Source organism: Syntrophorhabdaceae bacterium, from assembly GCA_036504895.1.
Lineage (GTDB): Bacteria > Desulfobacterota > Syntrophorhabdia > Syntrophorhabdales > Syntrophorhabdaceae > PNOM01.
In genome coordinates this window covers 1-44,623 of sequence record DASXUJ010000003.1, presented here as the reverse complement: position 1 = coordinate 44,623, position 44,623 = coordinate 1, and the positions used below count along the sequence as shown (strand labels likewise).

The window sequence follows — 44,623 nt, the reverse complement described above, 5'->3', positions numbered from 1 at the left end:
GGGATGAAGGACCATCTGCCTTCTGTCGATCTTGCGAAGGCGGGGCTTTTTTTGTTCCTTTTTTTTCTCTTCGGGGACGGGGGAACTGCTGCAGGGGAAGAGCGTTTTATTGTCCAAGTAAACCCTCTCAAGTGGCTGTATTTACAGGCTTATTATACCACATGACGCGAAGAGATTCCAAGGAAAACGTTATGGATAGGGAGATTATTTCACAGGCTCCCGGAGCCGTACTCGATGTACGGAGGAGGGCCCAACCGGAGCATGGCGGTGCATATGGGCCATCCCCAAAAATGCAGTGGCCGTCCAAGTGAGCAAAAAATGTACCGAATATATTCGAACGGACCCATGCCTATGCCCCGTGCCATACTTTAACAATAAACTGCGCGCTGAGCGGGAGGGGCCTGGGAGCGTCTTGGGTCCAGTCCCGAAGCAGGCGGGGCAGGACGGGTGGCCCCCTTAAGCCCACCCGTCCTGCCCCCAACAATTGTGCCCCTTCGTCTCTTTAATTCTCTCATCTTTGGGAAAGGCCATGAGGGAACTACCTTTGCGCCCTTTCCTCGTCCAACACCCGGCGGATTGCCTCTGCCACCTCACGTTTGGCGAGGGGTTTCATCAGGAACTCTCTGATCCCTGCCGCCCTCGCATCCTCAGGGGAAATATTTGCGGTATACCCCGTGAGAAGGATGATCGGGATATCGGGCCGCACCTTCAATAGTTCCTGGGCCAGGGCGAACCCTGTCATTGCCGGCATGGTATAGTCCGTAATGACCGCATCGAACCTGTTGGGGTCAAGGAGGAACAGGGAGAGGGCGTCACGGCTGTCCGTGGTCCCGATCACCCTGTATCCGAGGCCCCGGAGGGTTTCCCGGCCCCACTGCAAAAGCTCATTCTCGTCGTCAACGAAGAGAATGAGCTCGCTCCCGCGAGGGATGTCGCCCAGGACGGATTCGTCCGGTTGAACGGACAACTCGGCTTTGGGGAGAAAGACTTTAAAGAGGGAGCCTTTTCCCTGCTCACTCTTGACGGTGATCTCCCCGTGGAGGCTTTTCACGATGCCGTAGGCGACCGCGAGGCCCATGCCGGTGCCTTGTCCAGGCTCTTTTGTGGTGAAAAAGGGCTCGAAGATCCTTTTCAGGGTATCGGGCTCCATGCCCGTCCCGGTGTCTTTTACCGTGAGGAGCAGGTGAGGCCGGGGCGCCAATCCGGAAGGGAGCGCAGACCCGCTCGCATCACTTACGGTTATGGTAAGCCGCCCTCCTTTATCCCCCATGGCGAAAGCCCCGTTGGTACAAAGATTCATAATTACCTGCTGCACCTGTGACGGATCGGCAAGAACCTTGTCTGACGTGCTCTTTACCCTCACCTCGATCTTCACCGTGGAGGGAAGGGATGCCCTTAAGAACTTCACCGTCTCCCTGATGAGGGGGCTCAGTTGCAGAGGGACGATCTCATGGTGGGTCTTCCGGCTGAAGGCGAGGATCTGCTTCACGAGGTCCCTTCCTCTGAACGCCGCTTTCAGGACATGCTTGAGGCTCTGGTCCATGGCGGAATTGCGAGGCACATTGCTATCGATTGCCATCTCGGTGAACCCCAGAACAGCGGCGAGAATGTTGTTGAAATCATGGGCGATGCCCCCCGAAAGGGTGCCTATGGCTTCCATCTTCTCTGTTTGGCGGATTCTTTCCTCCATCTGCTCCCGCCTAGCCGCTTCCGATTTGAGGCTTTCGAGCGCCTCCTTCAGGTCGGCGGTTCGTTCCCGGACCCGCCTCTCCAGCTCCTCATGGGCCTTTCTGAGGGCGTCCTCCACACGCTTACGTTCCGTGATCACCTGGAAGAAGACGGATATGCCCTTTCCCCGCGGATAGATCCGCACGTCGTACCAGTTCTCATAGGGCGGGGCTTCGAAGAAGGCTTCGAAAGTCATGGGCGTCTTCTCCCGGATCGCCCGGACGTAGTTCCGGTGAAAGAGGGATCCCACGGCTTCGGGGAAGGCTCCCTCAAATGGCTTTCCGATTATGTCTTTTCTGTTTCTTTTTAAAAGGTGTTCTGCGGTGGCGTTAAAGTAGGTAAACACGAGGTTCTCGTCTAAGGAAAAGAAGGCCTCGCCGATACTTTCGAGGATCTCGACCACTCGCCGGGCAGATTCATCGATTGCTTTGGCAGCCTGTGTTCGTTCAGTGATGTCCCGTATTACGCTCAAGAGAACGCGCTCGCTGCCAACGGTAATCCCGCGCGAGCTGACCTCCACCGGGAAAGTAGTCCCGTCCTTCCGGCGGTGTTCCGTCTCAAAGAGAATGCCCGATGAGTCCGCAACATCCATCTGGGTGTAAGTGAGCGGGTAGCCCGTCGGACCACGAAGGTCGTATATCTTCAATGAGAGCAGTTCTTCCTTGCTGTAGCCGTAGGCCTTCACCGCGGCGTCATTCGCTTCGACGATGGCGCCGTCCGCGCCGCGGATGAAGAGGATAATATCCCTCCCGTGGCGGGCAAGAAGCTGATAGCGCCTCAACTCGTCCTCCATCCGCTTCCGTTCGGTGATATCGGTGAGGGCGGTGCGTATTATCTTTTGTCCGTCGACCTCTACCGCGATGCTGTCGAGTTGGGCATGCAATAGTGACGCGTCGCGCGTCTTGAGTGCGAGCTCGCAGGTATGCCTCCCCGTTGATTCGAGGGCCTGTCGTTGATACATATAGAATACGTCATGAAATTCCGGCTGGATAAAACGGGAAAAAGGCTTATTGATAAGAGATCTTCTTTCAATACCCAGAAGGCCTGCCGCGGTGAGGTTTATCTCGGTGATCATACCCTTCTCGTTGAGCGTGAGATAACCGACCGGGGCGAGGTCGTAAAGCTCGAAGTACTTCTCCCGTGACTTTTCCACCTCCAGGTGAGATCTTCGAAGCTCTTCATTCTGCATCTCCAGCTCGATCCGGTAGACTTCAAGCTCGTGGGTAAGCGTGGTGGGGTCCGGAGGCAGCCCTTTTGCCGGCCGCAGAGAGAGGAGTTTCTCGGCCTTCTCCCGAAGTGTAGTGTTATCTCTTGAGCCCGACTTACTTTCCGGCATTAAACCTCCAATAAAGAATATCTATCCCGGGATGTTTACGCCCGAATGTTCAGGCACAGATGTGTGTCGGGCTAATGGCGATCAGCCTGTCAATGTTCCATTATACCATAAACTTTATTCCCGTAAAAATCTCCTTTGGTCAAACTTGGCTGTTGCGCCCCTCGCTCCCCCCGGTATTCTGCTATAGCCGGGAGAGGCGCCGTAACGGCCGGGCAATCTGCCCCCCCGCCGTGGGTGAAGAGATTCTGCGCCCGGAAGGTGGCGGCGTGAGAAACATAGTGGTATCAAACTATTGACATCGGGGGTCCGGCAGTGATTATTTAATATAAATTTAATTTATACGAGAAGGGAGGAATAAAAATGGAGGAAATTGCCAAAGTTGAAATCAAAGAGTTCCAGAAAAACCCGGATGGCTCATGGGTATGTATCAAGAATTCGGATATAACCACTAAATCCGGAAGGGTTATAAGGGTATCACCGGGCACCACGTTCCGCCCGGGCGGCAAAGTCTCGGGACTCGAAGTTGCAAAAGCGCTTGACGAAGTCAGCGGGCAATAAAAAGCGTAAATGCCTTGAATTCCGGTATTGCGGCGTGGGAGAGATATTGCGTCGAGGCTCATAGCTTTGAATTCAGCATCTCTCCCGCCACCCTTTCCAATTTCGACAGTTCATATGCTCTATTCTGTTCCCCCTTTCTGAATAGTTACAACGAACAGAACCCAGGGGCAACAACATCTACCTCGTCAGTACGAAGTGATGATTTATGGTCGCGCCCATTTTTCCGCTTTGAAGCCGCTATGACAGACAAAGGGCTTTCTATATAATTTCAATAATTGAGTTGCTGATACACATACTCTGACTCGGAAATGGTGCAGAATATTGTGATATGTAGGGGTTGCGAGAATGATAAAAGGGCCTTATTGTTTAAAATGCAAAACGAACGTGTAAGACGTAGGGTCATGGTTGTCGATGATGAAGAGGACATCGCTAGGATGCTTGGTGAGATGCTCCGTCGCTTGGGTTATGCGTCGGTCGTGTGCGATAGGCCGGAGAATGCTCTCAAATTGTTCTTGAACACCCCGGAACGATTCGACGCAGTTATTGTGGATGAGATGATGCCGGTCTTAAAGGGAACTCAACTGACCAGACAGCTCCTCAGGATAAAAGACGATATACCGGTAATATTATTGACCGGCCATGGTGATATGATTTCAGTTGATGAGGCCCGGGAGAGCGGCGTACGGATCACCTTGACAAAGCCGGTAGAGAAAGCAATCCTTGGTGAAGCTCTCGCGGGCCTTTTGAAGTAGAAACATATTGCCTGTTGTGCCGATGTTGAAGTCCTGAAGGGATGCCCCGATGATCCAGTGAAGCGGCGTCTTGAGCATCTCTGCTCCTCGGCCTCCCGTGAGGGTCACATGGAAGTGATATAAAATTAAAGGCTTTCCTTTTAAGGAAATAATTCCGCGAAGCTTCGGGGGTCGTAGCTGGAATGGAGATAGACCTGGGGAAAGGCGTTGAAGAGCTCCGGCACGGTATAGATATTCCGCAATATCATCAGGATGTGGGCATCGCCGGACCAGATCGCGATGGGGTGCCGGTCCCGGGACGCCTTTGCGCAGCAATTGGCAACAAAGCGGCAATCCATGTCGATCACCGTCTCCGATCCTGTAGTGCCGCCGGCCGCGAATTCCCGGCAGAAGGCGAAAATGTGCGTATAGAGGGGCTCTGCACTGTAATCGAAGACCCTGCCGCGGGTCTTCAGGGTTTCCACGAGCATGTCGATCTGCTCGAGGTAGAGCAGCTGGTGCTTCCATATATTGTCGATCCATTCCACGTCATGCTCCTGCCGTGTATGGTAGGTGCGGGAGAAGCTCTCGAAACCCCGCTTCTGCTCTTCATAGATTTCCTGAGACAGCCCGATGTCGAGGTTATAGGCCACATCTTCCATGACCTTGAGGAATTCACCCAGCTCCTTATATAAGGCGGGAAGGTATTTCCGGTACGTCCAGTTATGGGTGCGCTTGATGAAACCCATGTAGCTGAAGATCTGATTGATATGGGTGGAAGGAACGTGGCCCGGCTGGCGGTACATACCCATGTTCAGCGCCCTTGCCCTGCGGGGGTCCTCGGGCCGTTCGATGTTCAGCTCCCGGGGGATATAGGCGGAAAACATATTGCTGTCCAGGATATTGTCATAGGGGCTTCCCTGAAGCGCCGATTTAAGAGACTGAGGGTATCTGTCCATTACCGTCATTTAGGCCTATCCTCCGTATGAAGTTATCGCCCTTTCTCACGTAAACATAAGGATAATAATACTAAAAATTAAATCGAAGAGGCCGTCGGGGTAACGCCACCGCGTCGGGGTTGCCCCCGACAATTGGATGTCCGGAGGAGGAGGCGGGAAGGGATGTTCCGAAATAATCTTGTCGGCGGAACCATTTCCCATTAGAGGCTGTTATAACACGTGATCGGTCATGAGCTATGGTTAAGGGGGGCGTCGGAAGAAACCTCATCCGCCGATTTCTTTACTCTCGTTGCGCCCATGTAAGCCTTATCATAGAAATCGGTCTGGAGGGAATCTATCTTTACCCCATTGCCGGCAGAACCCGGGAATGAGTGGATGAAATTACCGTCACCGATATAAATCCCCACGTGAGTGGGATATTTTGCATTTCTTTTGGTTTTGAAGAATACCAGGTCACCCACACTCAACTCTTCCCGTGAGATCCTCGGTCCCGTCTTATACTGGTCCCGGGCGAACCTCGGAAGGGGGACATCGAAGATATCGTAAACTTTCTGTACAAATGCCGAGGAATCAAGGCCGCGCACATTTTCGCCGCCATAGCGATAAGGGGTGCCCATGAAGCTTCTGGCGACTTTTACGAGCATATATCTTTCTTCGCGACTCTTCCAGGACTTAAGGGCCCTGGTCGGAAAATCCACAATATCATCTCCCGTTGCGGACTCTCCTGTCTTCGGAATGAGGAGTACCCTCCCGGGAGACAACCGTTGAGTCAGATTGCTGTTTGACTCGAGGATATCATCCTTTTCAACGTCGAATTTCATCGCGATTTTTTCGACGGTATCGCCTTTTTGGGCCGTATATTCTATAAATTCGCCATCATCTTCCCCTGCCTCGAAAACTGCAGTCGCGGCGCGGCCGTTTCTCGCTCTTCTGCTATCCTTACGGCCTTTCCGCAGAACTGCCTTCTGCCGGAGCCTCGGATTCTGCTTCTTCGAGCCTTCAATGCTTTTGACTTTTTCACCTGAAACCGAACGCTCTTTTTGCGTCCGGTTCGGGTTATCTCCCGATTTTGTTTTAGAAAAAACAAACACTGACGTGGACAGCAAGAAGCATGCACCCGCAAATGTAATCAATATGAATTTACCCATAGTTTCTCCCCGGCTCTGACGGTGCAAGTATGGTACCACACAAGACCCGGGCACGTAGCATCAATATTATTAATAGGTTATAAAATTGCATCACCATGAAGCATTCTCATTTGTGAGATAAAGTCTCTCATTTTCTTAGATCGGGTGTCTTATTTTTGACGGTGTTGACGGAGGTATAATGCTCTCCCGGACACCGTGATCCCCAATTCTCGCAAGATTGGGATGGCTTTCTTACAGGTTTCCGTGCTGCGAAAAAGCGAACATGAAAGGTCCGGCAGTGAAAAATTCACTACTTTTCGATATATATTTTCTTAAGTTCGGTCCAGTACGGTGATTTCATAAGTCTCCTGAGACCTTCGTTCACCTTTTTCAGTAACTCCGTATCTTCTTTGCGGACGGCGTAGCCGAACATCTCTTCGGTCATGCCGAACTCACCCAGAATCTTCACGGGTTTTGTCCCGGCCGCGTCGAGGGCCGGGGCGTCGTTCATCGCCGCGGCCGTGATACGGCCGTTGATCACGTCTTCGATGGCGAGCATTGGGGAGTCATACTGAACCAGTTCCAATCTCTTGCCCGCCTTCCCGATAAGATTTACCTTAATCCAGTTCGCCTCTGCCGTACCGCGCTGCACCCCGATCTTATTCCCGTCGGACAGGGCCTGCTCCACCGTCACCCTTGCTTCTTTCCCGGCGATCAGGATTTGCCTGGTTTTCCAGTAGGGAATGGAGAAACTGACTTCCCTTTTCCGTTCGTCGGTGATGCTCATGCCCGAAGCCACTATATCGATCTTCCTCGACTTAAGGCTCGGGACGATCCCTTCCCAGTCTACGGGCTGGTGTTTCACCTCAAAACCCATCTCCTTCGCAATCCAGTCCAGGGACTTCACATCGAACCCGTCCGGCTTGCCTGCTTTATCCACATAGGCAAAAGGCGGGAATTTGGCATCGATCCCGTTGATGTAGACTTTTTCGGCGGCGATGACCGGTGTCGCAGCCAGGATAAGTGATGACGACAGCGCGAAAAACAGGCCCCAAAACTTCCCTTTTCCCATCTATTTTCCTCCCGTCCGCACGTGGCAGGCCCCCGTAAGCAAGGGGGCGGTATTGTCAGAGTTGGTTGAAGACTAAACAAATCCAATGGGACTGTCAAGAAGGAGGCGGCTGCATTTTGCATGACTATAATTTTCCCCATTCTTATCTATCTATAGCAAGCAGCATCGGGGAGATAGAAAAGCGGTTAATGCGTGGAAGCGTTCATGCGTGAATGGGGAAGGGTAAACGCATCTAAACCATTGGAAGAAGAGAGAGTAATAACAGGTGTGTTATTGGTCTCTGCCCAGCTCGCACCGCGAGCGAGACCAACAGTAGGCGCCTTAAGCGAGGGGAGGCTCGGCGGGCTTTGCCCGTCGAGGGGGCGACGCAAGCCCCAATAATTGGATCAGGCGCTCCCGGAAAGAGAGTGATTTTCGGAAGGAGAATAATTGAGTTCAGGAGCAGGGGGGGCGGAATATGACGAAGGGCTGTGAGTGAGTGATCGGGGATTACCTACGCGCGCCCCTAAACCCTCGCGCCCTTGACCGGCTCCCGCAAAACATCCTCCACAAGGTGGGCCAGCTCTTTTTCGCTAAGGACCTTGGGAGCGCATGCGCTGATGCCTGCCCGAAGCGCCTCGTCCACCGCCGTCTCGTTATCGATACCGGTCAACAGGATTATGGGAACATCCGGCCGGAGCTCCTTGAGGCGCCCGGCGAGCTTGATTCCCGTCATACGGGGCATGACGTGGTCGGTGATGACGAGGTCGAAATTGCCGGGATGAGCGCGGAAAAGCGCAAGGGCCTGGAGGCTGTCCGTCGTTGCCGTCACTTTGTAACCCATGCCCTCCAGCCTTCCTATATTCATCTCGATAAGGATCTCGTCGTCATCAACGAAGAGAACATGTTTCCGTGCCTCCGAACGTTTCGGACGGGGCATATATACCTCCTGATATCTCCATAATTTATATGGTTTTTTTATTCAAGTATGTGATCTAAGGCATTCTTTCGTGAAAAAAATAGTATCCTACCCTACAATACTAAGCAAGTACGGGGCAGCTATGGGTGGGATCAGAAGTAATGCTCCTTTCTTTGACCGGGAGACGACGCCCTCCCCTGGTTTCCGTATCCGGCGGCGTCAGGGAAGAAAAGGGGCAAGGTCGGCGCCCACCCCCGCCGGTTAGGGATTTGACGGAGCCCGGCTTGATATCTCTTCCCGGAAATGCTACACTCTAGTTTGTAAGAGATGTAGTGGCCCTAAAGGGGAGTAGCTGGATACGCGCGCATCGTCATTCCATTCGGTTTGAACCGAATCGGTGGCGCGGTCAGAATGTATGATCAGCAAGACCTTTACCGAAATCTTCGGTAAAGGTCTTTTTTTTTGCTCCACAATTCTTTTCAGGAGGAGATATCCATGAGTAACGGCGTGAGTCACGCACAATCTGTCGAAGAAGTCTTGAAGGCGTTCCACACCGACCTCGACAAGGGTTTAAGCGATCCCGAGGTCAAGGCCCGTACTGCCGCGTACGGCAAGAACGAGCTCCAGGAGAAAGAGAAGCCGAGCTTCTTCGCCCTCCTCATGCGGCAGTTCGCCAATTTTCTCGTCATCATCCTCATCATCGCCGCGGCCGTCTCCCTCGCGTTGGGAGAGTGGATCGACGCGGTCGCCATCCTCGTCATCGTGGTTCTGAATGCGGTAGTGGGCGTGGTCCAGGAGTCGAAGGCAGAGGAGGCATTGGCCGCCCTCAAGAAGATGTCGGCCCCCAACGCCCAGGTCATCCGGGACGGCCGCCAGGTATCGGTCCCTTCGGCAGAGCTCGTCCCGGGCGATGTGGTGATGCTCGAAGCGGGCAACTACGTGCCTGCCGACATGCGCCTCGTGGAGACGGTGAACCTCAAGGTGGAAGAGGCCTCTTTAACCGGAGAGTCGGTGCCGGCAGAGAAGGAGGCAACGGCGCTCCTCGGCGAGGATGTCCCCTTAGGCGACAGGACCAACTCCGCCTTCATGAGTACCCTCATCTCCTACGGAAGAGGCAAAGGCGTCGTCACGGGCACGGGCATGAGTACGGAGATCGGAAGAATCGCCGAGATGCTCCAGTCCTATGAGGAACAGGCTACCCCCTTACAGGTTAAGCTCAATGAACTCGCCAGGTGGCTCGGCATCGCCTGCCTCGTCATCTGCGGCTTCATCTTCGCCTACGGCCTGGTGCGCTCCACCACCTTGTCCGACATTTTCAATAAAGGCTTCATGGCCTATCTCATGGCGGAGAAGGAAACGATCGTCGAGCTCTTCATGGCTGCCGTGAGCCTGGCCATCGCCGCCGTGCCCGAGGGGCTTCCCGCGGTCGTCACCATATGCCTTGCCATCGGCATGCAGAGGATGATCCGACGCAATGCGTTGATCAGAAAGCTCCCCGCGGTCGAGACCCTGGGGTGCGCCACCGTCATCTGTACGGATAAGACGGGGACACTCACCCAGAACGAGATGACCGTGGTCCAGGGATGGTCCGACGGCAAGCTCTTCCACCTGACCGGCCAGGGCTATAACCCCACGGGTGATTTTTCCTCACAGGAACGGCCTCTCAACGCAGAATCCGACCCTTCCGTCTCCGCGCTCCTTCACGGCGGCCTCCTCTGCTCCGATGCAAAGCTCGAAGAATTCAATGAAGACGGGGTCCGGGGTTGGCGCATCGTGGGCGATCCCACGGAAGGCGCACTGGTCGTGGCCGCTGCCAAGGCAGGGTATTGGAGAGAGGCGACAGAGGAGCTCATGCCCCGGGTTATGGAGATACCTTTCGATTCGGACAGGAAAAGAATGACCACCGTTCACGAGTGGAGGAACGGCGCGGGCAAAAGTCCCATCTTCGGCGACAAGAATATCCTGGCTTTCGTAAAGGGCGCCCCTGATATCATCTTAAAGCTCGCCGATACAATCGTTTCCGACGGGAAGGCGGTCCCGCTGACCGACCAGAAGAGAAAGGAGATCCTCTCCGTGAACCATGACATGGCGGGACAGGCCTTACGGGTCCTGGGCATCGCCTGCAGGTCCATGAGTACGGTCCCCGAGGGGCAGGGGTTTGAGACAGTAGAGACGAGACTCACCTTCGTGGGCCTCATGGCCATGATCGACCCTGCGAGACCCGAGGCCCGGGCAGCGGTTGCCGTGGCACGGAAAGCCGGACTCAGGACCGTGATGATCACGGGCGACCACAAGGATACGGCGGTGGCCATTGCGGGAAAGATCGGGCTCCTCACCCCGGACGGCATCGTGCTGACCGGAGAAGAGCTCGACAGGATGAGCGACGAGGAGCTTGCCTCCAAAATAGACAGGCTCAACGCCTGCTGCCGCGTCTCACCCCAGCATAAGACGCGGATCGTCGACGCTTTCAAGGCCAAGGGGCACGTGGCGGCCATGACGGGCGACGGGGTGAACGATGCGCCTGCATTGAAAAGAGCCAACATCGGCGTGGCCATGGGCATCACGGGTACGGATGTGACCAAGCAGACCGCCGACATGGTGCTCACGGACGACAACTTCGCCTCCATCGTCTCCGCCATCGCGGAAGGCCGGGTGATCTACTCCAATATCAGAAAGTTCGTCTTCTACCTCATCTCCTGCAACATCGGCGAGATCTTCATTATCTTCTTCGCCATGCTCCTCGGCCTTCCTATGCCGCTCAGACCCGTCCAACTCCTTGTCCTGAACCTGGTGACCGACGGAGCCCCTGCCCTTGCCCTGGGACTCGAGAAGGGAGAGCCCGATCTCATGGATCAGCCGCCCCGCTCGACGAAAGAGCCGGTCATAAACAGCGATATGGCGTTCTCCGCAATCGTGCAGGCAGTGGTCATGACTGCCCTCGTTCTGGGTGCCTTCTCCATCGCCCTGGGCAGGTATCCCGGCAATCTCGCCCACGCCCAGACCATCGCGTTCGCAACCCTGAGCATGTCCGAGCTGATCAGGGCCTTTACCGCCCGCTCCCAATACCACTCGGTCTTCTCTCTCGGCTTCTTCTCCAACAAGACCATGAACTGGGCAACCGCGGGCTCCGCGGCACTGGTGCTCGTGATTCTCTATGTGCCTTTTGTGCAGCCTATCTTCAATACGGTTTCACTGGGTTTTGACGACTGGCTCTTCATGCTGCCTTTCATCTTCGGCGACTCCATCGCCGCCGAGCTTACGAAGATCTATCTGCGCCGCAGGGTGGCGAAGAGAAGGGCCGCACTGGCTGCAACATAAATGGAAAAGCAGGATGCGACGCCGGGAGAGTTCCCGGCGTCGCAGGCGGGCGGTTCGTACTGTGAGACTCTACCTGATATTATTATTACTCTCACATGGGGCGTCACGTGTGGGGCCTTAATTGATCCTCACCCCATCGAGGAAGACCGCGGTCATGCTGATGCCCCGGAAGAAGGTCCGGTACCCCTTTCTGCCCATGGCGTAAACCGGCTGAAATTCGAGGGTGTGGGTTTCACCTCCTTCGAGAAAGACATTCACTTCCATATAAAAGTCGTCATAGGGGACGCCGAATACCAGGTGATGGGGGCCCTCTGCGAGACCGATCGTCTTTTCCAGCACGTAACGCATGCCCACGCCACCTTCGGCTATTCTGCCCTGAGGTCCATACACGGGGTCTACCCCCGGGGCTCCCTCCACCTTCCATAGGATCTCCTGTCCGTCCACTTCCAATTCAAAGGGAAATCCGCCTTCCAGGGAAGGCTTCTCTATTCTATGGAGGACATAATGCTCGGGGGTAGGTATCTTCACGGAAGACCGGAGCGTCAGGCACGCCATCCCTTCGGAAGGGACCGAGGCGTCGGTGACCTCGGAGAAAACCTGTGCCTCCATGGAGGCGGTAACCGGCTTCGTCGTTTCCTGACATGCAGCGAGCGCAGCGATAAAGAACAGGCCCGCCAGAAGGATTGCCATGCCCTTCTTCGTCCCTCTGTCTTGCCATGCCATTTCAGATCCTCCCCAAATTCTCTGTTTCCCGCGCCCCCCGGTCGGGCATCCCGAGCGACACGACCCAGGCCGCCCAAAGGATCGCGATATAATAAGAGATTATTACATCGCTCGCCCAATGGGCCCCGAGGGCGACCCGTGCAATACCGCCGACGGAAAGAAGAAGGGCGCAGGCTATCAGGATCGCGACCCGGACCGGGCCCGAGCTCGTCCTGATAGCCAGAACCGCAAGAAATCCGAAAACGGAACCGTATCGTAAGGCAAACATGGACGGAAAACTGTGCCCGGACAGGGGCCGGAACAGGTGGACCAGCTCGGGCGAAGGCCGGGGCCGCGTAATCAGAGGTCCTATCCAGTGACCGAAGACGAGCATCCCAAAAAGGCTCGCAAGACAAAGGATGGCGCCGCGCCACCCCGCGAGGCTCCAGGAAAGGACCAGCGCCAGCAGGAGGAGGGATGCGAAGGAGGGGAATTTCGCGGTATGGGAGATTTCTTCAGCCCACGTCAGGTCCGGGGAAACCACACGTTGTACCCATTGCCCTATCGCCACATCCCCGGGAAAGCAGGGGTAATAATCAATCGCCGGCAGAAGCGAGACGGCAACGACAAAGAGTGCTATCCACTTGAAATAAAAGCTGCAATCCTCATGCAATCGTTCACTGCACATCTTGCACGAACATAAGCAGCATGGGCACGATTGTCCATGCGGAGAGCAGGCGGCCTCAAAGCCTAAAGGGCACGCCCCCTTAAGTCTTTTGATTGTTACGGTATCGCGGAGGGTTTAGAAGCACCCGTACGACGGCTCTTTTCACTTTTTCCGTTTTCCGGTTTTCCTTTTCCGAATTCCAGTCCTTAATTCTAGAGACTTATTACGCCTCTCAGACCGGCCGCCCCACCGCCGCCATGTAAATCACCGTCTCTTCTTTTCCGTCCAGGCCGATGAGATCGTTTACTTCGCCGTCAAAGAAGGCGCCTACGGCGCAGGTGCCGAGATGGAGGGCTTCGGCGGCGAGATAGAGGTTTTGCGCGATATGGCCGGCGTCGAGGTAGATGTACCTGTAGGCACGTTCGCGGTACTTCCATTTCGACCGCTCTATATATGCTGACCAGATAAAGACGGTGTGGGCTTCGGCGAGCACGGACTGGTCGAGGCCGGCCCGGGCAAGGGTAATTGAGAAGTCACCCTTTCTGAGAAACTCCAGGTCGAACTCGCGGGGCCTCAAGTGATAGAGGCCGGCGTCAATTCCCTCTACCGCTCTTATATGCAGATACGTTTCGATGGGATAAAGGCCCCCTGCGGAGGGGGCGGTTCTGAATCCGCCCTGACCATAAGGGGAGGTAATGCCCTGGGTGGCCCAGAGGAGCGCCGAAAGGGTTCCGGCAGTAAGGGTCTTTTTGTGATCGAAGGCCCTTCGGGACCTCCTTTTCGCGAGAATCCTCCAGATATCGGTTTCGCCGCCTATCTCCGGCTTCGGAAGCGCGATCCTGGCGAGGGGGTTTTCATATTCCTTGAAGGCCTTCGGCATATGGTCCCAGTCGAGCGTGTGGCCGCCGATGTTTTCGGGCGTATACTTCGTCTCTTTCTGGAAACGCGCCCCTATGGACCCTTCAGTTTTTTCCTGAGGCCTGTTTTCCTTTTCCATGAAAACGCCTCCTTTCGAGATATCCCCGGCCTACCAGGAGACGAGGTCCGCCGTCTGTTTCCAGCCGGCCCCGAAATGCTCGTTGAAATGATCCTCCAGCCGGTCCAGGAGGCGCTTCCATCCGGGAAGAAATTCGTAACTGAGCACATCTTCAAGAAAGGGGACGATCTCGCCAAGCTTGTCTTTGGGGAGGTAGGCCCGGGCACCCATGGTATGAGACTTTTTTAGTGCTTCGGGGGTGAGTGCGTGGGCGGTGAGCATGGCCACCTTGAGGTTACGGGAGACGGCGATCTCGAGGAGATCGAACCCCCTGACCCCCATGATATCGAGTATGACCACATCGTAATTGCCGGTCTTGATGAGACGGGCCGCCCCTTCGTAATCCGTTGCCTTGTCGAAAGTGCAGCTCGGGCAGTCCTGCATGACCTCTTCTTCCAGTACGGTAAGTACATCCGGCTCATCGTCGACGGCGAGCAGATGCTTTCCATTGAGAACCGATTCTTCCATGAATCCCTCCTAAGACTTCTTTGTCTTGTCGGAGCACCCGTGCGGGGACTTCGTCCTCTATTATATCATAATCACCGGATCTCCTGTTGACCCGATCCCAGTGACCCCTATGCCATGTAAAATCACCGGAAAATCGGGTATACTATGGGGGCCTGTCTGGAATTCAATACGACCGGGAGAGAGATACGGCAAAATGAAAACGGTAACTGGCTGTATAGCTTTGACCGCCGGGCCTGAACAGCCATAGAAGACAAACAACGATTCTGAACCAGATCAACCTGGAGCCAAAATGAAATTCATCCATGCTGCTGATATCCACTTGGACAGCCCCATGATAGGGCTTGAGAGGTATGATGGTGCTCCCGTGGAAGAAGTGCGGGCTGCAACACGCAGAGCACTGCAAAACCTTGTTGAGCTGGCGATCAACGAAGATGTTGATTTTGTAATGATTGCAGGAGATCTTTATGACGGAGATTGGAAGGATTACAACACAGGCTTATTCTTCCTGACAAGGATGATCGAATTGCGGGAGGCGGGCGTTAGGGTGGTCATTGTTGCCGGCAACCACGATGCTGCAAGTCAGATCACAAAGAACCTCCGCATACCTGATAATGTAAAAATGCTCTCCGTCCACAAGGCGGAATCTGTCATTCTTGAAAGTGCCGGAGTAGCCATCCATGGGCAAGGTTTTTCGACCAGGGCAGTTACTGATAACCTTGCAGCCCACTATCCGAAACCACTCTCAGGGTTATTAAATATCGGGCTCCTCCATACCTGCCTAGACGGGCGCAAAGGATATGAACCTTATGCGCCATGTTCTCTGGACGAATTGCTGTCTCGTGGCTATGAGTATTGGGCCTTAGGACACGTGCACAATAGAGAAATTATTCATCGGGAGCCTTGGGTCGTGTTTCCCGGAAATTGCCAGGGTAGGAACGTTCGTGAGACCGGGGCCAAAGGGTGCACATTGGTGTCCGCAGAGGATGGAACGGTGACAAACGTCGAATTTAAACGACTCGACGTTTTTCGATGGTCCATTGCTGATGTAAACATTACCGGCGTCACTGATACCGATGAAATTATTGACCTGGCCGACGAAGCCTTGAAAGAAGAGTTACGAACGAACGAGAGCGAGCCGACCGCCCTTCGAATCCGGCTTCATGGTTCATCAAAAGTACATGGCAAGCTTCTCACAGATTCAGAGCGTTTGAAAAGTGAAATAAGGGCAGTCGCCACCGATGTCGGTAATGGAAGCATTTGGGTTGAAAAGATATGTATCAATACGACAGGCGCATCTGATCCGGACGAACTGACGAGGCGAGACGATGCCTTGGGAGGACTTTCGCGTTCGATCCATAATCTGCAGTATGATGAAACGGCCTTAGAGGATATGTTTCAAGGCTTTGGCGACCTTTTCCGCAAGCTCCCACATGAATACTTGAATGATGGCGACGCCGTCCATCCGGAAAACAAAGAGAGCCTCTCCCGTGTCGCGGAAGAGGTGAAACATATGTTGCTCTCCAGGATTTTATCCTTCGGAGGCGACCGATGAGGATGGACGAACTGCGATTGCTCTCTTTCGGTCCGTTCACAGGTCTTAACCTTGTTTTTGACACGGGAGATGCAGATTTTCATATCCTTTACGGGCGTAATGAGGCGGGCAAATCTTCTGCGCTTCGGGCGCTGGTATCGCTTTTTTTCGGCATTCCACACCATTCCACCGATAATTTCCTTCATGATAATACCAAACTAAGGATCGGCGGGTCCATTCACGCCTCTGATGGCTCCGCCCTTTCCTTGATAAGAAGGAAGGGGACAAAGAACACCTTACTTGACCTTGATGAAAAGCCCTTGGACGAGACAGTCCTTCAGAGGTTTCTCCAAGGGGTCGATAAAGAAATATTTGAAGCTTTCTTCGGTATCGACCATGATTCATTGGCCCGCGGTGGCCAAAGCATTCTGAAAGAAGGCGGTGACGTGGGACAAAGTCTCTTTTCGGCAGGGATCGGAGGAGTGGATTTGAGGGCCATCCTTCAGGAGTTCGATAATGAAGCGGATGCGCTTTTCCGTCCCAGAGGGCAGACCCAGGCTCTCAATAAAGCCATAAACGACTATTCCGACCTCAAAAAGACTGTTTCCGAAGCATCACTTTCAAGCAGAAAATGGTCTGAACAGAATGACGAACTCAAAAAAGCTCTTGGGGAGAGGGCGGGGTTGTCGGAGAAGATTAAAGGCGTTCAATATGAGGCCAGCCGTCTCCGGCGTTTACAGCAAACATTGCCTGATATTGCAGTACGAACCAAATGGATATCTGATCTTCTGGAACTTGGCGAAGTGGTTATTATTGATGACGATTTTGCAAAGAAAAGGAGGGAATACCTGGAGCAACTTAGAACGGCTCTTGAAGTCAGGGAACGCTCAACTGATGACATGGAACAACTGAAGAGCAACATGACCCAGATCAGCGTTCCAGAGGGATTTCTTGACCAGGCTGATACGATATCCGAACTCCACCAGCGACTGGGGAGTTATAGAAAGGGCCTTCAGGATCTTGGTGGACTCGAGAGAAACGTTCACCAATTGAAACGAGAAATCGAGGTCCTTTGTTCGGAAATCAAGCCAGGCGCAGACGTGAAAGAATGTGTGATTGTGCGCCCCGAGGCGAGCCTGCGCGCCAAAGTCCAGGGGCTTGGCGGGAGCCACCAGGCGATTCTGGACGCGTTGGCTAGATCCGACAAAGATATCCAGAAAACGAGGGGAGAACTTGCGAAAGCGACGGAAGAGCTACACTCTCTAGAGGCCCCGAGAGACATTAATGCGCTTAAATCAGCCGTCTCGAGCGCCCGGAAGCGAGGGGACCTGACTTTAAGTCTCCAGGAGGCCTTAACCGGCGTCCAGCGCGTGGAAGAGCAATTGAAGATAGATTTAGACAGGCTGCCTCTATGGGAAGGCCGCATCGAAAAGTTGGAAACAATCACAATTCCATCGCCGGAAACCGTTGATCGTTTCGAAATGAGCTTTCAGGAGATTGCCACAAAGATGGCCGGTCTTGACGATAAGGAAAAGCAGACGAGGGGGGATCTTGCCAAAATAGAGGCTCAAATTGAAGCACTTTGTATGGCCGGGACAGTTCCTACGGAAAATGAACTTTCGCAGGCGAGAGAAAGAAGGAGCAGCGGTTGGGGCCTGATACTTCGTTCCTGGATAGACAATGACGCCGTTGAGGAAGAAATAGCCGCTTTCGATGCCCAAGATCCCCTTCCGAAAGCATACGAGAAAAGCGTGGTACAAGCCGACGAAATATCCGACAGGCTTCGCCGGGAAGCGGATCGAGTGGCCCAAAATGCGAATCTCATTGCACAAAAAGCCGGGGCCCAGCAATACCTCAAAGATATCGAAGGGAGCAGACAAAATCTAGCCGATCATCTGTGTAAGATAGAAGTTGAATGGACTGACCATTGGAAAGCGTCCGGTATCAAACCTCTGCCCCCGAAAGAAATGCGGGCTTGGACCATCAAACAAGACGCCCTCCTGGAAAAATCCAGTAAATCAAGAGAGCTACGCCGGAACTATGAGCAGATAGTTGGGCAGATCGGGGAATACCGTGCAGGACTTATCGCTTGCCTCGGTGATCTTGGTTTAAAGTTGGACACGAACAAAGCTTTCGATGATCTCTTGGATTATTGCCAGTCCGTTATCGAGTCTATTGACGCTGTCAATCGCAAACGCGCCGAATTGAACGAACATATAAGCAAGCTCGAAAATGATACAAAAGGCCTGTATCATAACCACGAAACTTTAGAGAAGAAGTATAAAGACTGGCAGTCGGGCTGGGCAACTGCGCTTTCCAGGCTTGGCCTTGAATCGCAGGCGTCTCCCGCTGAAGCCTATGCGGTCCTTTCGAAGTTTGACGAGCTATTCAAGAAGGTAGATGAAAAGGATTCAATTGAACAGCGTGTGTCTGGGATTAATCGCGACGCCGCAAAATTCTCAGCAGACGTAAAAAGTCTTTCCGAAAGCGTCGCTTCGGAACTGAACGATAACTCGGTAGAGCAGATAGTGGTGAAGCTTGATTCAACGTTAAGTAAAGCAAAGACCGATTCTGCCAGGCTGGCTGATCTGGAAAATAGGTTAGCTAAGCAAGAAACGGTCCTGCGCGAAGCAGAAGAAACGATAAAAATTGCTTTGAAGCGACTGGAATCTCTGTGCGTCTGGGCAGGCTGCGCAAGATATGAAGATTTGGAGGAGATCGAGAGAAGGTCGTCCCTGAAAAAGACCATTCAGGAAAAAATAGATTCGCTCGAGACCGGTCTTCTCAGAGTTGGGGGAGGAATGCCCCTCGAAGAACTTATTCAGGAGACAAAAGGGGTTGATAATGATTCTCTGCCGGGCTTAATATTTGAGGTCGATAAGCAATTAGAGGAGATGGCGGCCACAAGATCTGACATGGATCAAAAAATTGGGGGTATGCAGACTATCCTGCTACAGATGGATGGCAGCGCAAAGGCGGCGGAAGCGGCGGAACAGTCTCAACGTATTCTGTCCTCCATGAGAGAGAATGTGGAATGTTACATACGACTTCGCATGTGTTCTGCTATACTCAACCAAGAAATTGAACGATACCGAAATGAAAACCAGGGGCCCCTTGTTCGAAGGGCAAGCCAACTCTTTTCTGCCTTGACTCTGGAATCTTTCTCTGGTTTGACGACGGATTTCAATGATAAGGATGAACCTATCCTCGTGGGAATTCGCCCAAGGGGAGAAAAGATCGGGGTTTCGGGTATGAGCGATGGAACGCGAGACCAACTTTATCTGGCTCTTAGAATTGCCAGCCTGGAGAAATACCTTGATTCAAATGAGCCCATGCCATTCATAGTCGATGATATTTTGATACGCTTCGATGATGACAGAGCAACTGCAGCGCTGAATATCCTCGCAGAGTTGTCAACAAAAACTCAAGTTCTGTTCCTGACGCACCATGCTCGACTTGTTGAGTTAGCGCGGAAAGGATCTTTTTGCGGAAAACAGGGAATCCATCTATTGTAAAGAGAAGGCTATGATACAAATAACGGTCACTGGCGAGGGCGGGGCAAATGCCCAAGAGGGCGGGGGCGTTACGAATAGGTCGTAGGCCCGGGTGGCCCCGAAGGTAGGGGGGGCGAAGCGCCTTCCTTGGCCCCGGGTGCAGAAGGGAAGACCGGTAAAAAGACCGGTCCGGGTACGGGGGGATTGCGCGGAGGGTGTATTGAATTGTACACTATTACGTAATTAGAAAGAGGCCTCAAAAGGAGACACAATGAGCGGAATTTTTGGTTTTGCAGGCAAGGGAAACGCCTTCGTGGAGGTGCGCACGGGCCTCGAGAACCTCGCGCACCGGGGACAGGAGAGCTGGGGCATCGCATCGGGCCTTAAAGACGGTTCTTTTGCCGAAACGAGGAGAACGGGCTCGATCTTTCAGTTCCCCACCCTGAGCAGGCTCCATTTCGGCTCCGTGGCCATAGGCCATGTGCGCTATCCCACGGCGGGAGAGGCGAGCGAGCGGAACTCCCAGCCTATCATAGGGAGCTGGGGAAAAGAGAAGATCGCCGTAGTCCACAACGGTCACCTTCCCCGGTATAAACAGATGATGGAGGAGATCGGCGGCCTCTTTCAGACGGATACGGATACGGAGGTCATACTCCAGATGATCGTCCGCGCGGAAGGCGCCTCCATGGAAGAGAAGGTGGTGAAGACCTTGAGCCTTCTCTCCGACGAGGCGGCGTTCAGTCTCCTGATCCTCCACCAGGGAAAGCTCATCGCCGCCCGCGACCGTTTCGGCTTCCGTCCCCTCTCCCTCGGCCGCAGGGGCGAGGAAGGGGATTACGAGTGGGCCCTGGCCTCGGAGACGTGCGCCTTCGGCGACCGCTTCGAATGGGTCGGCGACGTGGAGCCCGGTCAGATTATAGTCATCGACGGAGAAGAGGTACGGACCCTTGCCTTTGCCGAACCCAACCCCCGGCCCTGCATCCTCGAATGCCTCGATTACGCCTCCCCCGCAAGCCAGGTCTTTGCGCACAATATCTATGAATTCCGGGAAAAAGCAGGCATCCTCCTCGCCAGGGATGAGACGGAGAAAGCGGATATGGTGATACCCATCCCCAAGGCGGCCATCCCCGGCGCCCTCGGCTTCCACGGCGCCTCAGGCATACCTTACAAAGAGGCCATCACCACGGTAGGTGAGATCGGCAGGATTTTTATCATTTCAAAAGAGAAGGACCGGCTGGAAAAGGCGGAAAAGAAATTCCAGATCAACCGCGAGATGGTGAAGGGAAAGGATATCATCCTCATCGACACTCTCCTCGTACGGGGTTCGACCGCCATGATCCTCATACCGAAATTACGTGCGGCAGGAGCAAGAAAGATCCATTTCCGCCTCACCGCGCCGCCCCCGAGGCACCCATGCTATATGGGCATGGCCATGGCCAAACAGGGCGAGCTCCTCGCCACGAACCGCACCCATGATGACCTCAAAAATCTGGTAGGGGTAGATTCCTTCAGGTACCTCTCTGCAGAACAGCTCCGGGGCCTGATGGAAACAAACGTCTGCGACGCCTGCCTGACCGGAGACTACCCCTTCCCGGTCCACGGGATAAACGGATCGAAGACGTAAGCCGCATTAGACGGGGGCGACGCAAGCCCCCATTTCATCAGCCCTGACCGTCATAATGTCTGGCATTGTCAATCTCCCGCCTGACCAAATCATTTTCGTTTACCGGAATAAGTTCAATATGGGGATGTTGACTTGCAAAAACCCTGAATACTTCATCTGCAAAAGCTCGCCCTATCGTTTCAACTTCCTTGAAATCAAAAAGTACGGTTTTAAATCGATCTACTCTCGCCAAAAGTCTTTTTGCTTGTGATCTGGAGACCAATTTTTCGTCCCCATATTGGGCCATTCTCACGGGAACTACTGTTTTAGTGAAACCAAAATCATTATCAGACGTAAATCTGCCGAATATCTGTTTCTTGGTTCGAGCTGTATTATTGTTTAGCCTCATGGTAACAAAAGTGCCGACGCCGGGTTCTTGATTTTGCAATATCCAGTCCTCATCATCTCCATAAGTATGCGACAAGAAGACTTCTCCCGACAGAATGCTAAAGGTATCAAACATTCTAGACGTAAAAAAAACTCCCTCCCCGGTATGCTTTTCAGGATCAGTCGTCAACTTCCCTTTCGTCAATTCGATAACCGCATGTCGTTCATCAATGAGATGCATATCTTTGGTGATTTTATTAAAAATTCCTATCCCAAAATCGGCTATATTCATCTCCGTTGAGTATGCAGTCTTTATGATGCTTACATGCGCGGTTGCGCTTCCAGAGTGATCGACCACATTATTGAACATCTCTGTAAAGCCGTAGTACCAAATTTCGATAGTGTTATCCGGCAAATGTCCTAACTTATCTTTAATTTGGTTTCGCCATACAACATCTTCATATGGGTTTTCATCGATCGAAATAGTGGTATGCCATTCCTCTTTCGGACACAATTCATAATACCCGCTTCTAGACCTGATTAATGTGCCTTCATTCACCAGGCGTCTAATATGTTGATGAGTGGCTTGCCGACTAATGCTGAATCTTCCCATGGTAAGGGGGATTATTGTTTTGGGATTGATTTCAACGTTTTCGACGATAAATTCTCTTATTTGCTGCCCTCTTTTCCTTATCCCTGCCATAGTCAGCCCTCAAAAACCCTGTTATATTATGTTGATATACATAACTGTAAACTTTAAAATCTACCTTGTCAACATTAAGGCTTACAACTGTAAAGGTTAGGACAGTAAGCTATTGATAATATTAGCTTAATGACATCAACATAACTTGACGATTCCCGCCGTTGTCCCGAGTGATGTAGCTCGCAAAGCGAGCGAGACCGACAGTAGCCGGAAGTAGGTGCCTTAAGCAGCGCCCTTAGACGGGGGGAGGCTCGGCTGGCTTCGCCGGCCGAAGGAGCGATGCAAGCCCCATTAAATGATGTTGTATTATTAGGCACTTAGGAAGAATACAGAGAGACGCGCCAAAAAGCTCGCTCGTCCATGATAACGAGCAGCGTCCATACAATCGCGGTTCCATCTTTCAGACCATCCCGCGTGATGTAGCTCGCACAGCGAGCGCGACCAACATTAGGCGCCTTTAGGCGAGGGGAGGCTCAGCCGGCTTCGCCGGCCGAGGGGGCGACGTGAGCCCCTTACAACTGCGCGACGTGAGCCCCTTACAACTGCCGATGCAATCCCCGCGCAAGACTCCCGCAATTACCATTAGCTAGCGCAGTCGCTCTGATCGCCCTGGATTTTGGCCAGGGCATGCGGGATTGCATCCAGCACGAAGGAGAGGCATTCGACCGCCGCTTTGGGACTTCCCGGGAGGTTGACGATAATGCTCTTGTTTCTGATCCCCGCAATGGCCCGGGAAATGATGGCCTTCGGCGTGATCTTGTAGCTCTCCATGCGCATCGCTTCGCCGAAACCGGGCAATTCCCGGTCGATGACGGTCCTCGTGGCCTCGGGGGTGACATCGCGCGCGCTTACCCCGGTGCCTCCGGTGGTGACGACGAGGTCAATGCCCTGCTCGTCGATAAGCTCCTTTATGGTCCTGGCGATGATAGGCACTTCGTCGGGCACGATCGTGATATCGCCCACCTCGAAAGAATTTATGAGGATCTCTTTGAGGGCGGGCCCGCTCGTATCGACCCTTTGACCCACTGAGCCTTTATCGCTTATGGTGATGACCGCTGCCCTGAATGCCATCAGAGCACCTCTATCTCGTCGCCTTCGGCCACGTCGCCACCGGAGAGGACTTCGACGAATATGCCTTCTCTCGGCATGACGCAGTCGCCGACCTGCTGAAAAATATTGCACCTGCTGTGGCACTCCTTGCCGATCTGGGTCACCCTCACGAGGAGCTCCCGCCCGATTCTGAGCGTGGTGCCTATGGGCAGGGCCGGAAGGTCTATGCCTTCGATGGTGAGGTTCTCGGCGAAATCACCCGAGCCCACGTCGATGCCCTTCTCCTTCATCTTGCCGATGCTCGCCGTGGAGAGAAGGCTGATCTGACGGTGCATGTAGCCGCCGTGGGCGTCATTTTCGAGGCCGAAGTCCTTGATCGCCTTTGCCCTTCCCACGCCGTGCTTCTTCTCCCCTTTCTTGTCGCTTATGTTGACCGATATGACTTTGCCGTTCTTCATTGACTCCTCCCGTTTCGCCAACCTCTCACTCGCTTTCGTGGCGAAAACCATGACTTTTTTACTTTCTCTTGTATGCGCCGCTCTTTCCTCCGCTCTTCTCGAGGAGAAAGAAGGGGCCGAGCTCTATGCCCTTATCCACCGCCTTGCACATGTCATAGACTGTCAGGGCCGTCACCATGGCGCAGGTGAGGGCCTCCATCTCGACGCCTGTCTGACCCCTCGTCTTTGCCGAGGAGGTAATGGTCACTACGGCTTCGGCATCGTCGAAGTCGAAGGTCACATCCAGATGGGTGAGCGGCAGGGGATGGCAGAGCGGAATCATCTCGCTGGTCCTCTTGGCGCCCATGATGCCCGCAATTTTGGCCACCGTGAAGATGTCGCCCTTGGGGCCCTGGCCGGTCCGCACGAGTTCGTAGGTGGCCCGGGCCATTTTTACCCTGCCCCTGGCCTTCGCCTCTCTCTCGGTCTCCGCCTTTCCCGAGACATCGACCATGCGGGCTTTGCCTTCTTTATCCAAATGGGTAAGCTCCATGAAACCCTCCGATTCTTCTATATTATCCGCCGATATGGCGAAGGCTCCTCTGACACTTCCGTATCTGGCCTATCTCCGCCTTCCTTTCGGGCTTGGCGCCGACCGCGAACTTTACGAATTCTCCTATCTCATCATCCGACGCCCCCTCCCGGAGGAGCTTTTTGACGTCATATTCCTCGTCCCCGAAGAGGCAGGGTTTGATCGTGCCGTGGGACGTAAGCCTCATGCGGTTGCATCGCGGGCAGATATGGGTGGAGACGGGGCTGATAAAACCGATCTTGCCCACGCCGCCCTTGATATCGAACATTTTTGCGGGACCGTTCTGGGAATCTTTCGAGGGGGAAAGGTCGTACCTGGTGCGCACAAGATCCTCTATCTCGCGGGATGTGATGATCCTCGCGCTCTGCCAGAGGTCGAAATCGCCGAAAGGCATGAACTCGATGAAACGGACTTCCACGTTTCTCGTTTTGGCGAGCTTCGCGAAATCGAGGATCTCGTCGTCGTTGAACCCCTGAATAATGACCGCGTTGATCTTTACGGGGCTCAGGCCGGAATTGACGGACATCTTGATGCTCTTCAACACGTCGTCAAAGGCGTCGACCCCCGTGATGAAGGCGAAACGATCTTTTTTCATGGTATCGAGGCTGATATTGACCCGTTTCAGTCCCGCCTCCTGGAGGGCGGCCATCTGGGCCCCGAGGAGGACCCCGTTGGTGGTGAGACCGATATCCTCGATCCCGGGGATTGAGGCGATCTCCCTGATGAGGCCCGGGATGCCTTTTCTCACGAGGGGCTCCCCTCCCGTGATCCGCACCTTATCGACGCCGAGACCCGCCAGTATCCGCACGAACCTGATGATCTCCTCGTACCGGAGGATTTCCCCGTGGGCGATAAACGGAAATTGACCGTCCACGCAATATTTGCACCTCAGGTTGCACCTGTCGGTAACGGAGATTCTCACATAGTTTATAGTGCGGCCGAAACGATCCACCAACATGCCCTTCACTCCTTGCGGTCAAATATAAAACGAACGGCTGAGGTTGCCTATCGCCCGTTCCCTTCCCTCGCGTGAAGAGCCGGTCTTTTCCTTTGGCAAAAAAGCGGGGAGAAAGATCCGATACGGAATCCTCTGTAATGCAGCCGAACCGACAAATAGTATATCACTTCCCGGAATCTCTGTCACGGCTTTAGTTATTTCCGGGAATAACGGCTTTCGAGAAGGAGGGGATCACCCGAAGCGGCCGGTAATGTAATCTTCCGTTCGCTTGTCCTGGGGGGAGGTGAAGATCTGGGACGTATCGCCGAACTCCACGAGCTCTCCTAAAAGCATGAAGCCCGTATAATCGGAGACCCGCGCGGCCTGCTGCATGTTATGGGTCACGATGAGGATGGTATAGTCCTTCTTGAGCTCGATCATGAGCTCCTCTACCCTCAGGGTGGCGATCGGATCGAGGGCGGAGCAGGGCTCGTCGAGGAGGATGATCTCGGGTTCCACGGTCAGGAGCCGGGCGATGCAGAGGCGCTGCTTGATCTCCTCCGACAGGTTGAGGGCAGGCGCGGAGAGCTTGTCTTTGAGCTCATCCCACAGGCCCACGGCTTTAAGGCACCGCTCCACGGTCTCCTGATTGCCCCTCCTGCTTCCCATGCCGTGTATTTTGAGGCCGTAGATGAGGTTTTCGTAGACGGTGAAGGGAAAAGGGTTCGGCCTCTGGAAGACCATGCCCACCCTTTTTCTCAGCTCGATGATATCGACCCCTCCGATGTCCTGCCCTTCCACGAGGATTTTCCCCTCGATCTTCACTTCCTCGATGAGGTCGTTCATGCGGTTAAAACAGCGCAAGAGGGTCGATTTCCCGCAGCCCGAGGGGCCTATGAGGGAGGTGATCGATTTTTGAAAGACGTGAAAATTGACGCCGATCAGGGAATGGAAGCTCCCGTAGTAGAGGTTCAGGTCTTCGGTCTGAAGCGCATATCCCTGTCTCATCCGAATTTCCCCTGTATATAATCTTCCGTCTGCTGCAGGGACGGGTTGGTGAAGAGCTTTTCCGTGGGCCCGTATTCTATGAGGTCTCCCATGTAAAAAAAGGAGGCGTAGTCGGTGATGCGGGCGATCTGTTTCGTATTGTTGGAGACGAGGATGATGGTATACTCCTTCTTGAGCTCGTCCAGGGCCTCCTCGATCTTCGCGGTGGATATGGGGTCGAGGCCGGAGCAGGGCTCGTCGAGGAGGATGATCTCGGGTTTCAGCGCGAGGGTCCGGGCAAGGCAAAGCCTCTGCTGCTGGCCCCCGGATAATTTTACGGCGGAGGTATTGAGCCTGTCCTTTACCTCGTCCCAGAGCACGGCCTGCCGGAGCCCCTGTTCCACGACCCTGTTGAGCCGGCTCTTGTCGCCGATGCCCTGAAGCCTCGGTCCGTAGGCGACATTTTCGTAGATGGATCGGGGAAGCGGTATGGGCACGGCAAAGACGGTCCCCACCCTGCGCCTTAAGGCTACCTCGTCCACGTCGTCGTCGAGAATATTTTCTCCGTCGATAAAGACCTTGCCCTCGATCTTCACATTGTCTTCGAAGTAGATCATCCTGTTGATGATGGAAATGAGGGTCGATTTTCCGCTCGCGGCAGGACCCATGAAGCCCGTGATCCTGTTTTTGAACACATCCGCGCTGATGCCCTTTAAGACCTCGTTTTTCCCGAAGGCCACCTTCAGCTTTTCTATCCTGATCTTCACGTCCAGGGGGCTCACGAATACCTCGTTATCACACGGTTCATTATATAATAGGCGATCACGTTGATGGCGAGAATGGAGAGGACGAGCACGAGGGCGGTGGCATAGGCCTTCTCCATGGAGATCCCTTCCCGCGCCAGGATGTAAAAGTGAACGGCCATGGTCCTGCCCGAATCCATGAGCGATGTGGGGACCCTGAGCGAGCTTCCCATGGTAAAGATGACCGCCGCCGTCTCCCCGACCGCCCTGCCGACGCTCAGCATGATCCCGGTGACTATGCCCGGCGCTGCCGAGGGCAGCACGACCTTGGTCACCGTCTCCCATCGGGTGCCGCTCAATGAATAGCTCACGATGCGGAGGTTCCGGGGCACCGACTTTATGGCCTCCTCGCTCGTCCTGATGATGGTGGGAAGGATCATGATGGTCATGGTCAATACGCCCGCGAGCACGGACCACCCCATGTTCAGTTTTATCACGAAAAATATGAAACCGAAGAGGCCGTAGAGGATGGAAGGTATCCCGGCAAGGGATTCGACGCCGAAGCGGATCATCTTCGTGAGGCCCGACTCTTTCGTGTACTCGGTGAGGAAGATCGCGGTGCCCACGCCCAAAGGGGTGGCGAAGAGGATGGAGAGGACGCAGAGAAAGACGGTGCCTATTATAGCGGAGAAGATCCCGCCGTGGCGCCCCATATCTTCCGGAGAGGAAAAGATGAACTCCAGGTTCACGTAGGGACAGCCCTTCACGAAGATCACCCCCACGATGACCACGAGGATGGCCACGGTGAAGAAGGCCTGGGCGTTGAGCCCTATTTTTACTGCCGTGTCGACGATGCGGGGGTTTATCCTCATTTGCTAATCCTTCGCTTGATCCCGAAATTGGCGATATAATTAAGGATCATGATGATGACGAGGAGCACGACCCCGGTGGAGAAGAGGGCCTGTCTGTGGTCTCCGGTGGCATAGGCAAGCTCGAGGGCGATATTGCCGGTCAGGGTCCTTAAGGGGTCGAGGATGCTCATGGGGATCTTGAGGGCATTTCCCGCGATCATGATGACCGCCATGGTCTCCCCTATGGCCCGGCCCATGCCCAGAATGAAGCTCGCGAGGATGCCCGACTTGGCGGAAGGAACGACGACTCTCGCAATAGTTTGCCACTTGGTGGCGCCCATGGCAAAAGAGCCCTCCCGGTAAGTCCGGGGGACGCTCACCAGGGCGTCGAAGGAGATGCTGATGATGGTGGGCAGGATCATTACTCCCAGAATTATGGAGGTGGAAAGGAGGGAGAAGCCCGATCCGCCGAGAAAACCGCGGACGAGGGGCACGATGTAGATCACCCCGAGGAATCCGTATACCACGGAAGGGATGCCCGCCAAAAGCTCGAGGGCGGGTTTGAGAAACATTTTCAGCTTCTTTCCCGAATATTCCGACAGATAAATGGCGCATGAAAGCCCGAGGGGAGCGCCTATCACAAGGGCGCCGACGGTGACGAGAAAGGAGGAGACGATCATGGGAAAGATGCCGAAATGACCTTTCGTGGGCGCCCATTTAAAGCCGAAGATGATGTTCTTGAGGCCCACTTTCAGGAAAAGCGGCAGGCCCTCGACAAGGATAAAGGCAAAAATCAGGAAAAGAAAGAGAAGGGACGAAAAGGCGAAGGCCGTGAGGACCCACTTGACCACATCTTCTTTTGTGACGGCCTTCTTAGTCATGTACTCCTATGAGCCCCTCTTTTATGAGCACCCGCTGCCCGTCCTTCAGGACATATTCGAGGAATGCCTTCACGCTCGGCCGGGGCTCTCCTTTCGTCAGGTAAAGGAAGGGTCGCACGATTTTATATGTTTTCGATTTTATTGCCTTCACCGTGGGCACCACCCCGTCTATTGCCAGGGCTTTTACCCTCTTGTCCACAAGCCCCATCGAGATATATCCCACTGCATAGGGATCGGTTGCCACGATCTCCTTCACGGAGCCGTTCGAATCCTGGACCATGATCCCGTCATCGATCTCCCGGCCCTGCATGACAAGCTCCTCGAAGGAGCCCCTCGTTCCGGAGCCCTCTTCCCTCGTGATGGCGTCGATCTTCCTGTCCTTACCCCCGAGCTGTTTCCAGTTCGTGATCTTTCCCGCAAAAATGTCGGCCACCTGGATGAGGGAGAGGCCGCTCACGGGGTTGTCGGCATGGACGACCACGGAAATCCCGTCGTAGCAGATGATGGTCTGGGTGAGGGTCATCTCGTCTTCCTTAAGGGGCCTCGACGACATGCCGATGTCCACGGTCCTGTTCATACATGCCTGGACGCCCGCGGTGGAGCCGCCGCCCTGGACGTCGACCACATATTCGGGACGGTCGACCATAAAATGCTCAGCCAGTTTTTCGGTGAAAGGCATGACGGAAGTGGAGCCTGCCACGGTGATCGTGCTCTTCTTGCCGTTCTTCTGCCCTTCCTTTCCCGGGACGGAGCAGGATGAAAGGGATATTGCCATGGCAATGGAGAGCAAAATGCCGATAATCTTCCCCATTATTCTATTCCCCGGGATTGTCCTTCACGTGGCGGATGATCTTCCCCTCCACCATGAAAATCACCAGTTCGGCGATGTTTACTGCATGATCGGCCATTCTTTCCAGGTACTTGGAGATGAAAAGGAGCCTCGTAGCCCTGGAGATCGTTTTCAAATCCTGCATCATGTAGGTGAGGAGCTCCCGGAACATCTGCTCGAGGAGTTGGTCTACCAGGGAATCCTGTTCTTTCACCTTTCTCGCCAGTTCCACGTCTTCCCGGACAAAGGCGTCGAGGCTCTCCTTGACCATGAGCTGCACTGTTTCGGCCATGGTGGGTAAATCGATGTAGGGCTTCAACTGGGGCTCCAGGTTGAGCTCCAGGACCCTTTCACAGATATTGACCGCCATGTCGCCTATCCGCTCGAGGTCGTAATTGATCTTGATGGCAGTCGTGATAAGCCTTAAGTCTCTCGCTGCCGGCTGGCGCAGGGCGAGGAGCTTCAGGCAAAACTCGTCTATTTCAACTTCGATCCCGTTGATGACCTCGTCATCTTCGATCACCTTCTGGGCGAGCTCGGAGTACCGCTCGAGAAGGGATTTGATGGCGTCCCTGATGGCCCTCTCTACAAGCCCTCCCTCATAGAGCAGCTTTTCTTTAAGCTCCTTCAGTTCCAGGTCAAAGGCTTTGTAGATGTGTCCTTCCACCGCAGGACCTCCTCATGGATTTACCGCGCAGATTATAGTAAGTTTTTCCCCTTAATGCAATAGAATAGAGGCGGGAGCCCCCTGTGTGCCGTCAGGCAATGGAAATTTGGCGGGAAGAGCAAGAGCTCTCTCTGTTTACGATCACCATGCGCCGACATTGGCGGAGCATGGTGAGGATGGTTAGCCGTCTTGTTCCTGAAATCCCTTCAGTGCCTTTCGCCTTGAAGGATGTTGAAGCTTTTTCAAGGCTTTTGCCTCGATCTGACGGATGCGCTCGCGGGTGAGGCCGAACACGTCGCCCACCTCTTCCAGGGTGTAATCGCTTTTCTCCCCGATGCCGAGCCTCATCCTGATGATCTTCTCCTCCCTCGAAGTAAGGGTAGACAATACCTTGCCTATCTCTTCCCTGAGAGAAACGGCCACACACTCGGTAAGAGGCGAAGAGGCCTTCGGGTCCGCGATAAAATCGCTCAAGGTCGACTCGTCGTCACCGATCGGGGTCTCCATCGAGACGGCCCCGCCGGATGCCTTCATGATTTTTCTCACCTTTTCCAGAGGAAAGGCCGCTTTGACCGCGATCTCCTCGAGGCTCGGCTTTCTTCCCAGCTCCTGAAAGAGGATGATCGTCACCTTATTGATCTTATTTATGCTCTCGAGCACATGAACAGGCACCCTGATGGTGCGCGCGTGGTCTGCGATTGCCCGCGTGATGGACTGCCTGATCCACCATGTCGAATAGGTGGAAAACTTGTAGCCCCTCTTATAGTCGTATTTTTCCGCGGCCTTCATGAGACCCATGTTGCCTTCCTGAATGATGTCGAGAAAGGAAAGGCCCCTGTTCATATATTTTTTCGCGATGTTGATCACGAGCCTCAGGTTCGCCTGAACGAGCCTGTTCTTCACGATTTTGAGCCCCTCGTCGATCTTGCCGAGCTCGATTAATTTTTCTCGTACCATGGCAGCCTCGGTCCCTTCCAACAGCTTCGACTGGCGGCCTATCTTCTTCACGATCTCTACGAGGATCTTCTTGTTGAACTTGAGATCGAGCAGAATTTCTTCCACTCTACGCTCCATTCTTTTGAGATCCTGGGCGAGCTCTTTCCTGCCCGGTCCGTTCGTCTCCTGCAGTCTTGCCTTTAATTCTTCTTTCTTGCCTTCCAGCTTTTTCAGCATCCTGATCGCGGATAAGGTCTGGTTCTTATGTTTTTCCTCATCTTTTTCACCGGAGCCCATGTCATCGATATTGATAACGTCCCCTATCTGGACCTCCCCTTCCTTCAACTGCCGGCCTATTTCCAGGAGCTCGTCCATCGCCTGGGGCAATCCGAACATGATACCCTTAGCAGCCCTTTCGCCTTCTTCTATCTTTTTCGCGATACGGACGTCCTCATCGGGGGTAAGGCGCGACACGTGCCCGATATCTTTTAAATAGGCCCATATGATATTATCGGTGGTCTCAGAGGGCAGGCGATCTGCATCTCCCCAGTCGGCGTGCTCTTCCTCGCGGGAACCGGTTTTTACCTCAATCTCGTCGATTATGTTGACCTCGACAGTAGATAAGGGGTCGAACTCACTCACCTCTCCTGAATAAAATATGTTGGAGGGGAGGAAATCGGTAATCTCCTCAGCCGAGAGAAAGTCTTTCTCCATGTCGTCTGCCGGGTGCTTTACTTCAATGGTACTGTTTATTTTCATTTTCAATCCTAAAGAAAAATGCCCTTCTGCAATGAAAGGGCATTTCAATATATGGTATCTAATTTATTGATATTTATAGTATATACGAAAATTTAGCCCAGGTCAAGTTAGTTCGATAATCAATCCCCCTCCCGGCACGGGAAAAGGCGTGGCCGTGATGGCCCTTTTTCCGGGAGATCAGCCGGTTCAGGGAAGGCGGCGAAGAAAGGGGGTTCATTTTTTTCGTGGGTGAGACCGTATTCGGAAAAAAACATTTTCCCCGGCCGGATTCGTACTTGACTATGGAGGGGAAGTCTGCTATTTTTTTTAAATGATGTGTAAAATTAATAAGTTGTAGCACAAACGATGACAGTATGGGAGGTATTTATGCTACATTCACTCCATAACCAAAAGGAACGAAAGGTACTTTTTGTCGATGACGATGAGATCCTCGTGGAAATGAATATCTGTCGCCTGGAGAGCATGGGCTGCAATGTGATCGCTTCAACGGACAGCCTCGAAGCCCTGGAGATTTTCCAGGCCTCCCCCAATGGCTTCGATCTCATTATTACGGATCAGCGTATGCCGAACATGACGGGTATCGAGCTTGCAAAAAAGATCAAGCGGATCAGGCCTGATATCCCTATCATTCTTCTTACGGGTCTCGATGACGCCGAGGCCATGGACAAGGGGCTCCAGGCAGGCATCTCGGCCTGTGCCCCCAAGGTAATCTGCGAACAGGACATGGCGGAGCTTGTCGACGAGGTCCTGACGAATCGCGCGATAAAGATTAACGCATGGGCCTACCTGAATTAATTAGTTTATCTTTCCCGCCCGATATCGGCCGCCTTACCCCCTCTAAGCCCTTTGGCGGAAACTGCGTGATGCGCCGATGCCGGCGCGTTCCGGTTTCGGGCGCTTTTCCTATTTTACTGTTATTCTCACGAAGTTGATTGATCTGCCGGTAGAAATGTCTTACTCTTTCTAATCTTCTTGCTGTATGCGGAAAAGTTTATTGGGGGAAAGATGCCGGTTAAGTCGCACGGGAAGGGAGAGCCGAAAAAGGGGAAAAAGCTGGCGGCCATTACGGGAAAGTCCGTTGTCGCAGAAGAACGTTTTCCCGTCGTGGCCCTGGGCGCATCAGCCGGAGGTCTCGAGGCCTTCGAGCAGTTCTTCAAGAATCTCCGCCCGAATCTCAGGGCCGCCTTTGTCGTGATCTCCCACCTCGATCCCCGGCACTCGAGCATGCTATCGGAGCTGATCTCCCGCTTTACTCAAATGGAAGTCCATGAAGCCCTGGACGGCGTTATCGTCGAGCCGGGGCATGTTTATGTAATCCCGCCCAACAGGGATATGGCTATTTTTCACGGCCGGCTCTTGCTGAGCGAACAGAAGACCTCGCCGGGCACGAGAATGCCGATCGATTCCTTCTTCCGCTCCCTTGCGGAGGACGCGGGCGACCGGGCCGTTGCCGTCATTCTTTCCGGCACCGGAACGGACGGCACCCTCGGCGTGAGGTCCCTCCAGGCCGGCGGCGGAGTGGTGTTCGTTCAGGAGCCCTCGAGTGCCAAATTCGACGGCATGCCCCGAAGCGCCATACAAAAGGGTCTGGCCGATTATGTGCTGCCCGCCGAAGAAATTCCGGGGCAGCTCGCGACGCTCTTTGACAGGTATCTGAGCAGGGAAGAAGAGACCCCCGACGAGGCCAACATGATCCGGAAAGTGCTCATGATCATAAGGGCAAAAACCGGCCACGACTTTTCACAGTACAAGAAGAATACCCTGAGCCGCCGCATCAGGAGGAGGATAAGCATCCATAATCTGCAAAATATCGCCGATTATGTCCGGTACCTGGGGGACCGTCCGGAAGAGGTGAAGCAGCTGCTCAAGGAGATGCTCATTAATGTCACCAATTTTTTTCGGGATCCCGAAGCCTTCGAGGCGCTTACGAAGGTCGCCCTGCCGGAGATTCTGCGCGACAAGCCTGATGACTACCTGTTGAGGGTGTGGGTGGCAGGGTGCGCCACCGGCGAAGAGGCTTATTCGATTGCCATGGCCATCCGGGAACATGCCGAGGAGACAGGGCGGGATTGCAAGGTCCAGATATTCGCTACCGATCTCGACGAAACATCGATCGCGATTGCGCGGGCCGGCATGTTCCCGGCAAACATCGCCCTCGACGTACCTCGGTCCCTGCTCGGGAAATTCTTCCTCAAGGAAGAGAAAAGCTACCGGGTAAGAAAAGACATCAGGGATGAGATCGTCTTTGCGGTACAGGACGTGGCGAAGGACGCGCCCTTCACCAGGCTTGACCTTGTCTCCTGCCGTAATGTCCTTATCTATATGGAACCCGAGCTCCAGGAGAAGCTCCTTGGCCTGTTTCATTACAGCCTCAAGCCGGGGGGCGTCCTTTTGCTCGGCTCCTCCGAAAGCGTGGGCGCCCGGTCCGACCTGTTCAGGACAATCGACCGTAAATGGAAGTTTTTTCAGGCCAAGGCAGGCGCGGGGCATAAGGCCTTACTTCACGAAGCCTTCGCAGCCGCGCCCGCGCCCGCGAAGGCCGAGCGTGCGAAGGCCCGGGGAATCCCCGCAAAATTCGATCTCGAGGCAACCGTTCACCGCGCGCTCCTCTCGACTTTCGCCCCTCCCGCGGTGATAGTCGACACGAGGGGTAATATTCTCTATATCCATGGTGATACGGCAAAATATCTGACTCCCGCCTCAGGCCGCCCTGTGGTCGACATCGAGCATATGATGAGGGAAGGACTTCGATTTTCCATGAGAACGGCCCTCATGTCCGCCACGGCGCACCGGCAGGAGGCGGTCTACCGGAACCTCCGGGTCAGGACAAACGGAGAATCAATAACAATCGACCTTACTATCAGACCTTTGCCGCAGGACGAGGACGCACTCTTTATGTTCACTTTTCAGGAGGTCCGGGAAGAGAAGAGAAGGGAGACGGAAAAGGGGAATTCAAAGGAGAAGGTCGAGGCCGATCGTTTTATCGAGCTTGAGAAGGAGCTGGTCTATACGAGGGAAAGCCTGCAGGCAACCGCCGAGGAGGCGCAGGCGGCGAATGAAGAGCTGAAGTCGGCAAACGAGGAGCTCCAGTCCAGCAACGAGGAGCTTCAATCGACAAACGAGGAGCTCGAGACTTCCCGAGAAGAGCTGCAGTCGGTGAACGAGGAGCTGACCACGGTCAATGCCGAGCTCAGGTCGAAGATCGACCAGCTTTCCCAGAGTGAGAGCGACCTGAGGAATCTCCTCGACGGCACCGGGATTGCAACCATATTCCTGGACGGGGATTTCAATATCAAGCGGTTCAATTTCTCGGCCACGAGGATTGTGAACCTCATCCCTTCCGATGTGGGCCGCCCCATCGATGACGTCACACTAAAGATCGAATCAATCAGACTTTCAGAAAAGGCCGGGGAAGTAATAGACAGACTCAGGCCTTTTGAAGCGGAAGTGGAAGGGAAAGACAATGCGTGGTTCCTCATGCGGATCATGCCCTACAGGACCGTGTACAATGTCATCGACGGGGTCGTCATGACCTTTGCCGACATAAGTGAATTAAAGCGCATGGCGGCGGAGCGGAGCGAGTTCTTCGAGAACATCGTGCAGACGGTACGCGAGCCCCTTCTTGCCCTCGATGCCGGTCTCAGGGTGGTGATGGCGAACAAGGCATTCCTCGCCCTGTTCCACGTGAGTCCCGAAGAGACGGAAGGAAGGAGCTTTATCACCCTCGGGGGCCATGAGTGGAATATCCCCGCCCTCACCGATCTTTTATCCGAAGTTTCAAAAACCGGCAAGGCTTTTGAAAATTTTATAGTCGAGGTGGAATTGCCCGTAACCGGACGTCGCCCCATCCTTCTCAATGCCCGTAGAATAAAAGCGGGCGGCACTGACGGCAGCCCCCTCATTCTCCTCGCAATGGATAAGCCGGTACCATGAAGGCGGCCACGGGTAAGATTGGAAGTAAAGGGCGAAAAAGAAAATAAACCCATTATTTAAAGGACGGAAACAGATGGCGCGACAAAAGGATTCAGCCGGAAAATCCCCCTCCGGGATCGATGACGGGCCTCAATCTGAAGATCCGGTAAAGCTTATCGAGGACCTGCGCCTCCATCAAGTAGAGCTTCAGATGCAGAATCAGGACCTGAGGAGGGCGCAGGAGGTCATCGAGGAGAGTCGCGAACGGCTTGCCGACCTCTATGATTATGCCCCGGTGGCATATCTTACGATCGACGGGAAAGGGATAATACAAGAGGCGAACCTGACGGCGTCGGCATTGTTTGACGTGCCGAGGCAGGAGCTCATCGGGGCGCCCTTTAACCTCTACGTCGACCGGGAGTCCCAGGACGAATACTTCCTGCACCGCTCTCACGTAATAAAAGAAAAGGCGAAGGCGGTATGCGAGATTCAGCTGAAAAAGCGCGGTTCGATCTCTTTCTGGGGGCGGGTCGAAAGTATCGCGGTGTCGCCGGCCGGGCCGGACGCCCCCGCCTCGGTCCGCTCCGCGATCATCGATATTACCGAAAGAAAAGAGGCGGAAGTGGCGCTTCAGGAGAGCGAAGGAAAGTACAGGGACCTGGTGGAGAGCGTAAACAGCATCATTATTCAGGTCGATGAAAGAGGCCGGGTGATTTTTCTCAACACGTTCGCCCTCGATTTCTTCGGATATCCATTAGAGGAGCTCTCAGAAAAAGGCGTGGTCGGCACCATAATTCCGGCAGAGGCGGCGGCCGGCCACAATCTGAAGGACCTCCTCGGTTACATCGGCCGATCCCCCGACCGGTATCGGGAGAAGGAATTGGAAAACAGGCGGCGAAACGGCGAGAGGGTCTGGGTTTCCTGGACTGTCCGGGCGCTCCATGACCGGAAGGGCCTCTTCTCCGGCATACTGGCGGTGGGAAACGATGTATCGGAAAGAAAAAGGCTGGAAGAGCAGTTGCGGCAGGCCCAGAAAATGGAGGCCGTCGGCACCCTCGCGGGCGGGATTGCCCACGATTTCAACAATGTCCTCGCCGCGGTTATGGGTTTTACCGAGATGGCCCTCGACGATTCGCAGGACAACCCCGGGGTCGCGGAAAACCTCGAGCGCGTGCTGAAGGCGTCGAAGCGGGCGAGGGACCTGGTGCGGCAGATACTCGTCTTTTCCCGTAGGGCCCCTTACAAGAGGGACCCCCTGTCCCTGACCCCCCTCGTGAAGGAGACGGTCCAGCTCCTGAGGGCCTCTATCCCCGCCACGATCGAGATCCGGCTCACCATCACCTCCACCTCCGATACGGTCTTTGCCGCGCCGGTAGAGGTGCAGCAGATCCTTATGAATATCGCCACGAACGCCTCCCTGGCGATGGAGAAGAAGGGTGGGGAAATGGAGATAAGCCTCACCGATGTCTTTTTCCCACGTGGCTCCCCTGCCCTCGACGCCGACGCGGCGCCCGGAGAGTATCTCCAGATCACCATACGCGATACAGGCGTCGGCATGAGTCAGGAAGTCAGGAAGAGGGCCTTCGAACCTTTTTTCACCACGAGGGAAGTAGGCAAGGGCACCGGCATGGGTCTCGCCGTGGTATATGGGATCGTCAAGGAGCTCGGGGGCATGATCAATATCGAAAGCGAGCCGGGCAAAGGCACCACCTTCAGGGTCTTTCTCCCGAAAGCGGATATCGAAGCAGCCACGGAGGGAGAGGCGCCTGTCGCGATTCAGGGAGGCAAGGAGCGGATCCTCTTTGTCGATGATGAGGAGATGCTCGTCCTATGGGGCAAAGCCACCCTCGAACGGCTGGGATACACGGTGAAGGGGGCAAGGGGCGGACAGGAGGCGTTGGGGATCTTCCTTGACGATCCTGCCCAAATCGACCTGGTGATCACCGATCAGGCCATGTCCAAACAATCCGGCGCGGATCTCGCCAGGGAGATGCTCAAGGCAAGAAAAGACCTGCCGATTATCCTCTGCACAGGTCACAGCGAGACGATCACCCCCGATACGGCCCAAAAGATCGGGATCAGGGAGTTCCTCATGAAGCCCCTGGGAAAGCAGGAGCTGGCGGAGGCAGTGAGAAGGGCGCTCGATACAGGCAAAAAAACAGATTAAACGCCCGCGACGGGAGGGTAACGCTCCAAAACTCTTTACGATGGAAACCATCTTTTCTCTTGACAAAAAGTCTGTACGTGATAACATCATTGTACGAACACCCATTTCATTAGACGGAATCCTAAGGGCAAGGATGAAGACAGTCGATAGTCTCTAGTATATAGTCGTTAGTAAAGGCAATAAAGGCAGCCTCTAGTCGTTGGTAAAAGACAAAGGCAGTGAACACGGGTGGGAGTTGACAAAAAGCCTGCGTATAGATGGAAGAAACAGGCGGTGCTCGTGATTAGCAGTTCCCCCGGCTCCACCGAGCGTGATGTAGCCCGCACCGCGGGCGAGACCAACAGTAGGCGCCCTTAGGCGAGGGGAGGCTCCGATAGCTTTGCTATCGGAGGGGGCGACGTGAGCCCCCTGCAACTGAAGGCAAAGGGCGATGAAAAAGCCCTCTTAACTATTTGAAGAAGCAGGCGGTGCTCATTATGGGCAACTCTGTCATAGCAGTTTGGCGTAATGCAGCCCGCACAGCGGGCGAGAAGGGGAGGCTCCGATAGCTTTGCTATCGGAGGGGGCGACGTGAGCCCCTATAATGGTTGTGCGACGTGAGCCCCATTGAAATGCAATGTAGCCCGCACCGCGGGCGAGAAGGGGAGGCTCCGATAGCTTTGCTATCGGAGGGGGCGACGTGAGCCCCCTGCAACTGAAGGCAAAGGGCGATGAAAAAGCCCTCTTAACTATTTAAAGAAGCAGGCGGTGCTCATTATGGGCAACTCTGTCATAGCAGTTTGGCGTAATGCAGCCCGCACAGCGGGCGAGAAGGGGAGGCTCCGATAGCTTTGCTATCGGAGGGGGCGACGTGAGCCCCTATAATGGCATGGATAAAGAAGAAGCCTTTTATAACAGATCGCTGGAGCGGGCCTTGCAGATACTGAATGCCTTCGGCGTCGAGCACCAGAATCTCAGCCTCGCCCAGATCGCCACTGCGCTGAGCCTTCCGAGGGCGACGGTATTGCGATTATGCTCGACCCTCGTCAAATACAGCTTCCTCCATCAGGACCTCGAATCGAAGCGATACTCCCTGGGCCTCAGGCTCTTCGAGCTGGGCAGCCTGGTCTTCAACTCTTTTTCCCTGCGGAGAATTGCGTCTCACCATTTGAGCGAGTTGCAGCTGAAGCTGGGAAAAACGATATTCCTGGGGGTTCTCGACAACGACGACCTCCTCTACATCGATAAGAAGGACGATGCGAGGAACGTGATCCGCTTCACCTCCGAAGTGGGAAGGCGCCGTCCCCCGAATTGGGGGATGGTAGGGCCCATGATTCTCGCCTACATGCCGGAGGACGAAGTCGAGCGGATCCTGGGGCGAAGGCCCATGATGGTGACGGCCAGGAAGTCCCTCACCACAAAAGAAGAGCTTCTCGCGTGGCTCAGGGAAATTCGGGCCAAGGGCTACGCAGTGGACGAGGAAACTGCCATGGACGGGATCAGCGGGGTAGCCACCCCCATCAAGGACGCCTCGGGCAAAGTCATTGCCGCCATAGGAGTAGCCTTCATTTCATCCTCCGTCGATTCCAGGGGCCTCAAGAGAATCATAAAAGAATCCCTGACAACCGCCCTCGCCATTTCCGAAGAAATGGGCTATATGGGGACAATGTAAGGTTTTTGCAACTAAAGGGCTTGCACAATCGATGGGGCTCACGTCGCACAACCATTATAGGGGCTTGCGTCGCCCCCTCAGCGAACGAAGTCCGCTGAGCCTCCCCTTCTCGCTCGCTGTGCGAGCTACATCACGCGAGACTACTACTAGAGAAATGCTTATTATAGGCGCCGCCTGTTCCTTCTAATAGGAAGGCGGGCTTTGTCACGCTTTTGCCATCTTGGGGCTTGCGTCGCCCCCTCAGCGAACGAAGTCCGCTGAGCCTCCCCTCGCCTAAGGGCGCCTACTGTTGGTCTCGCTCGCTGTGCGAGCTACATCACGCGGGACTACTACTAGAGAAATGCTTATTATAGGCGCCGTCTGTTCCTTCTAATAGGACAGCGGGCTTTTTCCCGCATCTAACCTGTTTACTGCCTTGGCTTTTACTATCGACTAAAGACTAGAGACTAGAGACTAGCGACTGCCTCTCTTGTTTTTTTTCTTGACAAAAGCATGGCGTATGATAGAATGTCACTCAATGAACAACAATTTCGGTAAATGAACTTCTTTTGAAACAGTTGAAAGAAGAGGGGCTTTTTTTCAAGGGTACAATACCCCTGAATGAGCGCTGGTAATTGGTGCACCGCGTCGGGATATCAGGGCTGGATTTTCTTTCCCCAACCTTGAAAATACGAGGGAGGTACTTGCCTATGGAATTCTGGAATCCTTACACGGAGACGTTGCCGCGGGAGAAGTTGAACAGGATCGAGCTTAAGTACTTTCAGGACCTTGTGACCTACGGTAAAACCCATTCCAACCTCTATAAAGAGAAGTTAAAGGGGATAGAGGTCGGGGACATCAAGACCTTCGAGGATATCAAGAAAGTCCCCTTTACTTACAAAGAAGAGCTTCGGAAGTGGCAGGAGAATGTAGATCCCTTTCCCTACGGCGGACTTTTAGGTGTGCCGATCGAGGAGGTCAGCACTTTCCGGCAGACGAGCGGCACTACGGGCAAGCCCGTCTATGTGCCCGAGTCCTACGAGAGCTGGCAGTGGAGGATCGAGGCCTGGTGCCACATACTTTACATGGCAGGGTTCAGACCCCGTCACCGGCTCTTTCTCCCCTTCGGCTACAATGTCTACGTCGCATTCTGGGAAGCCCATTACGCGGCGGAAAAGCTCGGGTGCGAAGTCATCCCCGGCGGCGCCCTCGATACCAAGGGCAGGGTCAATAAAATCATTGAAATGAAGATAACTGCCATGGCCGGCACCCCGACCTACACGCTGAACATCGCGCAGGAGGCGATGGCCATGGGCATCGACCCGAAATCCTTCGGCATCGAGCGGATATTGGGCGCCGGAGAGCCGCTGCCGGAGGCGACGCGGAAGAAAATAGAAGCGACTTACGGATGCAAGATGTTCGACCACATAGGCTCCACCGAGACCTGCGGGTTTGCGGGCATGTGCGAGGCCCAGGAAGGACTTCACATGATAGAGCCCCTCTTCCTCGTCGAGCTCCTCGACCGCGAGACCCTCTCGAAAGAGGTGGCGGAAGGCGAGCAGGGCGTGCTCGTGGTAACCCCGCTGGGACGCCATTCCTTCCCGGTGATCAGGTTCAATACGAATGACGTGGCAGTGAAGGGCCCCTCCACCTGCTCCTGCGGCAGGACATCTCAAAAGATGATGGAGATAGTCGGCAGGGTCGACGACATTACGAAGATCCGGGGAGTCCTCTTCTCTCCCAAGACCGTGGAGCAGTTGGTCAGGTCCGAGTTTCCGGAAATTATCGAGTATGAGCTCGTAGTGACCCGGGAGGGTATCATGGACAAGATACTCGCCAGGATCGAAGTGGACCCGAAGCTTGGAAAGACGGAGGCGGACGCCGTTGCCGCGAGACTGTCGGAACGACACAAGATAAAGACGAACCTGTCGTGCACCACGAAAGTCGAGCCCCCGGGGACGCTCCCGCGTTACGATCTCAAGGCGAAACGATTCAAAGACCAGAGGGGGGCACACTAATGGACGAGATCAGAAAGGAAATCGAAACGCTCAGGCAAAGCGCCGAGAGGCTGAAATCTCTCGCCAAGGACAATAACGCTGTACGTAAAAACGCGGAAATCCTGCTCACCTTCCTCTATATACTGAAGTTCATCACTCCGGAAGAGTAGGCAGGAGCGGGCCGGGACCGTTCGGTCCGCAGGAAAGGGAGTATCTATTAAGATATAGTCACATATCTATTAATTCTAAGGAGGTTCTCTATGGGTTCGGAAGGAAGACTTGCATTGGTCACAGGCGCCTCGATGCCGCGCGGTATCGGCAGGGCAGCAGCGATAGCCCTGGCACGGGACGGAGCGGATGTGGTGGTAACGGGTTACAACAATATGGACGGCGTCGAGAAGGTCGCGGAGGAGATCCGGGCCATGGGGCGCAAATCGATGGCATTGAGAATGAACGGGCGAGACTACGGCGACACCCAGAAGGGTTTTGCCGCCATCAAAGAGAAGATGGGACCCGTCAGTATCCTCGTCAACAACGCAGCCCAGATGCGCCGCATGGTCACCGTGGCGAAGACGAATGTCGATGAATGGGATGCCGAGGTAAAGCTCTGCCTCAACTCCGCCTTCTACTGCATCAAAGAGGCGTGGGCAGACATGTGCGCCAACAAGTGGGGCCGCATCATCAACATGACCTCCGTTGCCGGCGTCATGGGCGGCTCGGGACAGTCGAGCTACGGCGCTGCCAAGGCGGGCCTTATCGGCATGGCCAAATCGGTTGCCCTCGAAGGGTCACGGTTCAACATCACCGCCAACTGCGTGCTCATCGGCACGGCCAACACGGAAGCTTATTATGAGCCCATCCCCCAGGAGATCCGGGAGAGGTTCGAGAAGAGGATCGCCTTAAGAAGACCTGCCGAGCCCGAAGAGATCGCCGATGCGATCGCCTTCGTCTGCTCCGATAAGGCGGCATATATGACCGGCTCCATCGTCAACATGATGGGCGGCCTCGATCTATTCGTATTTTAACAAACCCTGCCTGAGCAGGGACACAATCTTTAAGGAGGAGTAGTTATGAAACCATACACAAAGGCATACATACCCTACAAAGGGTATTATTCAACACCCTTTTCCCGCTGGCAGGGATCGATGCAGAACGACAGCTCCGTCGAGCTGGGAGCAAACACCGCGAGACGCTGGTTCCTCGAGAAAGCTAAAATGGATCCCACCGTCATCGATTATCTCTATTTCGGAAGCACCGTCGCTCAGAACCACTGGTTTTGCGCCCACAACTGGGCAAGCGCGATGCTGACGGACGACCAGAAGTTCGTCCCCGCCCTGTTCGTAAACCAGGCGTGCGCCACGTCGACGACCATTCTGAACCTTCTGGCCAAGGACCTGGAGCTGGACATGTACGGCGTAGGCTACGGCCTCATGACCGACCGCTGCTCGAACGGCCCCCACACCATCTGGCCCGATCCCCTGGGACCCGGAGGACAGCCGGACAGGGAAGACTGGAACATGGACAACTTCAGCGGGACCCCGAAACACCGCTGCGCCATGGTGCAGACCGCCGAGAACGTGGGCAAAGAAGTGGGCGTCACCAAAGAAGAGTGCGACGCGGTGGTGCTGAGACGTTTTGAGCAGTATCAGGACGCCCTCGCCAACGACAAGGCATTCCAGAAACGCTATATCTTCGCACCGGAAGTAACGGTGACGAAGAAGAAAAAGAAACTGATGGAAGACGACGAAGGCTGGACCCCCACGTCAGCGGAAGGCCTGGCGAAACTGAAACCGGCCACCCCCGGCGGCGTCCTGAGCTTCGGCGCCCAGACCTTTCCTGCCGACGGCAACTGCGGCATCATCGTCGCCACCCGCGATAAAGCGAAAGAGATGAGCGCGGACCCGAAGATCGAGATCCAGATCGTCTCCTATGGCTTTGCACGGGTAAAACCGATGTTCATGCCTGCGGCCCCGATCCCCGCGGCCCAGATGGCGCTGGCAAACGCAGGCCTCACGCTTGCCGACATCAAGGCCGTAAAAACCCACAACCCCTTCGCCATCAACGACCTTGCCTTCGCAAAAGTGTTGGGATACGATGTAATGAAGATGAACAACAACGGCTCATCCCTGATCTACGGTCATCCCCAGGGACCGACCGGTGGCAGGGCAATTATCGAGATGATAGAGGAGCTTTCTATGACAGGCGGCGGATACGGCCTCTTCACGGGCTGCTCCGCAGGCGACACCGCAGCGGCACTCGTTATAAAGGTAGGTTAAGTCCCTGTTCCGGGGGGCCCCTCGGGCCCTCCGGAATATTTGTCTCCAAAGTATCATCGGTTTTCGGAGGAAGGGATGACACGGGAGCAGCCGGACATCCTTCCGGAGCGATACACGGCTATGGCAGAACCAGCATTCAAAAAAGGATAGATGGCATCATGGGCCGACGGCTGCGCATTACACGAGACCTTACCGGATCACAGGCTTTCGTCGGTCATTTCAGCATTTTCACCCGTTCTTACGCACCCACAATCATTACGCATATGAGGCTGGAGGAAGTCGGACACAGATCTTACGGGATTTGGGAGATTCCCGCAGGTACAACCCGGCGCAGTCAGCCGTCGCCGAAAGGGAGGAACCTTATCGAGATGTCTGTTCCCCACCCGCGATCGGCTCGGATTGACCTATTCCGGAATGGGTGCTTTACGTTGCATTTATCGGTGGACCGGGACGCGACGCCGGCAGTCTGAGCCACGAGACGGACAGGCTAAGCCTGGCGGAGCGCCCCTGCCACACCCCAGAAGAGGAGGTATTATGGAAAGTAGCATTCTCGAGAGGTTCCTGACGAAGGTCACCAGGGTTCTCAATATCATCGGCGGCAGCGCCCTCACATTCATGATGTTCCTTACCGTGTCGGACGTGCTCATGCGCGCA

35 protein-coding genes are annotated in these 44,623 nt (G+C 54.5%); 14 read left to right on the top strand and 21 right to left on the bottom strand.

The annotated features are described in order from the left end of the window. Nucleotides 1-538: 538 nt before the first annotated feature. The gene (locus VGJ94_00425) at nucleotides 539-3,064 is read right to left on the bottom strand and encodes a PAS domain S-box protein (protein ID HEY3275057.1); all 2,526 of its coding nucleotides are present in this window, start codon (nucleotides 3,062-3,064) and stop codon (nucleotides 539-541) included. Between the two features lie 360 nt (nucleotides 3,065-3,424). Between VGJ94_00425 and VGJ94_00420 the strand changes: the two genes are divergently transcribed. Together VGJ94_00420 and VGJ94_00415 are read left to right on the top strand one after the other, a co-directional pair. Next, nucleotides 3,425-3,622, top strand: coding sequence for a hypothetical protein (locus VGJ94_00420; GenBank protein HEY3275056.1), 198 nt, complete (start codon nucleotides 3,425-3,427; stop codon nucleotides 3,620-3,622). A gap of 401 nt (nucleotides 3,623-4,023) precedes the next feature. After that, nucleotides 4,024-4,374 carry a response regulator gene (locus VGJ94_00415; protein HEY3275055.1) on the top strand — a complete coding sequence of 117 codons (351 nt, stop codon included), beginning with the start codon at nucleotides 4,024-4,026 and terminating at the stop codon, nucleotides 4,372-4,374. Between the two features lie 140 nt (nucleotides 4,375-4,514). Here VGJ94_00415 and VGJ94_00410 read toward each other — a convergent pair whose 3' ends face one another. The 4 genes from VGJ94_00410 to VGJ94_00395 form a co-directional block, all read right to left on the bottom strand. Further along, on the bottom strand, nucleotides 4,515-5,321 hold the full coding sequence (locus VGJ94_00410; GenBank protein HEY3275054.1) for a hypothetical protein: 807 nt from the start codon (nucleotides 5,319-5,321) through the stop codon (nucleotides 4,515-4,517). Nucleotides 5,322-5,539: 218 nt separating this feature from the next. After that, nucleotides 5,540-6,460 carry a peptidoglycan endopeptidase gene (locus tag VGJ94_00405; protein HEY3275053.1) on the bottom strand — a complete coding sequence of 307 codons (921 nt, stop codon included), beginning with the start codon at nucleotides 6,458-6,460 and terminating at the stop codon, nucleotides 5,540-5,542. 289 nt (nucleotides 6,461-6,749) lie between these two features. Further along, a complete protein-coding gene (locus VGJ94_00400) occupies nucleotides 6,750-7,511 on the bottom strand; it encodes an ABC transporter substrate-binding protein (GenBank protein ID HEY3275052.1) in 762 nt (253 codons plus the stop codon). 505 nt (nucleotides 7,512-8,016) lie between these two features. Next, nucleotides 8,017-8,430: a response regulator gene (locus tag VGJ94_00395; GenBank protein HEY3275051.1), complete on the bottom strand. Its 414-nt coding sequence runs from the start codon at nucleotides 8,428-8,430 to the stop codon at nucleotides 8,017-8,019. 474 nt (nucleotides 8,431-8,904) lie between these two features. On the opposite strand from VGJ94_00395, the gene VGJ94_00390 reads away from it, so the two are divergent. Next, a complete protein-coding gene (locus VGJ94_00390; GenBank protein ID HEY3275050.1) occupies nucleotides 8,905-11,727 on the top strand; it encodes a cation-translocating P-type ATPase in 2,823 nt (940 codons plus the stop codon). 117 nt (nucleotides 11,728-11,844) lie between these two features. Here the strand turns inward: VGJ94_00390 and VGJ94_00385 are convergent, their stop codons facing one another. From VGJ94_00385 to VGJ94_00370, 4 genes are all read right to left on the bottom strand, one after another. Continuing rightward, on the bottom strand, nucleotides 11,845-12,450 hold the full coding sequence (locus tag VGJ94_00385) for a hypothetical protein (protein HEY3275049.1): 606 nt from the start codon (nucleotides 12,448-12,450) through the stop codon (nucleotides 11,845-11,847). Between the two features lies 1 nt (nucleotide 12,451). Continuing rightward, a complete protein-coding gene (locus VGJ94_00380; protein HEY3275048.1) occupies nucleotides 12,452-13,102 on the bottom strand; it encodes a phosphatase PAP2 family protein in 651 nt (216 codons plus the stop codon). Between the two features lie 226 nt (nucleotides 13,103-13,328). Further along, on the bottom strand, nucleotides 13,329-14,093 hold the full coding sequence (locus tag VGJ94_00375) for a SagB/ThcOx family dehydrogenase (protein ID HEY3275047.1): 765 nt from the start codon (nucleotides 14,091-14,093) through the stop codon (nucleotides 13,329-13,331). Between the two features lie 30 nt (nucleotides 14,094-14,123). Next, nucleotides 14,124-14,600 carry a response regulator gene (locus tag VGJ94_00370; protein HEY3275046.1) on the bottom strand — a complete coding sequence of 159 codons (477 nt, stop codon included), beginning with the start codon at nucleotides 14,598-14,600 and terminating at the stop codon, nucleotides 14,124-14,126. A 289-nt stretch (nucleotides 14,601-14,889) separates the two neighbouring features. Between VGJ94_00370 and VGJ94_00365 the strand changes: the two genes are divergently transcribed. The 3 genes from VGJ94_00365 to VGJ94_00355 all read left to right on the top strand — a co-directional run bounded on the left by VGJ94_00365 (nucleotide 14,890) and on the right by VGJ94_00355 (nucleotide 21,249). Next, nucleotides 14,890-16,152, top strand: a complete 1,263-nt coding sequence (locus tag VGJ94_00365) for a DNA repair exonuclease (GenBank protein ID HEY3275045.1) — start codon at nucleotides 14,890-14,892, stop codon at nucleotides 16,150-16,152. Continuing rightward, nucleotides 16,149-19,646: an AAA family ATPase gene (locus VGJ94_00360; GenBank protein ID HEY3275044.1), complete on the top strand. Its 3,498-nt coding sequence runs from the start codon at nucleotides 16,149-16,151 to the stop codon at nucleotides 19,644-19,646. The genes VGJ94_00365 and VGJ94_00360 overlap by 4 nt, the downstream gene beginning before the upstream one ends. 250 nt (nucleotides 19,647-19,896) lie before the next feature. After that, nucleotides 19,897-21,249, top strand: coding sequence for an amidophosphoribosyltransferase (locus VGJ94_00355; GenBank protein ID HEY3275043.1), 1,353 nt, complete (start codon nucleotides 19,897-19,899; stop codon nucleotides 21,247-21,249). Nucleotides 21,250-21,286: 37 nt separating this feature from the next. Here VGJ94_00355 and VGJ94_00350 read toward each other — a convergent pair whose 3' ends face one another. The 12 genes from VGJ94_00350 to VGJ94_00295 all read right to left on the bottom strand — a co-directional run bounded on the left by VGJ94_00350 (nucleotide 21,287) and on the right by VGJ94_00295 (nucleotide 31,987). Beyond that, nucleotides 21,287-22,318, bottom strand: a complete 1,032-nt coding sequence (locus tag VGJ94_00350) for an STAS-like domain-containing protein (GenBank protein ID HEY3275042.1) — start codon at nucleotides 22,316-22,318, stop codon at nucleotides 21,287-21,289. Nucleotides 22,319-22,900: 582 nt separating this feature from the next. Continuing rightward, complete coding sequence (gene mog / locus VGJ94_00345; GenBank protein ID HEY3275041.1) at nucleotides 22,901-23,389, bottom strand: molybdopterin adenylyltransferase; 489 nt, start codon at nucleotides 23,387-23,389, stop codon at nucleotides 22,901-22,903. Beyond that, the gene (locus VGJ94_00340; GenBank protein ID HEY3275040.1) at nucleotides 23,389-23,826 is read right to left on the bottom strand and encodes an MOSC domain-containing protein; all 438 of its coding nucleotides are present in this window, start codon (nucleotides 23,824-23,826) and stop codon (nucleotides 23,389-23,391) included. The genes mog and VGJ94_00340 overlap by 1 nt, the downstream gene beginning before the upstream one ends. A gap of 58 nt (nucleotides 23,827-23,884) precedes the next feature. Continuing rightward, nucleotides 23,885-24,358 (bottom strand): cyclic pyranopterin monophosphate synthase MoaC, encoded by a 474-nt coding sequence (gene moaC / locus VGJ94_00335; GenBank protein ID HEY3275039.1) that lies wholly within the window; start codon nucleotides 24,356-24,358, stop codon nucleotides 23,885-23,887. 22 nt (nucleotides 24,359-24,380) lie between these two features. Next, nucleotides 24,381-25,355 (bottom strand): GTP 3',8-cyclase MoaA, encoded by a 975-nt coding sequence (gene moaA, locus VGJ94_00330; protein HEY3275038.1) that lies wholly within the window; start codon nucleotides 25,353-25,355, stop codon nucleotides 24,381-24,383. Between the two features lie 231 nt (nucleotides 25,356-25,586). Beyond that, nucleotides 25,587-26,342 (bottom strand): phosphate ABC transporter ATP-binding protein PstB, encoded by a 756-nt coding sequence (gene pstB, locus VGJ94_00325; protein HEY3275037.1) that lies wholly within the window; start codon nucleotides 26,340-26,342, stop codon nucleotides 25,587-25,589. Beyond that, complete coding sequence (locus VGJ94_00320; protein HEY3275036.1) at nucleotides 26,339-27,103, bottom strand: phosphate ABC transporter ATP-binding protein; 765 nt, start codon at nucleotides 27,101-27,103, stop codon at nucleotides 26,339-26,341. Before VGJ94_00320 ends, pstB begins: the two co-directional genes overlap by 4 nt. Beyond that, nucleotides 27,100-27,936, bottom strand: coding sequence for a phosphate ABC transporter permease PstA (gene pstA / locus VGJ94_00315; GenBank protein ID HEY3275035.1), 837 nt, complete (start codon nucleotides 27,934-27,936; stop codon nucleotides 27,100-27,102). The genes VGJ94_00320 and pstA overlap by 4 nt, the downstream gene beginning before the upstream one ends. Further along, nucleotides 27,933-28,796 carry a phosphate ABC transporter permease subunit PstC gene (gene pstC / locus VGJ94_00310; protein HEY3275034.1) on the bottom strand — a complete coding sequence of 288 codons (864 nt, stop codon included), beginning with the start codon at nucleotides 28,794-28,796 and terminating at the stop codon, nucleotides 27,933-27,935. The genes pstA and pstC overlap by 4 nt, the downstream gene beginning before the upstream one ends. Next, complete coding sequence (locus VGJ94_00305) at nucleotides 28,789-29,607, bottom strand: phosphate ABC transporter substrate-binding protein (GenBank protein ID HEY3275033.1); 819 nt, start codon at nucleotides 29,605-29,607, stop codon at nucleotides 28,789-28,791. The genes pstC and VGJ94_00305 overlap by 8 nt, the downstream gene beginning before the upstream one ends. A gap of 4 nt (nucleotides 29,608-29,611) precedes the next feature. Continuing rightward, on the bottom strand, nucleotides 29,612-30,292 hold the full coding sequence (gene phoU, locus VGJ94_00300) for a phosphate signaling complex protein PhoU (protein HEY3275032.1): 681 nt from the start codon (nucleotides 30,290-30,292) through the stop codon (nucleotides 29,612-29,614). A 180-nt stretch (nucleotides 30,293-30,472) separates the two neighbouring features. Next, nucleotides 30,473-31,987: a sigma-70 family RNA polymerase sigma factor gene (locus VGJ94_00295; GenBank protein ID HEY3275031.1), complete on the bottom strand. Its 1,515-nt coding sequence runs from the start codon at nucleotides 31,985-31,987 to the stop codon at nucleotides 30,473-30,475. Nucleotides 31,988-32,353: 366 nt separating this feature from the next. Between VGJ94_00295 and VGJ94_00290 the strand changes: the two genes are divergently transcribed. From VGJ94_00290 to VGJ94_00255, 8 genes are all read left to right on the top strand, one after another. After that, on the top strand, nucleotides 32,354-32,782 hold the full coding sequence (locus tag VGJ94_00290) for a response regulator (GenBank protein ID HEY3275030.1): 429 nt from the start codon (nucleotides 32,354-32,356) through the stop codon (nucleotides 32,780-32,782). Nucleotides 32,783-32,992: 210 nt separating this feature from the next. Then, nucleotides 32,993-35,920 carry a chemotaxis protein CheB gene (locus VGJ94_00285; GenBank protein ID HEY3275029.1) on the top strand — a complete coding sequence of 976 codons (2,928 nt, stop codon included), beginning with the start codon at nucleotides 32,993-32,995 and terminating at the stop codon, nucleotides 35,918-35,920. A gap of 73 nt (nucleotides 35,921-35,993) precedes the next feature. Next, complete coding sequence (locus VGJ94_00280; protein HEY3275028.1) at nucleotides 35,994-38,066, top strand: PAS domain S-box protein; 2,073 nt, start codon at nucleotides 35,994-35,996, stop codon at nucleotides 38,064-38,066. Nucleotides 38,067-38,916: 850 nt separating this feature from the next. Continuing rightward, on the top strand, nucleotides 38,917-39,717 hold the full coding sequence (locus VGJ94_00275) for an IclR family transcriptional regulator (protein ID HEY3275027.1): 801 nt from the start codon (nucleotides 38,917-38,919) through the stop codon (nucleotides 39,715-39,717). 689 nt (nucleotides 39,718-40,406) lie between these two features. After that, complete coding sequence (locus VGJ94_00270; protein HEY3275026.1) at nucleotides 40,407-41,714, top strand: AMP-binding protein; 1,308 nt, start codon at nucleotides 40,407-40,409, stop codon at nucleotides 41,712-41,714. After that, nucleotides 41,714-41,863: a hypothetical protein gene (locus VGJ94_00265; GenBank protein HEY3275025.1), complete on the top strand. Its 150-nt coding sequence runs from the start codon at nucleotides 41,714-41,716 to the stop codon at nucleotides 41,861-41,863. The genes VGJ94_00270 and VGJ94_00265 overlap by 1 nt, the downstream gene beginning before the upstream one ends. Before the next feature lie 90 nt (nucleotides 41,864-41,953). Continuing rightward, nucleotides 41,954-42,718 (top strand): SDR family oxidoreductase, encoded by a 765-nt coding sequence (locus tag VGJ94_00260; protein ID HEY3275024.1) that lies wholly within the window; start codon nucleotides 41,954-41,956, stop codon nucleotides 42,716-42,718. A gap of 45 nt (nucleotides 42,719-42,763) precedes the next feature. After that, nucleotides 42,764-43,969 carry a thiolase family protein gene (locus VGJ94_00255; protein ID HEY3275023.1) on the top strand — a complete coding sequence of 402 codons (1,206 nt, stop codon included), beginning with the start codon at nucleotides 42,764-42,766 and terminating at the stop codon, nucleotides 43,967-43,969. The last annotated feature ends 654 nt before the right edge of the window (nucleotides 43,970-44,623 follow it).

Excerpts from the sequence above, each read along its gene's own strand:
- VGJ94_00410 (HEY3275054.1), bottom strand. The coding sequence starts at position 5,321 with ATGACGGTAATGGACAGATACCCTCAGTCTCTTAAATCGGCGCTTCAG.
- VGJ94_00390 (HEY3275050.1), top strand. The coding sequence starts at position 8,905 with ATGAGTAACGGCGTGAGTCACGCACAATCTGTCGAAGAAGTCTTGAAG.
- VGJ94_00375 (HEY3275047.1), bottom strand. The coding sequence starts at position 14,093 with ATGGAAAAGGAAAACAGGCCTCAGGAAAAAACTGAAGGGTCCATAGGG.
- VGJ94_00290 (HEY3275030.1), top strand. The coding sequence starts at position 32,354 with ATGCTACATTCACTCCATAACCAAAAGGAACGAAAGGTACTTTTTGTC.
- moaA (HEY3275038.1), bottom strand. The coding sequence starts at position 25,355 with ATGTTGGTGGATCGTTTCGGCCGCACTATAAACTATGTGAGAATCTCC.
- VGJ94_00395 (HEY3275051.1), bottom strand. The coding sequence starts at position 8,430 with ATGCCCCGTCCGAAACGTTCGGAGGCACGGAAACATGTTCTCTTCGTT.
- VGJ94_00415 (HEY3275055.1), top strand. The coding sequence starts at position 4,024 with ATGGTTGTCGATGATGAAGAGGACATCGCTAGGATGCTTGGTGAGATG.
- VGJ94_00270 (HEY3275026.1), top strand. The coding sequence starts at position 40,407 with ATGGAATTCTGGAATCCTTACACGGAGACGTTGCCGCGGGAGAAGTTG.
- VGJ94_00405 (HEY3275053.1), bottom strand. The coding sequence starts at position 6,460 with ATGGGTAAATTCATATTGATTACATTTGCGGGTGCATGCTTCTTGCTG.
- VGJ94_00425 (HEY3275057.1), bottom strand. The coding sequence starts at position 3,064 with ATGCCGGAAAGTAAGTCGGGCTCAAGAGATAACACTACACTTCGGGAG.
- VGJ94_00265 (HEY3275025.1), top strand. The coding sequence starts at position 41,714 with ATGGACGAGATCAGAAAGGAAATCGAAACGCTCAGGCAAAGCGCCGAG.
- moaC (HEY3275039.1), bottom strand. The coding sequence starts at position 24,358 with ATGGAGCTTACCCATTTGGATAAAGAAGGCAAAGCCCGCATGGTCGAT.
- VGJ94_00355 (HEY3275043.1), top strand. The coding sequence starts at position 19,897 with ATGAGCGGAATTTTTGGTTTTGCAGGCAAGGGAAACGCCTTCGTGGAG.
- VGJ94_00285 (HEY3275029.1), top strand. The coding sequence starts at position 32,993 with ATGCCGGTTAAGTCGCACGGGAAGGGAGAGCCGAAAAAGGGGAAAAAG.
- VGJ94_00420 (HEY3275056.1), top strand. The coding sequence starts at position 3,425 with ATGGAGGAAATTGCCAAAGTTGAAATCAAAGAGTTCCAGAAAAACCCG.
- VGJ94_00400 (HEY3275052.1), bottom strand. The coding sequence starts at position 7,511 with ATGGGAAAAGGGAAGTTTTGGGGCCTGTTTTTCGCGCTGTCGTCATCA.
- VGJ94_00385 (HEY3275049.1), bottom strand. The coding sequence starts at position 12,450 with ATGGCATGGCAAGACAGAGGGACGAAGAAGGGCATGGCAATCCTTCTG.
- VGJ94_00360 (HEY3275044.1), top strand. The coding sequence starts at position 16,149 with ATGAGGATGGACGAACTGCGATTGCTCTCTTTCGGTCCGTTCACAGGT.
- VGJ94_00255 (HEY3275023.1), top strand. The coding sequence starts at position 42,764 with ATGAAACCATACACAAAGGCATACATACCCTACAAAGGGTATTATTCA.
- VGJ94_00350 (HEY3275042.1), bottom strand. The coding sequence starts at position 22,318 with ATGGCAGGGATAAGGAAAAGAGGGCAGCAAATAAGAGAATTTATCGTC.
- pstB (HEY3275037.1), bottom strand. The coding sequence starts at position 26,342 with ATGAGACAGGGATATGCGCTTCAGACCGAAGACCTGAACCTCTACTAC.
- VGJ94_00305 (HEY3275033.1), bottom strand. The coding sequence starts at position 29,607 with ATGGGGAAGATTATCGGCATTTTGCTCTCCATTGCCATGGCAATATCC.
- VGJ94_00340 (HEY3275040.1), bottom strand. The coding sequence starts at position 23,826 with ATGAAGAACGGCAAAGTCATATCGGTCAACATAAGCGACAAGAAAGGG.
- pstA (HEY3275035.1), bottom strand. The coding sequence starts at position 27,936 with ATGAGGATAAACCCCCGCATCGTCGACACGGCAGTAAAAATAGGGCTC.
- pstC (HEY3275034.1), bottom strand. The coding sequence starts at position 28,796 with ATGACTAAGAAGGCCGTCACAAAAGAAGATGTGGTCAAGTGGGTCCTC.
- VGJ94_00260 (HEY3275024.1), top strand. The coding sequence starts at position 41,954 with ATGGGTTCGGAAGGAAGACTTGCATTGGTCACAGGCGCCTCGATGCCG.
- VGJ94_00295 (HEY3275031.1), bottom strand. The coding sequence starts at position 31,987 with ATGAAAATAAACAGTACCATTGAAGTAAAGCACCCGGCAGACGACATG.
- mog (HEY3275041.1), bottom strand. The coding sequence starts at position 23,389 with ATGGCATTCAGGGCAGCGGTCATCACCATAAGCGATAAAGGCTCAGTG.
- VGJ94_00365 (HEY3275045.1), top strand. The coding sequence starts at position 14,890 with ATGAAATTCATCCATGCTGCTGATATCCACTTGGACAGCCCCATGATA.
- VGJ94_00370 (HEY3275046.1), bottom strand. The coding sequence starts at position 14,600 with ATGGAAGAATCGGTTCTCAATGGAAAGCATCTGCTCGCCGTCGACGAT.
- VGJ94_00280 (HEY3275028.1), top strand. The coding sequence starts at position 35,994 with ATGGCGCGACAAAAGGATTCAGCCGGAAAATCCCCCTCCGGGATCGAT.